This is a genomic window from Hylemonella sp. W303a, assembly GCF_046452315.1.
Lineage (GTDB): Bacteria > Pseudomonadota > Gammaproteobacteria > Burkholderiales > Burkholderiaceae_C > Hylemonella.
This window is the reverse complement of the sequence record NZ_JBKFDG010000005.1, coordinates 1-56,480: the sequence shown is the minus strand read 5'-3', so window position 1 is coordinate 56,480 and position 56,480 is coordinate 1. Positions and strand designations below refer to the sequence as shown.

Genomic DNA, 56,480 nt, shown 5'->3' with positions numbered 1-56,480 from the left:
ACCTGGCCGATGCCAGCGGTTCATTGCCTTATGCCAACGCCGCGGGCCAAGCCACGGCGGAAGAAATCCACCGGGTGTTCAGCGTCGTGTTCCACAGCAATTTCGCGGCCGTCGTCTCCACCCGCGATTGGGTCCAGGCCGTGCAAGCAGGCTTGGGGCTGGAGAAGGACAACGTGCTGATGTCCAACCGTCGTGCCCGTGCCGACACGAGGGCCTCCATGGCTTGAGCTCGGCAACCGCAGGAGGCCCGTCCCGCGCGGCCTGCGCTTCACCGAAGCGAGCCGAGATCTGCACAATCCGTTGACACAGCAGGCGCATCATCCCGCGCCATGACTGACACCCGCCGACGCCAATTCACGCTGGCCTTGATGGCCGCCAGCCTGGCCCCCGCCGCGCGCTCCGCCGAGAGCGCGCCGCAGGGCATGGGCAACACGACGGAATCCAACCTGGATTTCAACCCCAACCGCTACACCCGCCAGGACTTCGTGCTCAAGGGCTTGGCGGTGGACGTCCGCGCCTACGAGGGGTTGCCCACGGTGCGCCGACCGGTGGACCCGAACTACCAGGCGCTCAATCTGTACATCCCCGACGCCTACTTCAAGGGCGGCACCGTGGGTCGCTACAACGCACAGACGGCGCCCATTTTTCTGCCCAATGCCGTGGGGGGGTACATGCCCGCCAGACCCGCAACCCTGGCGATACGGGTGGACGGTCCGCCCGGCGGGATGGGTGGCATGGGCGGCATGCCCGAAGGTGGCCGAGGCGGAGCCCCGCAAGGTGAAGGGGGCATGGGCGGTGGCCCGGGTGGCGCGCGCATGGGGCCGCCCTCCGGCGGCATGTCCGGCAGCGCGGGTGGACGCCCGGGTGGGGGTCCGGGAGGCGCGGGCGGTCCAGGCGGTCCAGGCGGTGCGGGTGGAGCGCGAGGCCCCAGCAGTGGGCCCAGCACCATCATGCAGGCGCTGGCGCGGGGCTACATCGTGGCCGCCCCTGGCGCACGCGGCCGGACGCTGCGCGCGGAAGACGGCCGGTGGATCGGCAAGGCGCCAGCCGCCATCGTGGACCTCAAAGCCGCCGTGCGCTGGCTGCGCCACAACGCGATCGCGAACGGTGGTCGCTTGCCCGGCAACACCGAACGCATCATCTCGAACGGCACCAGCGCCGGGGGCGCGCTCTCGACCCTGCTGGGCGCCAGCGGCAACCACGCGGATTTCGCGCGTGAACTGCAAGCCTTGGGCGCGGCCGACCAGCGTGACGACATCTACGCGGTGTCCGCCTACTGCCCCATCACCAACCTGGAGCACGCCGACAGTGCCTACGAATGGCAGTTCCACGGCCTCAGCGAGTACCGCAACGTCGCCGTGTCCATGCTGGACTTCCGCGCCGAGCGCAAGGAAACCGTGGGTCGGCTCGACGCCGAACAACAGCGCCTCTCCACAGAACTGCGCGCGCAGTTCATCGCTTACGTGAACGGCCTGAACCTGCGGGGCGCGCAGGGCCAGCCCCTGTCCCTGCAAGCCGATGGCACGGGCACGCTGCGCGACGAGATACTAGCCCTGCTGATGGCCTCGGCCCAGCGTGCGCTGGACGCTGGGCAAGACGTGACGCAACGCGATGGGGTGCGCGTGTCGCAAGGCCGAGTCAGCGCCGTGGATTTCGCCGCGCATGTGCGGGGCATGGGCCGCATGAAGGGCCTGCCTGCCTTCGACGGCTTCGCGCTGGAAACGGGTGAAAACCAGCTCTTCGGTGACGCCCAGACCGACCTGCGGCACTTCACCACGTTCTCTGCCCAGCACAGTCGCAGCGAAGGCGGCGCCTTTGTGGCGGACCCTCTGACCGTGCGCCAGATGAACGCGATGGTCTACGCCAGCGACGACGCCGCGCGCCCCGCGCCCCATTGGCGCATCCGCCACGGCACGAAGGACAGCGACACTTCTTTCGCGGTCCCCACCCTGCTCGCCGCCGCACTGCGCCAGCGCCAACTCAACGTGGATTTGGCGCTGCCCTGGGACAGGCCCCACAGCGGGGACTACGACCTGGACGAGCTGTTCGCCTGGATCGAGCAGCGGGTGTGAGGCGCTGCCCTGGCATCAGGCGCGGCGGGCGTCAGTCGTCACATCTTGATGTCGAGTGACACGTAAGCCGCGCGTCCCGGGGCGGGTGAGTACATGGCTTGGTTGGCACCACCCCAGAAGAAGTTGTCGTACCAGACATATTCGTACTCGCGGTCCGTCAGGTTGCGAATCTGAAAATCAATGCTGGTGCTGGCGTTGATCGCGTAGCGCAGGTTGGTGTCGAACAAGACAAAGCCGCCGTGCTTGCCCTGCGCGTTCAGGTTGTCGATGTAGTAGTCGTCCTGAGCGCGCCCTTGCAGGCCGAAACGCCAACTCGCGTTGGGCTGGTACTCCATGCCGAGGTTGGTGATGTAACGCGGAGTCGAGAACACTTCCTTGCCTTTCAAGGACACGCCGTCCACGGTGCCGCTGATCACGCGCGCCTCTTGGATGGCATGGGATGCCCAGGTACGCCAGGCGCGGTTGATCTGCACGCTGCCTTGCAGGTCCACGCCGCGTCGGCGTGTCTCGCCCAGCCCGACGGTGGTGCCGGTGCTGGGCATGTTGGCGACTTCGTCGGTCGCGTCTTGCTGCCAGACCGCCAGCCGCACTTCGGACTTGGGCACGGGGCTGAACTTCACGCCCAGTTCGGTACCGGTGTTGATCGACGGGTCGTAAGTCTTGCTTTGAGCATTCGTCATGTAGGCGGGCTCGCGCGAACCCGTCAGCACCTGGAAGGTCCGCCCCCAGTTGGCGTACACGTGCGCGTCGGTGGCCAGGCTGTAGACCAGGCTGAGCTTGGGCTGCGGTATCCAGCCGTAGTCCTGCAAATCTGCCGTCTCGCCGGTGGTGTTCAGGCGTGTGCTGCCGGAGAAGCGGTCGGCGCGCAGCGCGGGAATCACCTTCAAATCCGGCGTGGCCTGAACGATGGCCTGCAGGTAGGCGCCGAGGTTGTCCAGCGTGTACTCGTCGTCGTTCTGGATGCGAGCGGGCGTCGCCGAGAAATCGGTGGGCACGCTGTAGCTGTAGCGGTAGCGCCGGTATTCGTTGTCCTGGTGCTCGACATTCACACCGCCGTCCAAGGTCAGCGTGGGGTTGACGCGCCAGGTCAAGGTGCTCAATACGCCGGTCTGCACTTCGTCCCACATGCGGCGCTGGCGCGGCGCGTTGCCGGTGGCGTAGCTGGTGAACGTGACCTTGCGGTCGTCCTCGTAACTGTTGCGGTAGAGCTTGCTGGACAGGCTCAGGTCGTCGCGCAGTTGCCAGTCCAGATGCAGGCTGAGTTGGTTCATGTCGCGGTCATCGCCGTCATTGGCGTTCTTGGCGGGGGATTGGGTGCGACTGTCGGCCAGCTGCGACGCGGTCAAGAAACCTGGTTCCTCCGCTTCGTGGTGGTACGTGCGCGCGATCAAGCCGGTCTTCACCCGGCCGTCCTCGGAGGTGTAGAACCACTTGCCGCCCAGCACGTATTTTTCAGATTCGGAGTGGTCACGGTGGCCATCGGAATCCTGCTTGGCGATGAAGTAGTTCTGGGCGAAACCGTCCGACTCGCGTCCCAGCGCCACCTGGGCTTCGCGCGTGTTGAAGCTGCCGTAGGTCAAGCGGGCGTCCGAGTAGTTGCCACCTTGGCGGGTGACCATGTTGAAATTGCCGCCGATGTTGTGCAGGCCGTAACGCGGGTCGTTGGTGCCGCGCACCACCTCGATGTAGTCGATGTCCAGCGGGAACACCATGTCGATGAAACGCTGGTTGCCGCTGTTGACGTTGCTCGGCACGCCGTCGATCAACACCTTGATGCCGTTGATGTACCCCTCGCCGTTGAAGGCGCGGAACGTGGCCTTGCCGGATTCAGCGCCCATGCGGGTTTCGGTCAGCTGGATGCCGGGCATCTGGCCCATCAGCTCCCAGCTGTTCATCACGTTCTTGTCCTCCACCTGATCGCCGCCCATGATGTCCACGGAGGTGAGGATGGTGTTGGTGGACAGAGGGCCTCCGGAGGATTCACGCACGGTGATTTCGCCCAGGGTGAAGGTTGCTTCGCCCGAGGTTTGGGCTTGCGAGGAAAGTTGGAACGCCGCCGCGATGGCGAGCGTGAGCGCTTTCTTTTTCATGGAATTGCCAGTTTTTTGCAGAGTCGAGAACATTGAAGGATCAGAGGTAGCGAAAAACAGCCACCGTGGTGGTGCGCTTGAAGCGCGCGTACCAGCGACACGGCCCATAGACCAGCGCCAGCACGAGCGCGGAAATGACCCAGAGTTGCCAGACTGCGTCCACCCCCCAGCGTTGCGCGCTTGGGAGTTGCTGCGCAGGCGCCAGCAGCAGGTAGAACACGTGCAGCACATAGAGGTGCAGCAGGTAGAAGAACATCGGCGCGCTGCCCAGCACCACCAGCGCTGGCCAGGGCCGCACGCGCTCCAGCCAGGCCAGGGCGATGAAGCCAGCTCCCAGCGTGAGCAAGAGGAACTGCAAGGAGGGTGGGTACTTCGTGACGTTCAGAAACGCCATGACGGTTTGGAGCGCGCTCGCGGCGGGCGTCCAGTCATGGTCGCCGTAGCCATGGGTGCATCGCAAGACCAGGAACAAGCCCAGGCACGCGAGACCGAGGCCCAGCAACAGGCCACGACGCCGCGCTGGCTGCTCGGGTTGGTACAACCGCCCCAGTTGGTAGCCAAGCAGGATCACACCGATCCAGGGCAGGACCGGGTAAGAGGTGCGGGCGCGCAGGCCCTCGCTCAACTCGATCCAGCCCCGGTCGTGCAGCACAGCCCAAGCCAAGTAGGCTGGCTCTCCGGGCTGGAAGTGCACGCCGTCCAACAGGTTGTGCCCGAACACGATCAACAAGCCCAGCCCCAACTGCACTGAAAGCGGCAGGTGCAGCAACACCGCGAGCGCGAGCATGGACAGGCCGATGGCCCAGATCACTTGCAGGTAGACCACGCGGGGCGGGAACTCAAAGCTCCAGGCGAAGCCGACCAGCGTCAACTCCAGCACGATGAGCAGCAAGCCGCGCTTGAAGAGGTAAGCGGAGGTCTGCGCGGGCCCCACGCCAGGGCGGTGCGCATGGAGCCAAGCGCCCAGCCCCGTGAGCAGCACGAAGATCGGCGCGCAGAAATGACTGAGCAACCGGGTGAAAAACAAGTCCGGCGATGTCGCTTCGACCAGCATCGGGTCGGCCACCTGCCGGTGCAGGAAGAAGAACTCGCGCGCATGGTCCACGAGCATCAGGACCATGACCGCGCCTCGCAGCGCGTCGATGCTCGCCAAACGGGAAGGGAAAGACATGAAAACGGCGGGAACACGGCGCCAAGCCGTGCTCGGTCAATGACGAAAGCCCGGCATCTTAATGCAAATGGCTTGTCATTAACAAAAAAGGTTCACGCCATCCAGACGCCGCGCCCCGGGGCGCCCAGCCATCGCGTCGCGGTCCGAGCCCGCAGGATCAGCGCGCTTGCGCGCGCAGCATCGCCTCGAACTCGCTCTGCGGCAGGGGGCGGGAATGCAAGTAGCCTTGCTGCAACACGCAGCCCCGGCCGCGCAGGAACTCCGACTGCTCCTCGGTCTCCACGCCCTCGGCCACGACCTGCAAGCCCAGCTCCTTGCCCAAGGTGATGACTGCGGCGGCCAGTGCGCCATCGCGGCCGCCGCGCGCCACGTCGATAACGAAAGCGCGGTCGATCTTCAATTCGCTCACTGGCAGGCGCTTGAGGTAATTGAGCGAGGAATAGCCGGTGCCAAAGTCGTCCAGCGCCAAGCCATAGCCCTGGTCGCGCAGGCGTTCGAGCACGCCGATGGCCGCGCCAATGTCGCGCATCAGCATGGTCTCGGTCAACTCCAGGATGAGGCTGGAGGGACGTAACCCGTGGCGCTGCATGAGCGCCGCCAGTTGGTCCAGCAAGCGCGAGTCGGCCAGGCTGGACGCAGGCAGATTGACCGACAGCGGCAGCTCGGGCAGCCCCGCGTCGGACCAGCGGCGCAAGCTGCCACAGGCGGCGTGCAGCACCCAATCGGTCAAGGGGCCGATGAGGCCACTCTCCTCGGCCAGGGGAATGAACTGCCCGGGTGGAATCAAGCCTCGCTGCGGGTGTGCCCAGCGCACCAGGGCCTCGGCGCCCGCCATGCGGCCGCTGCGCACGTCCACCTTGGGCTGGTAGTGCAGGCAAAGCTGCCCGGTTTGGATGGCTTGTCGCAGTTCGTTTTCGAGCAGCACACGCTCACGCGCCTGGGCGTTGTGCGCGGCGTCGAAGAACATGTGTTGGCCGCCGCCCGCCTCGGCAGCGGCGCGCGCCGCCTGCGCGGCGCATTGCATCAGGCCCGTCAGGTCCGGGGCATCGCCTGGAAACAACGCGATGCCGATGCTCGCCGACAGCACCAAGGGTTGCCCGTCCACGACCACGGGCTGGGCCACGGCGGCCATCAGGCGCTGGGCGACCACGGAGGCACGCTCCTGGTGGCTGAGTTCGTTCAGCAGGATGGAGAAAGCACTGTCGCCCAGACGCGCCACCACGCCCGCGCCCTCGCTCGATGAACTGACGACGGCCAGGTCGCCGCTGCGGATGCACAAGCGTATGCGCTGAGTGATGTCGGCCAGGGCCGCGTCGCCCGCGGCGCGGCCATACACATGGTGGATGCCGCTGAGGCGGTCGATCTCGACGTGCAGCATCGTGCAGCCAGCCCCACCGCGCCGCGCACGCTCGATCACCGGCACCGCCAGCTCGGCGAACAAACGGCGATTGGGCAGGCCGGTCACTTCGTCGTAATGCGCGAGCCGCAGGGCACGTTGTTCAGCCGCCGCGCGGGAATCGTCCAGACTGGCACGTGCCACGAACTCCTTGCGCAGCAGGTACTCGCGCCACCAGCCGATGCCCGCCGCGAGGATGAAGAGCGTGAGCACGTGGTACGACCAGTAAGCCGCCCAAGCCGGTGTCAGGTCGGCGTGCCACCAGAGCGCGTACTCGAACGCCGCCAGGATGACCAGCCCCGAGGCCAAGGCGTAGCGGAACTGCACCCCCAGGATCACGAAGCAATAGAACTGCAAGAAAGTGAAATTGAGCACGCCAACCCAGCTGCGCAGGCCAGCGCCGCCCTCGGCGTCGATGCGCGTCAGGGTGAAGAAGAGGCAGAAAGCGACGGTGACGATGAAGCAGCTCATCACCGGCTGCCAATGCCGGCGCGCGTCCGGCAGGAGCGAATACCCCAGGCCCGCCAGCAACACCGGCAGGGCCAGCGTCAAGCGCAGCAGATTGGCGCCCACGCCCCCGTAAGCAATGTGGTCCACCAGGTAGTCACCGACGATGAGCACCGCGCCCAGCACCAGGCTGGCCTGGGCATAACGGAAATAGAAGGCAACGTAATGCCTCACGAAGCGCTGCTCATAAGCGGCGTCGGCGAAGCGCAGCAACAGCCGCAACGGCATGGCAGCGACGCCCGCGGTGCTGGCAGGCGGGCCCTGGGCATCGGAATCGTGCATCAAGAAGCCCCTGGTTCAAGACGACCGGCGACGGCGAGAGGCCGCGCCCCAAAAACTCCGGCTTGTCCCCATCATATCGTCCGGCCTGGCGTCGCCTTGAGTGGCTCCTGTCGCGCGCGCAGCGCAGGTTGTCAGGCGAGACCCCGCACGCGCCAGGAGCATCCACCAGCCCCCAACAAAGCGCCGGGGCGAATGGCAAGTGGCTAGGACAGTCTCAGCGCAACGAGGCCGCGTGGTGCGCCAAGTGGTCGCCGATGAAGCTGGCGATGAAGTAGTAACTGTGGTCGTAGCCGGGGTGGCGACGCAGCGTCAGCGAATGCCCTGCTGCGTCGCAGGCTTGCTGCAGCAACTCCGGCCGCAGCTGTTTGCTCAGGAATTCATCGCTGTCGCCCTGGTCCACCAGCAGCGGCAAGCGCTCGGTGGCGCTGGCAATCAGCTCCACCGCGTCCCAGTCCTTCCACGCCGCGCGGTCCTCCCCCAGATACGCTGCGAAGGCCTTGCTGCCCCAGGGCACCTGGCTGGGCGCGACCACGGGTGCGAAGGCCGAGACGCTGCGGTAACGGCCCGGGTTGCGCAGCGCGGTGACGAGCGCGCCATGGCCGCCCATGCTGTGGCCGAAGATGCCGCGCGCTTCGGTGGTCGGGAATTGTTGTTCCACCAGCGCTGGCAGTTCCTGCGCCACATAGTCTTGCATGCGGTAGTGCTGGGACCAAGGGGCTTGCGTGGCATTGATGTAGAAGCCCGCGCCCTCGCCCAGGTCGTAGCTGTCCACGTTGGGCACGCCCGGTCCACGTGGGCTGGTGTCGGGCGCGACGAGGATGAGACCATGGCGTGCCGCATGCTCTTGCGCACCCGCCTTGGTGATGAAGGTCTGCTCATTGCAGGTGAGGCCGGCCAGCCAGTACAGCACGGGGCAGCGCTCGCCAGCGACGGCAGCGGGCGGCAGGTACACGCCGAATCTCATCTCGCAGCCCAGCGTGGCGGACGGGTGCTTCCAAACTTCTTGACGGCCACCAAAGCAGGCGTGGCGCTCAACGCGGTTCATCTTCTGTGTCTCCTTGTGGGTGGGAATGAGGGCGCGCGAAAGCACATTCTCGTCCAGAAGCCAAGGCGGCCCGCGTGGGCACCCAGGCCGACCGCGCGGCGTGCATCGACAGGGCTCGGGCCCGCGACTACGGGGTGGCCGATGCGGGCGCGGCCGAGGGCCCCGGCGGCGCGATGGGCAGCATCAGTTCGACGCGGGTGCCCTGATCGGAGCTGACGATCGCCAATCGGGCCGAGAGCGCGGCGGCGCGCTCGTGCATGGCTTGCAGGCCCTTGCCCGGCGTGAGGGCGGGCTCGAAGCCCAGCCCATCGTCCTCGATCACGATGTGCAGGGCCTCGCCCTCGGGGCCGTGGTCACGCTGGGCGGACACGCTGAGTTGGCTGGCCTGCGCATGCTGCAGCACGTTGGAAATGGCACCGAAGAGCAGGAACTGCAGGTTGCGCGCGTCGCCCACATCCAATCGCGCCAGCGGCGGCAACTCGTCCACCGTCCAGTGCAGCGTGATGCCGCCCGCGCGCAGGCGCGGCTCCAGCCGGTAACGCAAGGCCGCCAGCATCGCACCCACGTCACCGGGCTCGACCTGCATGGCGTCGATGGAAAGTTTGAGCTGGTCCAAGGAGTCGGTGAGCGTGCGCAACAGCTCCTCGCTGTTGGTGGCACCCGAACGCAGCTGGCGGATGGCGGTGCTCAGGTGCACGCCCACGCCGTCGTGCATGTCCTTGAGGATGCGGCCGCGCTCCTGCTGGCGCGCCTGGTCGCGCGCCAAGTTTTCGAGGCGCGCGTAACTCTGGGCCAGCTCTTGCTCGCGCGCGGCCACGCGCGCGCTCAACTGCTGGGTCAGTTCACGCGCGTACTGGCTGGCCGCGCGAAAGCGCTGGATCATGATCACGATCAGGGCCAGCCCAAACAGCACCGAGGAATAGCGTATCCAGGTGTTGACCTCCAGGCTCCCTGCCGCGAGGCGGATGGCCAACCAATCGCGCACGCCCATGGCGACGTTGATCGTGCCGATCAAGCCCACGACCAGGCGCGTGCGATCCCCCAGATGCAGCAAGGCGCGCCAGAGGTACAGCAGCGCATAGGCCACGAAGATCAGATTGGCCATGCCCAGCCACATCGTCAGCCACACGGGGTTGTCGAGCCACTGGGTCAGCGACGACGCCAGCATGGCCGTGACCACCAACGCGCCCAGCCCCCATTTGACCCAGCGCGCCGAGGGCCGCTGATGCCAGCCCGCCACGCAGTGGCAGAACCACCCCACCCCCGCGATCCAACCAGCGAAGGCCACGGTCACCACCACGTTCCAAACCGGCCAGGGCAGCGGCGGCCTGTGAAACACCACGTCGCCCACGCGCAAGGCCCAGCAGTACTCGGCCAAGAAGGCGGCAAGGTACAGCGCATTGGATTGCGGCCCGACCTGTCCCTGAACCGGCTCGCTCTCGGGCTGCGTGAACCACAAGGCCAAGGCCAGGCTGCCCACCAGCAGGCTGAACGCGGCGATGATGACGGACATCTCGACCCGCATGCGGTAGCTGGCGTCGTACAGCGGACGCACCTCGGCCTGCGGCCCCAGCAGAGGACGCGCCAGGCCGCCGCGACGTCCTTCATCGGCGTTCAAGCGGATGAACAGGCGGTTGTCGGTGTCCGTGATCAACTGCGGCGGCACCGTGACGTACTGCGGCGCGCGGGAGTAATCCGCCGTGTTCGGCTGGTTCAGATCGCCCAGGCGTTCGAGCAGGGTGCCGTTGAGCCAGATCTCGGCGGTGTTGCCGATGCGCGGAAAGTAAATGCCATAAGGCTCACCTTCGCCCTGGCCCACCTTCGGGACGTCGAAGCGCAGTTCGAATTCAGCCTGACCGGCACGGCCCGGGTGCACGCGGTCCCAGTGGTACGGCAAGGTGACCGCGCCCAGCGCCACCGGCGCTTGTCCCACGACGTGCACCACCGCGCGGGCCTGCGCCAGCTCTTGCAAGGCCGGGGCCATCGGGGCAACAGGCACTGCGCCGGGAGTGCTGCTTCCCGCGTAGGGTGCGCCGGTGGCCGCCGCGCTCACGAGGCCACAAACGATCAGACCGGCGGTGAGACCCAGTCGGCGCCAACCACGCACGCCCTGCGCAAGCGCGGATTTCGCGGGAATGGGCAGCGCCATGGCCATGCTCAAAACGATTTCAGCAGGCCCATGCGGGTGGCCTCGAACACCGCCTCGCCCCGCGAATGCACGGCCAGCTTCTGGTAGAGGTTTTTGATGTGGGTTTGCACCGTGTGCACGCTGATTTCCTGCAGGCGTGCGATCTCGGCGTAGGAAAAGCCGCGCGCGATCAACTCCAGCACCGCTTGTTCTCGCGTCGACAGCGCAGGTGCTTGCGCCTCGGGCAAGACCGGGGGCGCGGCAGGCGCGGCTTCGGCCAGTGCCCGGTAGCGCCGCAGCACGCGCCGCGCGACCATGGGCGAGATGGGCGAGGCGCCCGCGCGGATTTGCAGAATGGTCTGCGCGATGTTCTCGGGACGCTCGTCCTTGTGGATGTAGCCCACGGCACCGGCTTCGATGCTGTCGAGCACGCTGTCCTCGTCGCCAAACATGGAGATGACCAGCATGTCCACCGCCGGAAAGCGGGCGAAGGCATGGCGCATCACATCGAGACCGGAACCATCGGGCAGGCCCAGATCCACGAGCAGCACGTCCAGCACCAACTCGGCACTGTCCAGCCAGGCCTTGGCGGCGGCCACCGTGGCCGCGGCGCCGACCAGCGACAACCCGGGCGTGTCCTGGATGCAGCGGGCAAAGAAATCGCGGGTCTGCGGGTCGTCCTCGACCACCAACACGGACAACATGGAAGAAAGGGAGTTTGGGTCTGCGGGGCTGTTCAAGTCGTCTTTATACCCAGCGTCGGCCACGGTGGGACATCACATGAATTCGGGATGTTGCTTTCCAGGTCGCGCTTCCAGAATGCGCGCCAAGCCCGGTGCCACACCGGTACCCCGCTTCCACTCACCCTGTCACACATCCTTCAAGGAGTACTCACCATGCGTTCCCCCTCCCCCCTGCGCCGACTTCTGGCCTCACTCACTCTGGCGGCGGTCGCTGTGCTGGGTCTGGCCAGCGAGGCCCAGGCGCAAGACAAGCGCAGTGAAATCAGCTTGTCCGGCGACATCAGCAGCACCGACAACTACGACCGCACCGTCATCTGGGCGAGCTACGGTTTTTACCTGACGCCCCAGATGGTGCTCAAGCTGGGCTACACGCGCTTCTACACGTGGCAGCACGCACCGTACTCGGAACAGGTCACCAACGGGTTCGACGTGGGTGCGCGGTATTACTTCCAGGTGGGGAGAACTGGGGAATTCGTACCCTTCGTGGAAGCGGGCGTGGGCACCTCGGAAACCACGGTCTGGAGCGTGGGCAGCACCACCACCGACAGCAGTTCCACCTTCACGCTCAAGGGCGGCTTCTCGTACTTCATCAACGAATCGGCCAGCTTTGACATCAGCGTGTACCAACGCTCCGAGGACCCCTCCGACACCACCGGCATCCTCTTCGGCACCACCGTGCGCTTCTGATGCCACGCTGATCGCCGTCCATGTCGAGCGCGCGCTTTTCCAGGGGCCGTCCCATGCTGGCACGGTTGACGGTGACGGCCCTGTTTTTCTTTACTGCGGCCCCGCTCGCAGGGGCCGCTACCTGTCCGGGCAACGGGGCGCAGCCCCCTTGGGTGGCCAGCCCCGACGCGATTTCCGGTGCCTTTTTCTTCGCGGCCGGCGTGTCCAGCCTGAGCAGCGGCCCCTTGGCCGAGCGCTTGGACTCCGCGCGGCAGAACGCCTTGCGCAGCCTGGCCAGCCTGATCCAGGTCGAAGTGCGCAACTCGCTGACGATGGAGCAATCTCAACGCCAAAGCGGCGGCGCGGTGCTGACAGAGTCCACCCTGCGCACGCTGACGGAAACCTCCACCCAGGCCACGCTGGAAAACGTCGAGACCGTGGCCACGTGGGAGGATGCCGCGAATTGCCAGGTCTGGGTGCGCGTGCGCATCGCCCAGCAGATCGTGGAAGAGAAGAAGCGCGCCGCCCTCGCACGCCAATGGTTCACGCAATTCAACGAGCAACTGGCGACCGCGCAAGACGAGACGCAACCCCTGGGCGCGCGCCAGACCGCGCTGGAGGCGGCGCAGGACGGGCTACCGCGCATCACGCTGGCGCTGATTCCCGAAGCCAGTTCACCCGCGTACTACACGCAGCTGCTGCGGCGGCTGGACACGAGCTTGGGCACCGCCGCGCGCGAGCTGGAGGGCGTGCGCCAACGTCTCGCCCAGGCCGATGCTCAGTTGCTCAAGGCCGAGGATGCGCCCGATGAGGCGGCCAAGGCGCGCCTGCGCCTGAGTGCCATCGGCACCTATCGGGACCTGCTGCGCCAGCATGCCAACGGCCTGCCGCCGCTGTTCGCGCCGGGAGATCTCTACCTCAAGCTGGCCGAGGCGGAGGAGTTGCGCGCCAACCGCTGCGGCGCCAAGACGTATTACCAACTCGCGCTCACGGCGCGGCAACTGGTGGACCGCAGTGCCGTGGCCCGCCAGCGCGCCAGCAGCCTGAACTGCTCGGCAGCCGACCTGGAAACGGCGCGCTGGCGGCAGTACTTTGAGGGGCGGCCGCTGGAGCTGCTGTGCCTGCAGAGGGTACAGACCGCGCTGACCGCACAAACCACACATGCGGTGCAGTCGGCGCAGACCGCGTCAACCACACCCTGGCACAAGGCCTGCGACGAGGTGGGCAATGGCTTCCGCGCCCTGGGCGCCGATATCCAAACCCGCAACGCGACCCTGCCGCCCGCGCAAACTCAGGCTCTGCTGCAAGGCAATCTGCCGGAAAAGCTGGGCGCCCCAGGCCAAACGGACCGCCCCATGCTCGTGGTCTTGGCGTCGGGCAAACTGAACAGCCGCCAAGACACCAGCCCCAACGGCTCACCGTCGCGCGCCTACCAATTCGAAGGTCTGCTCTGGACCCTGCTCTGGGACGGCGGCAAGCCGGTCTACACCGACCGCTTCCAAGGTTTGACGGGCTGGAACCCGGTGTCGGCCGAGATGACGATGGACGTGCTGGCGCTCAACGTGGTGCGGCGCTGGCAAGAGCGCTTTGGCAAGTTCCTGAACCCGGAGATCAGCCCATGAGGCGCGCCAGCGTCATCCTGCTGTGGGCCTGGGCCGTGGCATTCGGCGCGGGGCTGATGGCGCAAGCACAGGGGCAGGTTCGCGCCGCCACGCCAGCGCGCAAGGTGGCCGTGCTGGTCTATGCGTCACCTGCCCTGCCCGCGGCGCACGCCCGCATCGCGCAGACCCGGCTGGAGCAAATCCTGGCCGACAACGGCGTGACCGTGCTGGACCGCGAACAAGCCGACAAGCTCAAGCAAGGCTGGGGCCGGTTGCAAGACCCCGGCGCGCTGATCACGGCCGAGGAGTTCGTCGCCAACGCCGCGAAGTACGCGCTCGATGGGGTCTACCGCGTCTACCTCGACACGGGCGTGGTGCGCGGCGTGGCGGGCCTGTACAGCGCCACGGCGCTGTCCGACATCCGCTACGTGGGCGAGGACGCGCAGGTGCGCGCCGCCGCTTCGCCGCCCATGGGCGTCAAGGGCTTGCCGCCCTCGGACGGCCTGACCGAGAGCGCGGCCGTGAGCAACGCCGTGCAGCGCGCGGTGGACGCGACCGCCCAGGCCCTGGGCCTGCAAGTGCTGGACTACACCAACCCCCGGCTGTTCAGCGTGCGGCTGCAGGCCGTGCCCACGGTCGGCGCCGATTACCGGGCCGAAGCCCGCCCCGCGCCGCTGGCGGCGGCCGATCCCGCGCTCAAGCGCGTCAAGCTGGCCGAGGGCGATTGGCTCAGCGAGGAGATCACCTGCGCGCAGCCGTCACCGGACGGCAAGATGGTGGCGGTGGGCGGCTACATCCGCAAGACGCAGTTGCTGGGCGGACGGCCGCAGCGCAGCTATGGCTCCACCGTGCATGTGCTGGACCTGGGGGCCGACAAGGAAGTCGCCACGTTCGTTTCCGCCCCGGTGGCGGACCGCACGCGCGACGAGCAGGGCGGCAGCAAGGTGCTGGACTGCCTCTTTCTCTCTGGCTGGCGCTACGTCGCGGCCGTGACCAACAGCAAGCTGTTCCTGTGGGACACCGAACGCGGCGCGGTGATGAGCGAAATCACCTTCGACCGCGCCTACGAGCTGGCCCGGCTCGAGCATGGCCGCTCGGGCGATCAGGACTTTTTGTCTTTCTCCTTCCAGGGTCTCACCACTGGAAGCGGCCGGGTGAGCTACCGCATCACCCGGGAATGAATGCGCTGTCACCTTTGGGCAAGCTGCATGGGAGCCGTCGTTTTCTTCAACAAGGAGCTTTGTATGTCACACCGTTTACAACATGTCGCCGCCCTGGCTGCGGTTCTGCTCGTCAGCGCGTGCTCCGCGCCGACCCAGGTGGCGGAATGCGTTTTTCCCAACTCCAAGCAGCCCGCGCCCGGCTGGATTTGTGACCAGCCGGTCGAGGGCATGGCCGTCACGGCGATGGGCTCGGCCACGCCATCCCAAGCGGGCCTGGACTTCATGAAGCAGATGGCGGCCACGGCCGCGCGCGTGCAGTTGGCGCAGCAGATGCGCATCGAAGTCGAGAACATGATCAAGCAGTACGCCGAAACCACCGGCGCGGGCGGCAGCGAGACCGTGGACCGCGTGAACACCGCCGTCACCAAGCAGATCACCAGCCAGAGCCTGCAAGGCACCCGCATCGTGCGCAGCCTGCAAGGCCCCGACGGCACGCTGTACGTGCTGGTCGGCCTGGACCCCAGCGCCGCGGAGCAGGTGGCCAAGAACGCCATCAAGACCAGCATGAACAACGAACAGGCCGCCTGGCAGCAGTTCAAGTCCCAAAAGGGCCAGGAAGAGCTGGCGGCTGACATCGCGCGCCTGTCGAAGAAATAAGGGGCGCACGCTGGGCGGGGTCGGGTGCGCCGCCAGCGGCCCGCTTGGCCGCGGTGTACACGCACGCCCTCGCCCCCTTACCATGCCCTCCGATAGCACGCTCACCCCAGCCCCAAAACGGGCAGTTGAGGGGAAAAACGGCCTCAACACCTGGCTTAGCGCCCTGTCCAGGCCCGCAAAAATCCTGTTCCAGATTGATTCTGTTTCAGGGGTATTTGCCATGATTTCCACCGTCAACAACACGCTGCTGGGCTATCTGGCGTCTCAGGGCCTGCTGTCACCCGTCACGGCGGGCAACATCGCCAGTGCCACCTCCAAGACCGAATCGACCAGCAGCAGCACGACGACCAACTCCAGCTCCAGCAGCGACGAGACGATTTCGCAGTCCTCGCTGGACCGCGCCGCGGGCATGTTCAAGACGGCGACCATTGCCCGCAATCTGGAGACCGCCCAAGTGGCGCTGGCCGCCGATCTGCGCGCGGCCCTCGAGAAGGCGCTGGCCAAGCTGGAGGGCAACGTCCAGTTCTCGGTGAATACCAAGGGCGAAGTGACGGTGGAAGGTTCCGACAAAGACAAGGCAGCCGTGCAGGCCGTGCTCAAGGCCGACACCAGCGACCCCAGCCTCGCCAGCCGCATCGCCACCCAGGCCAGCGACGCCATGGCGCTGTCGACGCAAATTCAGCAAAGCGCGGCCATTTCGCAGGCTGCGAAATCCTCCGCGACGCCCGACGGCGTGATCTCCCTCTACCAGTCCTTGATGCAGCAGACGGCATCGACCAGCGTGGTGTTTTCGGTGTCCGCCACATCGAGCACGCTGACTTACCCCGGTTCGCTCAAGGCCAAGGCCTGACCCCTCCTCTCGCGGGTCGCGTCCCGCGCGCCGGCCTCTCTTGAGGACCCAGCGCCCGGCGTCCGGCAAAAACCCGCGCCCGCGGTCCGCCACGCCGCTTCGGGGACAATCGCGGGCATGCCCCACCTCTGTTCCCGGGCCCCTGCCCGCCTCGGCCTGCTGGCCGCCTTGCTCGTCATGTCCGCTTTCGCGTCGGCGCACGCGCAGTCGCTGATGGAGCGGCGCAACGCCATGCACAAAGGCACCTCCCCCGGTGTCGTCATCATCGACGCCAAGCCGGACGACAGCTCGGCCACCCCGAGCACCGACGGCGCGCCCCAGGGCGAGAAGCCCACCGGCCTGAGCGCCATCTTCGACAAGCTGGGACCGCCCAGCGGCTGCCCGCTCGGCGCCGCCCGCAAGGCGGAATGCCCGGACCAGGGCATCGAAGTGCCCACGGGCGCGCCCTCCGCCTCGAACACGCCCAACTTCAGCCGCTGACCTCTCGGCGCCCGCTGACTGCTTCCACCATCCCATGCTCCGCTTTGAACTGCTGCGCACCGAGGGCCAAGCCCGCCGGGGCCGTCTCACCCTCAACCACGGCGTCGTCGAAACGCCCATCTTCATGCCCGTGGGCACCTACGGCACGGTCAAGGGCGTGCTGCCGCGCAGCCTGCACGACATGGGCGCCCAGATCATCCTGGGCAACACCTTCCACCTTTGGATGCGCCCGGGCCTGGACGTGATGCAGAGCTTTGGCGGCCTGCACGGCTTCGAACAGTGGAACAAGCCCATCCTGACCGACAGCGGCGGCTTTCAGGTCTGGTCGCTGGGCGCGATGCGCAAGATCACCGAGCAAGGCGTGCACTTCGCCTCGCCCGTCAACGGCGACAAGCTCTTCATGTCGCCCGAGGTCTCGATGCAGATCCAGACCACGCTGAACTCCGACATCGTGATGCAGCTCGACGAGTGCACGCCGTACTGGCAAGGTGGCAAGGGCAGCGGCCACATCACCACCGAGGCCGAGGCCCGCGTGTCGATGGAACTCTCGCAGCGCTGGGCCAAACGCTCACAGGCTGAGTTCGCGCGGCTGGAAAACCCCAACGCCCTCTTCGGCATCGTGCAAGGCGGCATGTTCGAGCACCTGCGGCAGGAGTCTCTGGAGGCCCTCGTTGAGATGGACTTCCCCGGCTATGCCGTCGGCGGCGTGAGCGTGGGCGAGCCCAAGGACGAGATGAACCGCATCATGGCGCACACGCCGCACCGTCTGCCCGCCCACAAGCCGCGCTACCTGATGGGCGTGGGCACGCCGGAGGACCTGGTCAACGGCGTGGCCTGTGGCGTGGACATGTTCGACTGCGTGATGCCCACGCGCAACGCGCGTAACGGCACGATATTCACGCGCTACGGCGACCTCAAGCTGCGCAACGCGCGCCACAAGGCCGACCACCAGCCGCTGGACCCGAGCTGCACCTGCTACGCCTGCGCGGGCAGCGCCGGCATCAGCTGGGAGCAAGGCGGCCCGGACCACGGGTGGCAAGGCTTCTCACGCGCCTACCTGCACCACCTGGACCGCTGCGGCGAAATGCTGGGCCCCATGCTGGCGACCATCCACAACCTGCACTACTACCTGAACCTCATGCGCGAAGTGCGGGAGGCGCTGGACGCGGGCGCCTTCGCCGCGTTCACCGCGCGCTTTCACGCGGAGCGGGCGCGGGGGGTCTGAGACCGCCGCCGCGACGGCGCGGGTGCGGCGGCCCAGGTGCGGCGGCTCAGGTGGCCTCTGCTGGCTCGTTAGGCACGTCAATGCCCGCGCGCGTGGCCAGGCAGCAGTTGCTTGAGCACGTGGTCCGTCATGCCCCGCGCGAGTTCGTGCTCGCCCAGGAACACCGTGCCCTGAGTGTCCTTTTGCAGCAGCTCGGCTTCTTCGTCGTTGTGGGTGCGCAGCACGACCTGGATGTCGGGGTTGAGCTGGCGGGCGATCTCGACCATCTGCCGCACATTCACGGCGTCGGGGATGGCGATGACCAGCATGGCCGCGCGCGTCACATGGGCCTGGATCAGCACCTCCGGCGTCTGGGCGTCGCCGCTGACGGCGGGCACGCCCTTCTTGCGCAAGGCGTCCACCAGCTCGCGGTTCTCCTCGGCGACCACGTAGGGGATGTGGTGGTCACTCAGGCTGCGCGCGATGCGGCGCCCCACGCGTCCATAACCCACCAGCACCACTTGCTTGCTGAGCAAGCGCGGGTCGGTGCTCATCGGCAATTCGGACAGCGGGTCATCACGCAACTCCAGGCGGCGCGCGAACTCGGAACGCGCCAGCAACCAGCGCCGGACCGGATCAATGGCCGCGAACAGGGACACATTGAGCGCGATGGAGATCAGCGCGCCCGCCAGCACCAGGCTCTGACCCTCTTTCGGCATCAAGTGCAGGGCCACGCCCATGCCCGCCAGGATGAAGGAGAACTCGCCGATCTGCGCCAGGCTCGCGCCCACGGTCAGCGCCGTGTTGAAGGGATAGCGGAACAGCAGCACGATGGCGATGGCCACCAGCGGCGTTCCCACCAGGATGACCAGCACCACGGCCAGGAGCTTGAAGGGTTGCTGCCAGATCACCGAGGGGTCGAACAACATGCCCACGGAGACGAAGAACAGCACGGCGAAGGCGTCGCGCAGCGGCAGGGACTCGTCGGCGGCGCGGTGGCTGAACTCCGACTCACGCATCATCATTCCTGCGAAGAAGGCTCCGAGCGCGAAGGACACGTCAAACAGCTTCGAGGACCCATAGGCCACGCCCACCGCGACGGCCACGACGCTGAGCGTGAACAATTCGCGTGAGCCGGTGTGGGCCACCCACCACAGCAAGCGGGGCAGCACGCGCCGACCCACCACCAGCATCAGCGCGACAAACGCCGCCACCTTGAGCAAGGTCAGGCCCACCGAGGCCCAGAGGTCGCGGGTCGGCATCAGCAAGTCCGCCCCAGTCTCCGGCGTGGCGTTCAGCACCCCGGCCAAGGGTGGCAACAACACCAGCACCAACACCATGACCAAATCCTGGACGATCAGCCAGCCCACGGCGATTTGGCCGTTGACGGACTTCAGCAGATTCTTGGCTTCCAGCGCGCGCAGCAGCACCACCGTGCTGGCCACCGACAGGCACAGGCCGAACACCAGCGAGCCCCCCAGCCCCCAACCCCAAAACCAGGACACGCCCATGCCCAGCAACATGGCCGCGACGATTTGCACCAGCGCCCCTGGCACCGCGATGCGCCGCACCGCCATCAGGTCCTCCAGGGAAAAGTGCAGCCCCACGCCGAACATCAGCAGCATCACGCCGATCTCGGCCAGCTGGCTGGCCAAGCCCACATCGGCCACGAAGCCCGGCGAATTGGGTCCGACCACGATGCCCGCGACCAAGTAGCCCACCAGCGGCGGCATGTGGAGCTTGGTGGCCAGCAGGCCCAGCACCATGGCAATGCCAAAACCGAAGGCGAGGGTGGCGATCAGACTGAGGTCGTGGGGCATGCTTGCGCTCTCAAAAAAGGAGCAGATTCGGTGAGTCGGAATGTAAACCGACGATAACCGACTTTCGCGGCGCGCCCGGGGATTCGACGGGCACCCACCGTGCCTCGCCCCTCGGGTTCATCGACCCGTCTGACCGCCCTCGGAGCGACCCAGGGGGGGTGGCAAGGCATCCCCCGCGCGACGGCGCCGGAACAAGGCCGCGCGCGCCAGCACGAGGGTGGTCACGGGCGCGGTGATCGACAGAACGATGATGATCAACCACACGTGCAAGGCGAGAGAGCCCGCGCGCGCCGAGAAATGGACAATCGAGGCCAAGGCCACGATCCAGGCCGCCAGCGTGGACGCCAACGCGGGCGCGTGCATGCGCGTGAAGAAATCGGGCAAGCGCCACAGGCCCAGGCCAGCGGCCAGCACCACCACGCCGCTGAGCAGCAGCAGGGCTGCCACCACATAGTCGCTCCAGGGCGTCATTCGATCACCTCGCCGCGCAACAGGAACTTGGCCAAGGCGAGCGACCCGACGAAGCCGAACAGCACCATCAGGAAGGCGCCCTCGAAGTACATGCTGCTGTCGTAGCGGATGGCCAGCACAAGCATCACCAGCATGCCGACCACGTAGATGAAGTCCAGCGCCAACACGCGGTCCTGGGCGCTGGGCCCGCGCAGCATGCGCAGCAAGCCCAGGCCCATGGCCACCACGTAAAGAACCAGTGTGGCGGCGATGGCGTAAGTGAGCAAGGGGCTCATGGTGCTGATGTTGCTCATGACAGGATCTCCCTCAGGGGCCGCTCGTAGCGGTTCTTGTAGTGGTCGATGAAAGCCGCATCGTCCCCGCTCACGTCGAACACGTGCAGCAACAGGCGGCTGCGGTCCGGGGCCAGTTCACACCACACCGTGCCGGGAATCACGGCGGTGATCATGGCGAGGGCGGCCAAGGCATGGTCATTGCGCAGATCCAGTGGCACCACGACAAAACGGCTGACCGGGCGCGCGTGACCCGGGCGCAGCACCCCGCGCACGACCTCGACCCCGGACAGCACCACGTCGCCACCGACGCGCAAGACCAGGCGCGCCAGCACCAAGGGCCTGCGCACCGCGGGCCCGGCCGGGCGCAGCGGCGCGGCCAGCACGGGCAGCACGAGGGCCAGCAACAGCCCCAGCAGCAAGTTGCCCGGGCTCAGGCTGCGGGTCAGCATCAGCCACAAGGCCAGCAGGCCCGCCGACAGCCAGGGCGAGGGCAAGCAGCGCTTCATCGCCCTGCCTCCTCGCGCGCTGACCGGGCGGCAGCGGGCACGGGCTGCGCCGAGAGCACCGCCGCGATGTACTGGCTGGGCGCATGCAGGCTGGCCGCCGTCTTGCGCATGTAGTCCAGAGCCTGCCCGGCCTGCAACACCAGGGCCAGGCCCACGGCCAGCAGCAGGCCGATGGGCAAGGTTTCCGCCACGCGCAGACGCGGGGCGGGCCGCGCCTGCGCGGTCCAGAAGTGGCGCATGCCAATACGCAGCAAGGCGGTGGCCGCCATCAGGCCGGACAGCAGCAGCAGCGCGAACAGCAGCCAGGCCGCTGGGCGCTGCAATTCCAACAAGGCCGTGAGCATGGCCAACTTGGCCACGAAACCCGACAACGGGGGCAGCCCGCTGACCACGAGGGTGCAAACTGCGAAGGTCAGGCCCAGGAAGGCCAGGGCCGCGGGAATCGCGCGACCGATCAGCACTTCCTCGTCGTCGTCGAGGTTGACGCCAGGCAAGGGCTCGGCCTCGATGAAGGCGGGCAAGGTGTCCTGACCATCGTCGATTGCATCCGGACCGAGTTCGACCTGGCGAGCGCGTTCCAGCAGCTCCACCAGCAGGAACAGCGCGGCGGCGGCGAGCGTCGAACTGGCAAGGTAGAACAAAGCGCCCGCGGCCAACGCCGGCGCGCCAAATCCGATAGCCGCCACCAGCGTGCCCGACGAAGTGATCACGCTGTAGGCCGCGAAGCGCCCCAGTTGCTGCGAGGCGAACATCCCCGCCGCACCAAAAGCCAGCGTGGCGACACCGCCCCAGACCAAGGCCCAGCTGCCAAACGGTTCGGCCCCGGACGCCCCACCGCCCGCGGCGGCGGGAAAGCACAGCGTCCACAGGCGCAGCACCGCGTACACCCCCACCTTGGTCAAGATGGCGAACAGCGCGGCCACCGGCGCGCTGGCCGCGCCATAGGCCCCGGGCAGCCAGAAATTCAAGGGCCAGAGCGCGGCCTTGGCCAGGAAGGCCACGGCCAGGATGGCCGCGCCCGCGTGCAACAGCCCCCGGTCGACGTCGGGCACCAAGGGCAACTTGGCCGCGATGTCGGCCATGTTGAGCGTGCCCGTCACCCCGTAAAGCACGGCCACGCCGATGAGGAACAGCAAGGACGCCACCAGGTTGACCGCGATGTAGTGCAGGCCCACGCGCACGCGTTGCGGCCCGCCACCGTGCAGCAGCAGGCCATAGCTGGCCGCGAGCAACACCTCGAAGAACACAAAGAGGTTGAACAGGTCAGCCGTCAGGAACGCACCGTACAGCCCCATGAGCTGGAGCTGGAACAGCACATGGAAATACACGCCCGCTTGGTGCCAACGCGCCAGAGCGTACAGCAACGACGCCAGGCCGACACAGCCCGTGAGCACCATCAGCAGCGCCGAGAGTCGGTCCAGCACGAGCACGATGCCGAAGGGCACTGGCCAGTTGCCGGGCAGGTAGACGCCGAAAGCCAGGGTCAGGTCCTGTGCGTGCACCGCCTGCATCAGGTACACCGCCAGCAGCAAGCCCGCCAGGGTCGAGGCCAGATTGACCACCGCCTTGACCTGGCGGCGGCCCTCGCCCAGCAAGAGCATGAGCGCGGCCGTGGCCAGCGGCAGCAGCACGGGCGCGACGATGAGGTGCGAGCCGCCCAGAGACGAGAGCGCGACGGTCATGGCCGTTCCTCCCGGCCGTCCACATGGTCGCCGCCAGAAAGCCCCCGCAGCGCGAGCAGCACCACGAGGAAGAGCGCCGTGGTCGCGAAGCCGATCACGATGGCGGTCAGCACCAGGGACTGCGGCAAGGGGTCGGTGTAGCTGTCCAGCGTGGGGGGCAGGCCTGGCAGCACGATGGGTTCCTTGTCGATGGACAGACTGCCCACGCTGAAGATGAACAAGTTGATGGCATACGACAGCAGGGACAAACCGATCAGCACCTGGAAAGTCCGCGGGCGCAGCAGCAGCCACACACCCGAACCCGCCAGCACGCCAATGGCGATGGAGATCACGACTTCCATGTCAGTGCCCCTCCCCTTCCACCTGCCGGTGCGCGCGCAGCGACTGGTGTGCGATGGCGATCAGCAACAACAAGGTGGCACCGACCACCACGGCGAACACCCCCAGGTCAAACAAGGCCGCCGACGGCAGGTGGATGTCGCCCAGCCAGGGCAGCGTGACGTGGGCGGTGTGCGTGGTCAGGAAGGGGTGGCCGAACCACAACGAGCCGAGTCCGGTGCACAAGGCGATCAGCAGGCCGAAGGCAATCCAGCGCGGCGGCTGCAAACGCATCTGCCCCTCCACCCAGCGCGTGCCCGCCACCATGTACTGGGCAAGGAAGGCAATCGCGACCACCAAACCCGCCACGAAGCCGCCCCCGGGCTCGTTGTGCCCGCGCATGAAAAGGTAGGCGGCAAACAACCAGGCGACCGGCAGCAGCAAGCGCACCAGCACGGCGGGCACGCCCATGTAATCCGGCACGCCATCACCCCGCGCGGACTCCCGCAAGTCGGCGCCAATGTCCCCCACGCGCTGCTGCGCGGGCACGTCGATGGCCTCCACAGGCGGACGGAAACGCCGCAACAAGGCATAGACCGTGAGCCCCACGATGCCCAGCACCGTGATCTCGCCCAGGGTGTCGAAGGCGCGGAAGTCCACCAACATCACGTTGACGACGTTGGTCCCCCCTCCGCCAGGCAAGGCTTGCTCGATGAAGAAAGGCGAAATCGAGAGCGCCGTGTGGCGCGTGAGCAAGGCGTAGGAGAAAGCTGCCAGCCCCAGGCCGACCAGCAGCGCGATCACCAGGTCGCGGCGGCGGCGCCAGAACACGCGCCGCTCGATGCGTGGGTCGTCTTGCTCCACGCGCTTGGGCATCCAGCGCAAGCCCAACAGGAACAGCACCACGGTCACCACCTCCACGGCGAGCTGGGTGAGCGCGAGGTCCGGCGCGGAGAACCAGGCGAAGGTGATGCACAAGGCCAGACCCACGACACCTAGCATGATGAGCGCGGCCAGCCGGTGGAACTTGGCCTGCCAAGCTGCGCCCAAGGCGCAAGCGCCCCCCACGATCCAGAGCAGCACGAAGGCGGGCGATGCGGGCACACGGGCGCGGTCACCCCAGGTCAGCGGCACGATCAAGGCGGAGGCCGAGGCCACCACCAGGGTCAAGACCAGGATGGCGGACAGCTGCGGCTGCAAGCGAGACGAACCGGTCCAGCGGCGCAGCGCGGCCGCGGCCGCGCTCACGGCGGCGAGCAGGCCCTCAAACAGACGCTGACCGTCCAAGCGCAACAGCGCCGCGGTGCGCGCGACGCGGCGCTTGAACACCCCCCTGAAGAGCAGGTAAGCCAACAAGCCCCCGGCGCTGGCCACCAGGCTCATGACCAGCGGCGTGTTGAAGCCATGCCAGACCGCCAGGCTGTAGTCGGGCAGCACGCCGCCCACGACCGGCCGGGCAGCGGTCTCCAGCAGGCGGCCGATGGACCAATCCGGCAGCGTGCCCACGATCACGCAGGCCAGGACCAGCAATTCCACGGGCACGCGCATCCAGTGCACGGGTTCGTGGGGCTGACGCGGGCATTCACCCGTGGCGGGGCCGAAAAACACATCGTGCGCGAAGCGCAGTGAATACACCACGGCGAAGACTCCCGCCAAGGTGGCGGCGAGCGGCAAGCCGTGTTGAAGCCAGGGCTGACCGCTCACGAAGACCGTTTCCGAGAAGAACATTTCCTTGGACAGGAAGCCGTTGAGCAAAGGCACGCCCGCCATGGCCGCGCACGCCACGATGGCCAAGGTGCCGGTGATGGGCATGGCGCGGTAGATCCCGCCCAGTCGGCGCATGTCGCGCGTTCCGGTTTCGTGGTCAATGATGCCCACCGACATGAACAGCGACGCCTTGAAGGTGGCGTGGTTCATCATGTGGAAGACCGCCGCCACCGCCGCCATCTCGCTGTTGAGGCCCAGCAGCAGGGTGATCAGCCCGAGGTGGCTGATGGTGGAGTAAGCCAGCAAACCCTTGAGGTCGTTCTGGAACATGGCCACGTAAGCGCCCAGCAGCAGCGTGACCAATCCCGCGCCACCGACGATCCAGAACCAGGCGTCCGTGCCCGCGAGCACGGGCCAGAGGCGAGCCATCAGGAAGACACCCGCCTTCACCATCGTGGCCGAATGCAGGTAGGCCGACACCGGCGTGGGCGCGGCCATGGCGCGCGGCAGCCAGAAATGGAAAGGAAACTGCGCGCTCTTGCTCAGCGCGCCCAGCAGGATCAGCACCAGGGCCAACAGGTACAGCGGGTGCGCGCGCACTTGAGCGCCCGCGGCCAGCACGGCATCGAGCTCGTAGCTGCCCACGATGTGGCCCAGCACCAACGCGCCTCCCAACAAGGCCAAGCCCCCGGTGGCCGTGACGGTGAAGGCCATGCGCGCGCCGCGCCGCGCGTCCTTGCGGTGGTACCAGTAGCCGATCAACAAGAAGGAGAAAACGCTCGTCAGCTCCCAGAACACCACGAGCTGGATCAGATTGCCCGAGACCACCACGCCCAGCATGGCGCCCATGAACCCCAGCAGCAGCGAATAGAAACGCGCCGCCGGGTCTTCCGGCGCAAGGTAGTAACGCGCGTAGACGATGACCAGCAAACCCATGCCCGCGACCAGCATGGCGAACATCCAGGCAAAGCCGTCGAGCCGCACCACCAGGTCCACGCCCAGCGCGGGGAGCCATTCCAAGCGCTCGGCCAGCACGACACCGGCGCTGATCTGGGGGTACATCCAAGCCAGGGGCACAGCCACCGCCATGGCCACCGCCGCGGCCCACAGCGATTCGAGGTTGCGCGCGCTGGTCGGCAGCAGCGCGGCGACGACGCTGCCAACAAACGGCAAGAGGAGGATCAGCAGCAGGGACATGCCCCGAGTCTATGGCCTGAGCGCCCGAATTTTTCAAGCGCGGGAACATCCGAGCATCTTCGATGCGGATGCCTGGGGTAAGCTCCGTTTTACCTCCATGTTATGGGGCCTTTGCGGGCCAACGTTCATGCCGATACTGCGCACCTTGAGGGCCCTCGCGGCCCTGCTGTCCGTGAGTCTGACGACGCTCCCTGCGGCGCTCGCACAGACGCGAGAAGCGGGCTACCGCTTCTCGCCCGTCAACCAGTACGACATCCCGCTGATGGCCGCTTACTGGAACCCCATCATCCAGTACGTCTCGGACAAGAGCGGCGTCAAGCTCTCGCTCAAGATCGCGCGCACCTCCGCCGACACCACAGCCTATGTGCTGACCCAGGAGGTTGAATTCGTCTTCACCAATCACTTGTTCAGCCCCGAGCGCGAGCAACTGGGGTGGAAGGTGTTCGGTCGGCGCCAGGTTCCTCCCATCACGGGCCAGATCGTCGTGCCCGAAGGTTCACCGATCACCCGGCTTGAACAGCTCAAGGGACAGGAAGTGGCCTTCGCTGGCCCCGAGGCCTTCGTGATCTACAAGGTGCCTTACGCCCATCTGCTCAACAGCGGCATCGACATCAAGGTGGTGTTCGGAGGCAACCAGAACGGGGCTCTGGCCCAGCTCTTCGCGGGCAAGGTTCAGGCCGCCGGTGGTAATTCCCAGCTCATCGAGGGCTACGCCAAGCGCGAGGGCAAAAAGTTCCGCGTGCTCTGGAGCTCGGAGCCCTTCAATGACCTCGCGCTGATGGTGTCGGGCAAGGTCCCGGCCAAGGACGCGCAGGCCGTGGCCGACGCCTTCCTGGGCATGCACCAGGACCCGGTGGGGCGTGAAGTCCTGCGGCAGACGGCGCAGACGGTCGGCTTGCCGGTGGAGGCCTATTTCATCCCCGCGACCTCCGCCGACTACGCCGCCTACCGCCGCTTCTACCAGAGCGCGCCGCCTCAATTGCGCTGACCCCGCGCCATGGTCGCCCCGCTGATGCGCCTGCTGCCGAACTCGCTGGTCAAGCGGGTGTTCGCTCTCTACATCGGCACGCTGCTGCTGTTTTTTGGCAGCGGGCTCTGGCTGTTCTACAACTACGAGTTCCGGGAAGAGGTGGAGCAGGTGCGGGAAACCGCCGCCATCCTCGTGGAGTCCACGGCCCAGACCATCACCGAAAGCGCCGTGATTGGTGACTACGACACCATCCAACGCACCTTGGCGAGCAGCGTGTTTGGCTCGCCCTTCGCCTCCGCGGAGTTCATCGACCTGCGCGGTGGGGCGGTGCGCAGCTTCAACCCCGCGATCAGCAGCGAGGCCTACGCACCCGCCTGGATACGCAGCCGCGTGGGGGCATTGCTCGATGACCTGAACCGCCCCATCACGGCGGGCGGCAGTGACTACGGCGTGCTGCGCCTGCAGTTCGCCGTCGGCGCCGTCGCGCACAAGCTGTGGGAGCTGCTGCTCACCGTGCTGCTGCTGATCGCCGCCAGTCTGCTGGGCGGCTTGCTGGTGATCGGGTACTCGCTGCGGCGCTGGCTCAAGTCATTCCAGCAGTTCGACGGCAATCTGCAAGCGGGCAACCCGCGGTTCGAACAGATCACAACCCAGATGGTGCAGGCCGTGCCCGAGGAGTTTCGCCCCACGTTCGAGGCCATGCAGCGTATTTCGGGTGACTTGCGCCGCGAACTGGGACAGCGCGAACTCGCCCTGACCTCGCTGCGACAGGCCTTGGCCCGATTGCTGCCCGACGCACCCCACGACAAGGCCACCCAGGGCATGGACCTGGGCGCCCTGGCGGATCTCGTGCTGCAGGTGGTGCGTGAGCGCGAGGCCGACCGGGTGATGCTGCAAGAAGCCAAGCAGGCGGCCGAGGCGGCGAACCGTGCCAAGAGCGAGTTCCTCGCGGTCATGAGCCACGAGATCCGCACCCCCATGAACGGCATCGTCGGGATGACGGGCCTGGCGCTGGGCACGACCCTGACGCCGCAGCAGCGCGGTTACCTGACCATGGTGCGCCGCTCGGCCGACGCCTTGCTGGGTGTGATCAACGACGTGCTGGACTTCTCCAAGATCGAAGCCGGACGGTTGACACTGGACCCACGTCCCTTTCGCTTGCATGCCCTGGTGCGCAACACACTGGCCAGCCTGGAAAACCAGGCACGCGAGAGAGGACTGAAGCTGGCCTATGAGCCTGCCGAAGACTTCAGCCACCGGCTGATTGGCGACCCGGGGCGCCTGCGTCAAATCTTGGTCAACCTCGTGGGCAACGCCATCAAGTTCAGCGAAAAGGGCACGGTCACAGTGCGGGTGCAATCGCAAGGCATGCGCTGGCAGCAGATGTTGCTGCGTTTCGAAGTGGAAGACCAAGGCATCGGCATCACGCCGAGCCAGCAGCAGGCCATCTTTCAACCCTTCACCCAGGCTGACGCCTCCATCACCCGCCACTACGGTGGCACGGGCTTGGGCCTGGCGATCTGCAGCAAGCTGGTGCATGCCATGGAGGGCGAGATCGGCGTGCGCAGCGAGCCTGGGCTCGGCAGCACCTTCCACTTCACCGCTCAGTTCGGGCTGGGCGCGCCGGACACCGAGGACGCGGACGACAGCGAGAGCGAAGGCGATGTCACTGCGCCGCTGCCACGGACGGCGGGACATCCGCAGTCGGCGCTCAAGGTCTTGCTCGCCGAGGACAACGAGATCAACCAGGCGATCATGGTGCAGCTGCTGCAGCAAACGGGGCATGACGTCACGGTGGCGCACAACGGCGAGCAGGCCGTGCAGCTGGTCACCCAGGCCGAAACGCCTTACGACCTGATCTTCATGGACATGCAGATGCCGGTGCTCGACGGACTGCAGGCAACGCGTCGCATCCGGGAGCACGAGCAAGCCAGCGGACAACGCACGCGCATCGTCGCGCTCACGGCGAATGTGCTGCCGGAAGACCGCGCGCGCTGCCTGGCGGCTGGCATGGACGGCCATCTGGGCAAACCGATTGACCAAGGCGAGCTGCAGACGGTGCTCGGAGGAGGCACGCCGCCACCCGCCACGCGCGCCATGCCGCCGGCTCCCGTCACGGCGTCGCCAGCGGTGAACGCGTCGGCCTTTGACTACCAGCGCGCCCTGGATGGCGCGGACGCCCTGGTGGTGCGCATCATCGCGGAGTCCTTCCGCGGCAACTGGCCTGGACAATTGCGTGCCCTGCGGGCCTGCGCGCAAGGGGACGACGTGGGGGGCTTGCAGCGCGGCGCGCACGCCCTGCGGGGCGTGATCGGCAACTTCGGCGCCACGCCCGCCGCCTCCTTGATACGACGCATGGAGTCGCTCGGCGCCCAGGGCGATCTCGAACAGGCCCGCTTGCTGCTGCCCGAGCTGGATGCCGCGCTGCACGCCCTGGACCAGGCGCTGCTGGACTGGCTGGCCCGCACCCCCGCGTGAGCCAGGACCCAGGCTACGATGCCATCCTGCACACCCTCCAGGCCGAAGGATCGCTGCCCATGAGTTCGCCACATCGTTCCGGTGCCGCCCACGTCCTCGTCATCGACGACACGCCCGAAATCCGCCTGCTCGCCACCGTGCTGCTGGAGCGCGAGGGCTACAAGGTCACGAGCGCGGACAGTGGTGAGGAAGGCCTGCGACGCGCGATCGAAACCGCGCCCGACATGATCCTGCTGGACGTGATGCTGCCGGGCATGGACGGCTACGAGGTGTGCCGCCTGATCAAGCAGGACGAAGCGCTGCGCGACATCCCGGTCATCTTCATGAGCGCCCAGGACGACGTGCCTGCCCAGACCCAGGGGTTCACGGCGGGCGGCGCGGACTACGTCACCAAGCCGCTGTCCGTGCCCGTGCTGCTGGCGCGCGTGCGCACGCACGTCGCCTTGCACGCGCAGCGCCGAAGTCTGGAAGGCATGTTTCGCGATGCCCTGGAGTACGCACCCGACGGGATCGTGCTGACGGACCCGCAATGGCGCATCGTGCAGGCCAACGCGCGCACCCTGGAGTTGTTCGGCTATGCGCGCGAACAGCTGATTGGGCAACCCGTGGACATGCTCGTCCCCGCGCGACTGCGCGAACACCACCACCAGCGCCGTTTGGCGTACGCCGATCTGCACCCGGGTGATTTGAAGCTGGGTGTGAACACCGACTGCCTGCGCAGCGACGGCACCGAGTTCGCGGGCGAACTCAGTGTCGGGCTGCTGCGCACCAACCGCGGTCCTTTGTTGATGACGGTGGTGCGGGATGTCACGGAAAGTCGCCGCATCCAGCAAGAGATGGCCGACTCTCGCCAGCGCCTGCGCGACCTGGCCGCCCAAGGCGACGCCATGCGCGAGTACGAACGCAAGAACATCGCGCGCGAGGTGCACGACGAACTGGGCCAGGTGCTGACGGCGCTGCGCATGGACATCACTTACGCGAGCATGAAGTTCGGCGCGGCCGACGCCGATTTGCTGGATCGCTTGCAGGGCATGCGTGTCCTGGTGGACCGCGCCATCCAAGGCGTGCGCAACGTGGCGTCCAACCTGCGCCCCTCGGCGCTCGACATGGGACTGGTGCCCGCGCTGGAATGGCTCAGCGGCGAGTTCCATCGCCATGCGGGCATCCCCTGCCACGTCGACGTGGACACGCCGTCGATCGACATGCCCGAGCACCGCGCCATTGGCGTGTTTCGCATCGTGCAGGAATCCCTGACCAATGTCAGCCGCTACGCCCAGGCCAAGTCGGTGTGCATCAGCCTGCGACAAGACGAGGGGCAACTCGTGCTTCAGATCCGCGACGATGGGCGAGGCTTTGACACGGCGGCGAGCGCACGTGGCGGCTCCTTCGGCTTGCTGGGCATGCAGGAACGCGCGCTGGCGCTGGGTGGCGAATTGACCGTGAACAGCGTGATCGGCGGTGGAACCACCATCACCGCACGCCTGCCCTTGCAGCCAGAACCCCAGGGAGAGGACACCCCATGATCCGAGTGATGATCGCCGACGACCATGCCATCGTGCGCGGAGGCCTGCGGCAGCTGCTGTCGCTGGCGCCGGACATCAAAGTCCTGGCGGAAGCGGTGGATGGCGCGCAGGTGCTGGAAGGCCTGCGCCGCGAACTGCCCGACCTGCTGCTGCTGGACGTGAACATGCCCGGCCTCAGCGGGCCGGACCTGATCACCCGCGTCAAGTCCCACTGGCCTGAACTGCCTATCCTGGTACTGAGCATGCACAACGAAGGGCAAGTGGCCGCGCGCGTGCTCAAGGCCGGCGCCAGCGGCTACGTGACCAAGGACAGTGAGATGGAGGTGCTGCTGGGCGCGATCCGCAAGGTGGCTGCAGGCGGCAAATTCATCGTGCCCGAGATCGCGGAGAAACTGGTCTTCGACGTGTCCCTGGGCAGCGGCGACCGCCTGCCGCACCAGACCCTCTCGGACCGCGAGATGGAAGTCTTCCGTCTGCTGCTGGCTGGCCAAGGCGTCAACGAAATCGCCGAGCAGCTGTGCATCAGCAACAAGACCGTCAGCACGCACAAGACGCGCCTGATGGAAAAGCTCAACCTCGGCAGCACCGCCGAACTGGTGCGCTATGCCATGCAGCATGGCTTGCTGAACTGAGCCCCACTGACTCACACTGGGCCTGACTGAGCCGGACTGAGCCCCATCGACGGGCCAGCACCTCCTCCGCGGGGTAGGAATCGTCCTACCCCCGCCATCCCATTCCGACACAAGAACCATCCCTGTCCGATGGTGTGTCAGGGTACGTCTGGGCACCATGACGGTCATGAAAATCCTGGTCGTCGATCATTCCGAATCAGTCCGCTTGCACCTGAGTTGGCAGGTCGGAGCCATTCCGGGTCTTGAGCAAGTGTGGGTGGCCTTGACAGGCCACCAAGCGCAAAAGCTGCTGACCCGCATGAAGCCCTCGCTGCTGGTGCTGGAACTCCAACTGTCCGATGGAGACCCCGTGCACCTGATTCCGCTCTTCAAGAACAAGCACAACGACCTCAAGGTCGCCGTTCTGACCAGCGATGCAACAGCCGACAACCGCCAGCGCTGCTTGCAAGCGGGCGCCGACTGGTTCTTCGACAAATCCACCGAGTTCGAGCAGTTCTTGAATCAAGTGCATCAACTGTCGTGCCGCTGAAATAACCCGCAACTTGCGGCCTCAAACAGTCACAGCGTTCCCTGGCTCGGCGGGTACGCATTCCACGCTTCGCTGAAGAAATCCCCCCGACCGCCCCGAGCGGACCGGGGATTCGGTCATTTCTGCTTTCGCGCCTCAGGCTCTGGACCAGGGCCTAAGTCATGTATGCAGCCCTGGTGAGCGCAGTCGCTGTCGACTGTTCATCCTTGGCAGCTCCATCAACACGATTGGGTGAACTACGCACCCCAACAGCGTGAAAGGGGTAGGAATCTTCCTACCCGCGCCATCCGATTCCGACACGCAAACCAGCCGCGTCCGATGGTGCGCAAGGGCCCGCCTCGGCACCATGAGGGTCATGAAGATTCTCGTTGTCGATGATTCCGAACTGATCCGATTCCGCCTGGTCCGCCAGATGGAAGCGATTCCTGGCGTCGAGCGGGTGCTGACCGCCTCCGGCTGCATGGTGGCCAAGCACTTGGTCGCAAGCATGCAGGCCGCGCTGACGGTGTTGGTGCTGGACTTGCACCTGCCCGACGGCGACCCCGTGCGCCTGATCCCGCTGTTCAAGGGCGAGCACCAAGACCTCAAGGTCGCGGTGCTGACCAACGACGCAACGGACTACAACCGTCAGCGCTGCTTGCATGCGGGCGCCGACTGGTTCTTCGACAAATCCACCGAGTTCGAGCAGTTGCTGACGCTGCTGCGCCAATTGTCTGACCCCTCTGTCTGAGCCCATTTTTCCCCGGAGTAGCCCATGAGTACCGTTCTGAACCACGCCCCCCACGACAACCGCACCGACGCACCCACGTCCATCCGCGAGTTCCTGGCTTTCAAGCTGGGCAACGAGGAGTACGGCGTGGACATCCTTCGGGTGCAGGAGATCCGCTCCTTCGAGCAGCCCACCCGCATGGTCAATGCACCCGAGCACATCCTGGGCGTGGTGAACCTGCGCGGCGTGATCGTGCCCATCGTCGACATGCGCATTCAATTTGGCTTGCACAACGTCAAGTACGACGGCTTCACCGTGGTCATCGTGCTCAACATCGGCAGCAAGGTGGTCGGCATGGTGGTGGACGCCGTCTCCGACGTCATCACCCTGGAGCCCAATCAGCTGCGCCCGGCACCGGAGATCTCCGGAACCATCGATTCGAGCGCGGTGCTCGCCTTGGGCACGGTCAACGACCGCATGCTGATCCTTCTGGACATTGAACAAGTCCTCAACGCTTCTTCGGTGCAGTGAACCGAAGCACTCTGAACATTGAACTGGAGAAACGTCATGAAATTCCTGAACAACTATTCCATCAGTACCCGCTTGGGTTCCTCGTTTGGCCTGATTCTGATCCTGCTTGCAGTCTGTGCATCCATTGGCGTGTGGCGTCTGCAAGATCTGGCACACACGGCCCATGTCATGGGCACGACAGACAACGAACGCTTGCGCCAAGTCAGCACCTGGCGCAGCGCGATCGAACTGAACTGGGTCCGCACCCGTGCCGCACTGCACGAAACTGACACAACGCGTATCAAAGACTGGCAAGCGGAAATGGACAAAACGTCCGCGCTGGTGACGGAAGTCAGCCAAAAGGCAGTGGCAGTGCTCACATCCCCAGCAGACAAGGCCCTGGTGGATGAGGTCTTCAAGGCCCGTGAAAACTACCGCGGCCCACGTGCCGATGCCCTGAAGCGTCGTTTGGCTGGCGAGGATGTCTCTGCCATCGTCACTCAGCAACTCAAGCCGCTTTCAGAAACCTACATCGCAGCTCTGCAACGACTCGAGGACCGTCAAGTGGACCTGTTTGAGGAGGAGTTGAAAACTGCGGAGAAAGACGCAGCGCTGGGCCGTTGGATCATCATCGGGTCGGCGGTGGCTGCCATCGTTCTTGGCTTCGCCGCCATGGTGTTGTTGTCTCGCTCCATCGTGCCCCCGCTGCGCCGCGCCGTTGAAAGCACCAAGGCCATCGCGCAAGGCGACTTGAACCGCCCCATCGACATTGAGGGCCGCGACGAACTGGCACAGATGCTGGAGGCGCTGTCCACGATGCAGTCCAGCCTGTCGCAAATCGTGCGGCGTGTGCGCGAAGGCAGCGAATCGGTCTCGACGGCCAGCGCCGAGATCGCCGAAGGCAATCAAGACCTGTCGGCACGCACCGAAAGCCAGGCCAGCGCCTTGCAAGAAACCGCCGCCAGCATGGAAGAGCTGTCGTCCACCGTCAAGCAGAACGCCGACAACGCCCGCCAGGCCAACCAACTCGCCCAGAGCGCCAGCACCGTCGCCGTGCAAGGTGGGGAAGTGGTCTCTCAAGTGGTCGACACCATGAAGGGCATCAGCAACAGCAGCAAGAAGATCGCCGACATCATCAACGTCATCGACGGCATCGCCTTCCAAACCAACATCCTGGCCCTGAACGCCGCTGTGGAAGCCGCGCGCGCTGGCGAGCAAGGCCGCGGCTTCGCGGTCGTGGCCAGCGAAGTGCGCAACCTGGCGGGTCGCAGCGCCGACGCGGCCAAGGAAATCAAGAACCTGATCACCGAGAGCGTGGGCCGCGTGGATCAAGGCACCACCCTCGTTGACAAGGCTGGCCAAACCATGACCGAAATCGTCGCCAGCATCCGGCGCGTCACCGACATCATGGGCGAGATCAGCGCGGCCAGTTCCGAGCAGAGCGCCGGCGTGTCCCAGGTGGGCGAGGCCGTGACGCAAATGGACCAAGCCACGCAGCAGAACGCCGCGCTGGTGGAAGAAATGGCGGCCGCCGCCAGCAGCCTCAAGAGCCAGGCACGCGAACTGGTGCAGACCGTGGCCGTCTTCAAACTCGACGACCATGGTCAAAGCATCGGGATCACTCCGGCTGCCCCGCGTTCCAACGCCGTGACGCTGCCCGTGCGCAACGTGATCCACGGCGCCACGGCGAGTACCAACAAGGTGACGCGTCTGCAGCCCCTGCCCGCCCATGCCTCCGTCGAATCGACTCCCTCGGCCAAGACCGGCACGGACGATTGGGCGAGCTTCTGATCTGAAAGAGCCCCTCGCCAGAGGAACCGCAAGGAACCGATCATGAAAGCACCCTCTAAAGCCTTCAAGGGCCTGGGCATCACCCACCGCCTGTACGCCCTGAGTCTCGTCGTGTCGATCGCGCTGGCGGCGCTGGCGGGCTACACCTACCTGCGCCTGCACGAGGTTGGGGCGCTGGCGGCTAAAACCGAACAGGTGCGCGTACCCCAGTTGTCCGCGATGGCGAATCTGGAGCTGGCCATCACCCGGGCCTCCTTGCAATTGCGGCACGCCATGCTGGCCCGCAATCCGCAGGAACGGGACGCGGCGCTCGCGGACATCGCCGCCAAGCGTCAGTTCATCGCCCAAACGATGGAGAGCTACGCCAAGGCGCTTTACACCCCCAAGGGCAAGGCACAGTTCGCGCGGATACCACCGCGGATGAAAAATTTTTGGGAGATCGCCGAAAAAAACGTGGCCTTGATTCAGGCAGGTCAAAAGGAACAAGCCTTCGCGTATTTGGTGGACGTGACCATTCCCGCGCGCAATCAGCTGCTTGAGTCCTTGGACGAAGGCGTTCTCTACCAGGAAGATGCGCTGAAGCATGACATCCATGTCATCGTGAACGGTGTCGACACCATCTCGCTGGCATTGGCGGTGACCACGGGAGCGATCATCGTGGCCCTGCTGGTCTTCGCCCTCTGGTTGACGGCGCAACTGCGCCGCCGCCTGAGTCTGTCGCAGAGCGTCGCCGAACGTGTCCGGGACGGAGATCTGACACGCCCAGTTCTCGACGACCACAAAGATGAGTTTTCTCCGCTGCTGTCGGCGCTGGGCGAGATGCAAGGCGCACTGTTAGGCATCGTGTCGGGGGTGCGCCAGGGCTCGGACGTGGTCTCCGGGGCCTGCGCCGAGATCGCGCGCGGCAACCACGACTTGAGCACACGCACCGAGCGTCAAGCCAGCGCATTGCAACAAACGGCGGCCAGCATGGAAGAGCTGTCCTCCACCGTCAAGCAAAACGCCGACAACGCCCGTCAGGCCAACCAACTGGCCCAGAGCGCCAGCACCGTGGCTGTTCAAGGCGGTGCCGTGGTCTCGCAGGTGGTCGACACCATGAAGGGCATCAGTGACAGTAGCAAGAAGATCGCCGACATCATCAACGTCATCGACGGCATCGCCTTCCAAACCAACATCCTGGCCTTGAACGCGGCAGTGGAAGCCGCGCGCGCTGGGGAACAGGGCCGTGGCTTCGCGGTGGTCGCCGGTGAAGTGCGCAACCTTGCCAGCCGCAGCGCCGACGCGGCCAAGGAAATCAAGACCCTGATCACCGACAGCGTGACCCGCGTGGAAGAAGGCAACGCGCTGGCAGACCAGGCGGGTAGCACCATGCACGAGGTGGTGAGCAGCATCCGCCGGGTGACCGACATCATGGGCGAGATCAGTGCCGCCAGCCTCGAACAGAGCTCAGGCGTCTCGCAGGTGGGTGAGGCCGTGACCCAAATGGACCAGACCACCCAGCAGAACGCGGCGCTGGTGGAGGAAATGGCCGCGGCCGCTGGCAGCCTGGAGACTCAGGCCCGTGAATTGGTGGCGTCGGTCGCAGTCTTCAAACTCGATGAACGCGAAGCGGTTTCAAAACCCAAAACGGTCGGTGCACGGACCGCCGCACCTCGCACGCCGCAGCCCTCTCAGAATCGAACCAGCAACGTCGCGCGCCTGCTGCCCCGGATCAACGCGGCTCGCGCGGAGTCGGCCCCCCTGGCGAAAACAGGGACCGACGACAGCTGGGGGTTGTTCTGAAATCAATCGGATGCAAGGCTCAGGTCATGCACCTTGCCCACAGCTTCGCTCAGGCCTCGCGCCGCTCGCGCCAATAGTCCGGCACGAACACAAACACGGACAGCGTGACCGCCGCATTGGCCAACCCGATGCACAGAAAGACCTCGGGGATGGTGGCACCCGCGCCAAGCAAGGCCCCGGCCAGCAAGGCACTGACCACCATGTAGAGGGCGTTCAGGATGTTGTTGGCCGCGATCACCCTGGCACGGTGCGTGGGCGGGCTGCGTCGTTGGATCAAGACATACATGGGCACGCTGTAGAGACCGACGAAGAGGCTGAGCAGCAACAGGTCGGCCATCACGCGCCAATGCGCCGGCTGGGCCGCGAAGGCCGCCAGGTTCATGAGGTCCACCGCAGGCAGTGCGCGCGAGGCGAAGTACAAATCGATCGCGAACACGCTCATGCCGATGGCGCCCAGCGGGGCCAGGAAACGGCGCACCGGGCCCGCACGCTGCTCCAACACCTCGCACAACAAGGCACCGACACCCACGCCGATCGAAAACAGGACCAGCAGCAAGGACGCCACCTGTTCGTTGCCGCGCAGCACGTCCTTGGCAAAGGCCGGAAAGAGCGACAGGAAGACCGCCCCGAAGAACCACATCCAACTGATGCCCAGCAGGGAGTGAAAGACCACGGGATCGCGCCGCGCCAGTTGCAGGTTGCGCCAGGTTTCGCTGAAAGGGTTCCAGTTGATGCGCAGATCCGGGTCGGTGGCAGGCAGTTGGGGCACGCGGGCCGCGGCCAGACGCCCCAGCACCGCGACCACCAGGCACGCCAGCGCGGCAGCCTGCGCACCCGACACCGGGCTGGACGCGGGCAGCGTCATCAGCAGGCCGCCGGCCACGTTGCCGAGCAAGATGGCCACAAAGGTGCCCATGTGCACCATGCCGTTGCCGCCCGTGAGTTCACGCGGATGCAGCGCAGCTGGCAGGTAGGCGTGCTTGACCGGGCCAAACAGCGTGGAATGCAAGCCCATCAGGAAGATGCACAGCAGCAGCACGGGCACATTGGGCGCGAGAAAGCCCCAGGCGGCCGCCAGCATGATCAGCACTTCCAGGTTCTTGACGAAGCGAATCATGGCGCTCTTCTCATGCTTGTCGCAGAGCTGCCCACTGGTCGCCGAAAACAGCAGGAACGGCAGGATGAAGAGCGCGCCGATCACCAGCCCCGCCTGCACCGGTGGCAGCCAACTCACTTGAAGCTGGTAGGTCACCAGCACCGTGAAGGCGAACTTGTACAGGTTGTCGTTGGCCGCGCCCGCGAACTGGGTCCAGAAAAATGGCGCGTAGCGGCGCTGGCTCAGCAGGGCGAACTGGCCGCTCACCGAGGCATCGTCGGGCGGGGATTCACGCTGCGGATCGGGATGCGTCGGTGCGCTCATGCCTGGCCTCCTTCGGGCGCAAGGAAAACGGTCAGCACCCCGGTATAGCCATGCAATTGCCGGTGCGCGATCTCGCCGCCGGCAAAAAAGCCGATCAAGGGGACGTCGCCCAGGGCATGGCGCACCAGCTGCAGTTCGGCGCTGGGGCCGCCAAAATGCGGACCGCCGCGGCCTGAACAACTCACGTAGATCGCGCCCGCGATCTCACGGGCGGGAACGGCGGGGCGCGCAGCCAAGGTGGGCGCGGTCGGTTCGGAGGTGGTGTTCGATCCCGCGCTGGGCGTCGACAGCAGCGCGCTGTCGAACAACAGATCGTCCGGTTCCAGCTCGGCGCGGATTTCGGTGCAGATGCGGATCAGGTCCGTGCGCGCGGCTTGCACATTGCGCTGGCAGAAAGCGAGTCGCATGCCCTCGGTCACGCGCTCGGCCAAGGCCACGCCCCCGCGCTGTGGATCGAGCCCCACGATGTGACGCACGCGCACATCCGGGCCGAACAAGCCGCCGCGCCCGATCACGCGGCTGTCTGGAGTGACGCGTGCATTCGCATGGTCGTCTGCCGCGTGGCGCTTGCGCAGCGCATCGCGCGCCTGGGGCTCGACCAGCCCCGCCAGCGTGGCCCGCACGGCCTCCAGGGCCTGCTGCGGCTGGTCCAGCGACACGCCCAGCTCTTGGAGCAGCACCTCCAACGCCGGCCGCCCGTCGAGTTGGTAGACCACATGGCGCTCGGCCTCGGTGATCACGTGTTCGCCCCCGGCGGGGCTGACGGGGGCGCAGCCCTGGGTGACCCGCGACAGCAAGGCGACCCCGGGTCCGAACGCCACCCCAGACAAACCGCCGTGGAACACGCCGCTGCTGCGGCCCTGCCCACGCAGGTAACCGTCACCGCTCTGCGCGAACTGCACGCTCTGCTGGCGACTGGCGGTCAAGCCGCCGAAGAGGTAGGCCGAACTGGTGCGCGCAGCCATTTCCTCGATCAGCTCGCCCAACTCGGGCGCGTGACCATCGGCGTGGACCAAGGCCGTCTGCGCGGCAAAGCCTGGCGCGAGCGGCGTCACACCCGAGAAGACACGGTACTGATCGGCCGGGATGTCGCACAGCATCACGGCCATGGCGGGCTCGTCGAAGTACTCCACCCCCGTGACCGCGACCCCCACGCCCACCGTGCCAGACCAGTCCGTCACCTCGGGCAATTCGGCGCCCAGGTGGGCGAGGATGGCTTCGGCCTCGTTCGCGTAATGGTCGGTGATGTAGAGCAAGGCCAAGGTGGGCGCTGAGCCCGTGCCCTCGGCCGCGCGGCTTGCGAGCTGGGCGCGCAGTTGCGCCAGCACCAACGTGGCGGCCATGCGCCACTGCGGATGGGTGGCGTGGGCGATGAGATAACGGTTCATGGAAGGGTCAGAAAAAATCTCGTCTGGCGTGAGGCCTCGGGCTCACGCGTCCGCCTCTGGCAAATCCGGCTTGGGTTTCACGCCACGGCGTGGCTGTGCAGCGGGGGGCGCCGCGCGCGTGGCCGGACCGGCAGCCGGGGAGGCCGACGCTGCCGCGCCCTTGGCGGCTGGTGCGGGCGGGGCCGACGGCTGAGGCGCTGCACCCGCACCCACACCAGCGCTCGCCCCCGAACTCGCTGCAGCAGAGGCAGCGCTGCGCGTAGCGACCTCTTGCATGGCCTGGGTGGCGATGGTCTGAAATTGCTGGGTCAGGGCGCCCCAATACTGCATGGCGTCGGCCATGAAGGGCGGTGCTGCCACGGGCTGCGCCGGATCTCCGCTTGGCCCCGGCGTCGAGGAGGCCCCAGGCGTGGAGGCGCCCGATGCCGCCGAGCGCTCCTCAGCGGCTGGCGGCGCGCCAGGGATCGGACTGCCCATGCTGCGCAGGGCGGCCAAGGTCATCTTCTGCAACTCCAGGGCCTGCAAGGTGGCCTTGAGGGCGGCGGTGTTTTGTTCCAACCAGAACAGCACGGCCTTGAGTTCAGCGATGCGCTGGTCCAACACCTTCGGGTCCAGCGTGGGAGCGATCCAACTGGCGTAGAGGGCCTGCGGGTCCCCGTGGGCCAGTTTCTGGAGAAAGTCAAAGCCGGGCACGTAGGCGCCGAAATCGGCGCCCAGGCCTTGGGGGTTGGACTTCGGGTTCATGGTGGCGCTGCGACGTTTTTGTGCACGCAGCTTACCGCGAACCGCTGGCCCCGGGCCGAGGCCGTGGCAAAGAAACCCCAAACCCGCCCCGCTTGTCGCGGGCCGGTCACAGGACTCAGTGCTTGCCGCCGTGCCCTTGGTGTCCGCCCTGCATGGCGCCACCCGGGGTCATGGCGCGCACCGGCACCTGCAGCTCCTGGCGGCTTTCCTTGCCTTGCGCGTTCTTGAACAGCAAGGTCACGGGGATGGTCTGGTCCGCGCGCAAAGCGGACTTCAAGTCCATGAGCATCACGTGGTAGCCGCCCGGCTTGAGTTCCACGGTCTGACCTGCGGGCAGGTCCAGGCCAGCGATGGCGCGCATCTTCATGACGTCACCTTCCATCTTCATTTCATGCACTTCGACCACGCCCGCGACCGGCGACACGGCGCCGACCAGGCGCGTGCCTTCCTTGGCGGTGAGCTTCATGAAGGCGCCGCTGGCCTTCTGGCCCTGCACGGTGGCGCGCGCCCACGCGTCCTTGACGTCAACGGTCTGGGCGTGCAGCACGCCCGAGGCAGCGATGGCGACCAGCGCAATCAGTTGTTTGATGTTCATGGTGAAACTCCTCTAGAGGTGAATGCCGGTGGCCCGGCGGACAAGTGATATTAGGACGCGGTGCGCAGCCGGTGCGAGGTCGCAATGCCCAGCCCCACGGCAGCGCGGCCGCCCGGTTTAAAAATCGACGGTCACGCCGACGTTGACCGACCGCCCCATGCCGCGCACGGCCACGGGTGCGACGCCGGCCATCATGTCGGCGCTGGCATATTCCAGACCGCCCAGGGGCTGGTCGTACTGCTTGTTCAGCAGATTGTCGACGCCCGCGTCCACACGCACGGTTTTCGATACTTTGTAGCGGGCGCGGTAGTTGAGCAGGCCGTAGCCATCCGTCTCCTGCTCGGCGCGGACCTCGCTGACGCGGTCCTTGGCGTCCACCAGCACGGCTTCCAACGTCTGGGTCCAGGCGCCCAGGGCGTGGTCCAGGGCGAGGCGGCCGTTGAGCGGCATGATGTTGTAGAGGTTATCGCCGTCCGTGGTCTTGCCGCGCACGTAGCTGAGCGTGGCGCGCGTGGTCCAGTCGCCGCCCGCACGGCCCACGTACTTCGAGGCCGAGAGGTCCAGGCCGTAGAGCACGGCATCCTCGTTGATGAAGCGCAATGATTGCCGCCCCGTCAGCATGCTCATGTTGTAGGGGTTGGCGTCGGTGTTGGCCTCGACGTTGATGTAGTCCTTCACGTAGGTGTAGAAGGGCGCCAGCGTCAACTGCCAGTCACGGCGACCGGCGTCGTGCCAATCGGCACCGGCTTTGACGCTGTAGGCCACCTCGGGCTTGAGGTCCAGGTCGCCGACATAGGAATTCAAGTCGCCGAACCAGTTGTTCATCAGGCCCGCCATCATGGCCTCGTTCGACCAGGTGTAGCGCTCGTGCAGGTTGGGCGACCGGGTCTTGCGGGACACACCGACGTCGTAGGTGGCGGCCTCGCTCTGCACGTAACGCGCCGCCGCCGTCAGGTCCCAGTTCAGGTCCTTGCGCTTGTGGTTCTTGGCGTTGAAGGCGTCGGCGTCCGTCTTGTAAGTGGAGTCCGCATAGTTCTCGGTTCCGCCGTTGTAGCTGCCGTCAGCCGCGGTGTGGTAACCCTGCACATCGCCCGTGTCCATGCGCACCTGTTCCAGACGCAGGCCCACCAGGGTGGAGAGCTTCTCGCTGAGCTTGCTGTCCAGTTCGGCGAAGACGGCCAGGCGGTCGCGCTGGCCGTCGCGGATGTTCCAGAAATCATGCGGGCCCATGAAACTGTCGTTCAGGGGCGGCCACCAGTCGTCCAGCGTGTAGCGATGGAACTCGTGGCCAAGCCGGACCGTGTTGCCCTCGCTCCAGGGCAGGGTGGCCACGATCGAGTAGCCGAGATCCACCGCGTCCGTGTCCATGGGCATCTCACCGCCCTTCTCGCGCAGGATGTCCATTTTGTGTTCCACGTGCTGGCGGTAAGCGCGGGTCTCCAGCGCGCCCCAGTCGAACTGGCCTTTGTAGGCCGCGTTGATCGACAGGCTCTGGTTGCCGGTCATGTCCATGGCTTGGTTCGGAAAGCCTTGGACCGGAATGTCCTGCCAACCCACGCTCAGGGTGTAGAGGTCCGTGCCCGAACGCGCGGCCAGGTCCACCGCGTTGTTGCGCACCTTGTAGCGGCTGGCGCCGACTTCCTTGCCCTTGCCATCCTCGTAGTTGTCAGACTCGGCCGTGTTGCCCGTGTAGCCCAGGCTGAAGTTCTCGGTGGCCACGGCGGTCCGCAGGCTCGCGCCCTGGGCATCGCCGTTGCTGCGCGCGAAGGCGGAGAAACTGCCTGTGGTCAACAGACCCTGCCCTGGCTCGGCAAACACCGGGGGCCGAGACGTGACGGCGATGGCGCCACCGATGCTGTCGCCGCCCTGGCTGACCGGAACGATGCCCGCGTAGACGTTGATCGACCCCAGCGCCGCCGGGTCCAGGTAAGACAGGGCCGGGTTCATGTGGTTGGGGCAAGCGGAGGTGATGCTCATGCCGTCCACCGTGATCTTGAGCCGGTCGTCCCCCAGGCCGTTGATGACGGGCAGGCTGGAGACTCCACCCCCGAAATAAAAACTCAAGCCTGGCGTGCCTTCCAGCACCGAGGCCGTGTCATTGCGCCCAAAACGCCGCGCGTCCAAGGCCTCGCCCGTCAGCGAGGACTCAAAGGGAGGTTTGATTTCTTGCGCGACCACGCGCACGGGCGGCAAATCGCGGGCCGCCTCGCCTTGCGCGGCGGACTGGGCGTGCACGGCGCCCCCCGAAACGAGCAGAACAGCGGACAGCACGGGCGTCAGCTGGCGCTTCTTGAACGACGAAAGATGCTTGGACTTGAAGGACTTCATGGGCTTTTCCTGGATCGAGCACCTGCGCTGAGACCCAGCACAGGAGATGAGAGAAGTGACTGCCAGCGCGAGCGCGCGCCGCAGTCAACGCAGGGGCATGCACCGGCGCATCAGCGCCGACCGCGCACTGCGGGAGCAGGATCAGGAAAAGGAAGGTGGGCCGCGCGGCGGCAGGGGCGCGGCCGTGCGGCCCGCGATGTGCGCGGCGACCAAGGGGTGCAGCGCCAGGGCCAGAGGCGAATCGTGCGGCAGGACACTCACCGGCACGGAGGGCGGCGTGAGCACCTGCACGCACAAGGGGCAGTCCAGCGCGTGGGCATGGCGGGTGGCCGCGCCCTCGTCATCGCCCTGCGCGACCAGCTTCATCACGCCATCGGCAGCGCACACCAACTCCATCGTCTTGGGCTGCACGATGGGCGATGCAATCGCCACGCCGAGCGCGAGCGCGAACCCCGCCAGCACGAGGCGGGCGAGGAAGCGGGCGCGGCGCAGGGCTTGCATGGGGCGCGATGATACCGGGCGGGTCAGGCGGCTCTGGGCGCGACCTGCTGCTCAATGGCACCGAAGACCGACAGCCCGTCCCGGCCCTTCATCTCGATGCGCAGCGTGTCGCCGAACTTCATGTAGGCGGTGGCCGGTTGGCCGTCCAGACGCGCTTCCATGGCGCGCTTCTCAGCGATGCTGGCATAGCCCTTGGGCCAATCCTGGCGCCCTTCGGTCTCCAGCGCGCGGTTGCTGAGCGCGCCGCTGGCGACGATGCTGCCGACACGCACGCGTCGGGTCGCGCCCAGGCCCGCGATGAGTTGGCCAAACGGCACCTCCATGGCGTCACCCGCGTCGCACAAGCCCACGGTGCGGCCGTTCAAGCTGGTCTGCAAGGTCAGGTGCACACGCCCACCAACCCAGGCCTCGCCCAGTTCATCGGGCGTGACGGCCACAGGGCTGAACGCCACGGCCGGCTTGCTTTGCACAAAGCCCAAGCCGCGCTTGAGTTCCTCGGCCATGCGCTGACGCAGCGTCCAACCGTTCGACAGCATGAGGAGCCGGACGCCGTCCAAGGCCTGCTCGGGCGGAGCCCCGGCAGGCACGTCGCCGGTGATGACGGCCAGCCCCGCCTCGAAATCGATGCCCGGGTCCTGGCCGGACAGCTGCGCGGCTCCGTCGTCTGCGAACAGCGCTTTGTCACAAGCACCTTGCAAATGCCCGTAGCCCTGATGCAGCAGCGGGGCGTCCAAAGCGGTCAGCTCCGGGTACACCAAGTCCAAGTGGTTGGCGCCACCGAGGCCACTTGCAAACTGGAAGGCACGTGGCAAGGGGGCCATGCATTGCGCTGCGTCAAAAGGAAAGGCATGCCGCGCCTTGCCCTGATTGAGGGTGGCGTAGAGGTCTTCCAACTGGGGGGCGAGAAAGTTCCAGTCATCCAGTACCTGCTGCATGCGTTGCGCGATGCCGGTCGCATAATGGGCCTGACCGAGGTCACGCGAGACGACCAGCAACTGACCATCGCGTGAACCGTCTTTGTAGGTGGCAAGTTTCATCGGGATGCAATCGTTTTCATCGGCGCCTGTGCCGCAGTCCAAGTGGCCCAGCCGCAAGCTGTGATTACACCATGAGCGATTTCGAGCTTTTGCACCGCCGTGCATGGCTGATGCGTGCTGGCCTGGTCCTGCTGCCCGGCCTCGCTTCGGGGCCCTTGGCGAGGGCCGCGAACTCTCCGCCACGCATCGCGCCGAATGCGGTTCCCGCCTCGCGGCAATTGCGGTACGAGGTTCGCGGCACGTTCGCCTTCATACCGCTGTTCGCCGATGGCGATCTGTCATGGCGACATGGGCCCAGCGGCTACGAGGCGAGACTTCGACTTGACGCGGGCTTCCTGGGCACGCGCGAGCGCGTCAGCACGGGAACGATCACGCCCATGGGCTTGCAACCCTTACGCTACACCGATCGTTCACAGCACCAACGCGACACGGAATTCGATTGGCCGCATGCCGAGGCACGCCTGGCACGCGGTGGCACGGCGCTGCTGGACCCGGGCACCCAAGACTTGGTGAGTCTTTACATCCAGCTCGCTTGCCTGTTTGCGATGGACGCCGCCGCCCCCTTCCTGCCACCCAATGGCACACAAATGCCCCTGCCCGTGTTGGGCAATGGCAAGAGCGTGGAACGCTGGCGTTTGGTGATCCAAGGCGAGGAGACCTTGGAGTTGCCGGGTGGACGCCTGCGCACGCGCAAGCTGCTGCGCCTGCCGGAAGACTCGGACAACCTGGGCGCGGAGCTTTGGCTGGCGCCCGCCTTGAACTGGATGCCAGCGCGCATTCGCCTGCGCGAAGGCCGCAGCAGCGATGTGGATTTGCGCTGGAGCCAATCCGTCACGGATTTGACTAGCCTTTGATGCATCTTGAAACCTTCCAGGAGACCCCCAACTGCCTAATCCAGCATGAAACTTGCGGCTGTCACCGTGCCATTACCCAGCTTTCGCCAACTGCCTATAGACTGACACCATGCATACCTTGTACGACTCGGAGTCTTTCATCGTCACTCACCTGCTGGCCAGCCCCATTCACCAGGATGACAAGGGGCACGTCACGGTCAGCGACCCCGACGACGAATACATGGCGGACCGCCCCACGCTGATGCGCCATGGGTTTGAAATCGTGGACAAACGTTCGGGCAAGGAACTGTTCCTTGACGGCGCCTGGGCTGAACTCTTCCAACAGCGCTTGAGCGAATGGCAGCGCAACCGCCCCACGCAGGACGAGGTGGAGAACACCCTGGCGCAGTACGCCGAATTGGCCACCCTGCCCCTGCACGTGCACTGAATCCACGCGCCGACGCGGGCCCGGGCCGCGCAAGCGCTCCAACCAACACCGCCGCCCGCCTGCCCTGGTGGGGCGGCGGTGTTGCTTGGGGAAGGACATGCTAGCCAGGCTAGACGGTGAGTTTTGCGACAATTCACACCTCGCCCATTCCGACCCAGAGCCGACCCAGAGACCCGAGACACCATGAGCGCCGCCTATATCCTCACCTTTTCGTGCCCGGACCGTCTGGGCCTGGTCCACGCCGTGTCCGGTTTCCTGCTGGAGCGTGGCGGCAACATCGAAGAAGCCGCCCAGTACAACGACCCGGTCACGGGCTTGTTCTTCATGCGGGTGCGCTTCTCCTGCGGCCAGGTCAGCCACGCCGACCTGCAAGCACAGTTGAAGACGTTCGCCGAGCCCTTCCAGATGCAATGGCAGCTGAACCCAGCCGAGACCAAGGTGCGCACCATCATCTTCGTCAGCAAGGAAGGCCACTGCCTCAACGACCTGCTGTTTCGCTGGAAGATCGGCCTGTTGCCCATCGACATCCGCGCCATCGTCTCCAACCACCGCGACTTCTACCAACTCGCGGCCAGCTACAACATCCCCTTCCACCACATTCCCGTCACGGCGGCGACCAAGCCCGAAGCCGAAGCCAAGCAGTACGAAATCGTGCAGGCCGAGAACGCCGACCTCGTGGTGCTCGCGCGCTACATGCAGGTGCTGAGCGATGACCTGTGCCGCAAGCTCTCGGGCAAGGCCATCAACATCCACCACAGCTTCCTGCCCAGCTTCAAGGGTGCGAAGCCCTACTACCAGGCCCATGACCGCGGTGTGAAGCTGATCGGCGCCACCGCCCACTACGTCACGGCCGACCTGGACGAAGGCCCCATCATCGAGCAGGACGTGGCCCGCGTGGACCACAGCAAGACCGTGGAAGACTTCACGGCCATCGGCCGCGACACCGAGAGCCAGGTGCTGGCGCGCGCGGTGAAGTGGCATAGCGAGCATCGCGTGATCTTGAATGGGCACAAGACGGTGATCTTCAAGTAAGCCCGCGCCATCCCAAAAAGCAAAGCCCCGATGTCTTGCGACTCGGGGCTTTTCTGTTCGATGGGAGGAGCGCGTTATTGCCCAGGACGGCGAGCGTCCCAGACGCCTTCGCTCGGTCAGGGCGTGGCGCAAAAACACGGTGCGGGGCCCCAAAAGTACCCCCAACAGATATTCAACCATATGGTTGACAATCGACGAGATCACCCCTATATTCAACAACATGGTTGAACTTCAGGAAACCCAACTCAGCGCCGTGTTCCATGCACTGGGCGATCTCACGCGTCGCCGCATGTTGCGACTCCTGGCCGAGGGCGAACGCACGGTCGGCCAACTGGCCGAGCCATTTCACATGTCGCTGGCAGCAGCCTCCAAGCACATCAAGGCGCTCGAGAGCGCGGGTTTGATCAGGCGTGAAGTTGAAGGCCGCACGCACCTTTGTCACCTGAATGCCGGCCCCCTGGCCTCCGCCGAGGAGTGGATTTCCTACTACGAACGGTTCTGGCACACGCGCTTGGACCGACTCGAAGCCTTGCTGCAACGCGACCGCGCGGCCGATGCCCCGACGAAGAGCGTCGAGGCATCTCAGGTCGAAGCGGGTTCCCCGCCCTCAAAGTCACCCTCAACAAAGAAACGGAGCAAGCGATGACCGACACACAGTTCAACAACAGACTCGGAACCTTGACACCGGACAAGTCTTTGCACATCCAACGCCGGCTGCCAGGCCCGATCGAACGCGTTTGGGCTTACCTGACTGATAGCGACCTGCGCCGTCAATGGCTGGCGAGCGGCACGATGCCGCTTCAGGCGGGCGCGTCCTTCGAACTGGTATGGCGCAACGACGAATTGTCGATGTCGGCCGACGAACGCCCAGAAGGCTTCTCCGCCGAATCTCGCGCGACCTGCCAGTTCATCGAGGTAGAACCACCCCGACGCATGCGCTATATCTGGCCTGGCGTGGGCGATGTCAGCATGGAGCTCGAAGCCCTTGGCAACGACGTACTACTGACACTGACCCACCGGCAACTGATCGGCGAAAGGCTGATCCTCAATGTCTGCGCTGGCTGGCATGCGCATCTTGCATTGCTGGTTGCACGCCTGGAAGACGACAGCGTGCCTTCGCTTTGGAGCACGTGGAAAAAACTGCGCGCCGAGTACGAGGAGCAGTTATGCGCAAGCTGATCGCCGCCATGCGACTGTCGCTGGACGGCCGCAGCCAAGGCCCGGATGGCTATGCTGACTGGGTGGATGCATGGTCCGAAGACTACGGACTCATGGAACGCATTGACGCCTGCCTGCTAGGTGGACACATGTACCCAGGATACGAACAATACTGGACGGCTATCCGGCAGGAGCCCGCACAGCCCCTACCGATGACCGGTCGGCTCCCACACCCTGACGAGCTGCGCTGGAGTGAGTTCACGCAACGGACACCGCATTACGTGCTGTCCACCACCCTGCAGACGGTCAGTTGGCCACAGACACGCCTGTTGCGACACGCGGATGCTGTTCGAGAGCTGAAAACGCAGCCTGGTAAATCGATTTACCTCATGGGCGGCGCGAGTCTGATCGGCAGCATGCTCGACATCGGCTTGGTGGACGAGTTGCACTGCATCGTTTACCCCTTGCTGCTCGGTCCAGCCCAAGGTCCATTTGAGAAGCTGGCACATCGCCAAGCGCTGAAACTGCTGGATCAGCGTTTGATGGATGAAGGACTGATGCACCTGACCTATCGGGTCGGCTGAGGTCTGTCGGAGGGCGTCTCAAGACCCTATTGGCGAACATCCTTGGACCAACACTTCACTGTCCGATACCGAGGGGCTTACCCTCAACCCGCCAAGGTCCAGCCGCAGACCTGGATTGGCATCAAGCCATGGGTCACACCCAAATCAAAGCCCCAGCTCGTGAGAGCAGAGTCTTGGGTGTTTGAAGAGGGAAGGTGTTTATGCCGCTTTCGCCACCCTCTCGGTGTACCCCAGCTTGTCCAGGCCGAAGTGGCCGACGCGGAAGGTGCTGAAGTCCTTGGGCACGTCACCCTGCAAGGGCACGCCCGCAGCGGTCTGCAGGCCCAGGACCTTCTTGCTGTTCTGGATGTCGGTGTCGGCGGTGGCGCTCACTGCCACGCTGACGAAGCTGCAAGCCTGTACTGGCTCAGGGGAGTCCAGGCATCACTCGACGCATGTACGCGTCGAACAGTGGCACGGTGAACCCAGTATCCCCATGCGCTGGGCTGTAAATCATGCCTTTGTCGATCAGCTTGGCTCGCGTGGGCGCTACCGTGCGCACTTCACGCCCAAGAATGTGCGCAATGTCACCCGAACGATGAGGGCCAGGCCCGAGTTCCGCCATGGCGCGCAGGTACCGCTTTTCCGAAGGCGTAAGGCGATCCAGGCGGACGCGAAAAAAACTGGTATCCAGTTCCGCGAGCGCCTGTTGCGTGGCGGCGTGCACGTCGTGCTCGCTGATGGGTGAGCGCTCGGCGCAGGTCCAGCTGTGTTTGCCCCACTCCTGCAGGAAATAGGGATAGCCTTGGGTCTGGAGAACGATCTCCCGCAGCGCCGCCTCTTCATAGCGCACGCCGAAACGCAGGGCAGGTGCCGTGATGGCTTGCCGGGCATCGGCCTCCATCAAAGGACCGACCTGCACAAACTCGAACAGACGCTCGGCATAGGACTTGGCACGCCCCATCTGCCCCACCAGCTGCGGCAAACCCGCACCCACCATGGTGACGGGCAGTTGCATCTGCGCGCAGCGGTGCAAGGCGGTGATCAAGGCTGCCAGTTGTTCTTCCGGCACATACTGCAGCTCGTCAATGAACAGCACTGTGACGGTCTTGCGTTCCTGGGCCGCCTCGCCCACGGCCTGAAAGAGAGAGATCAAGTCGGCATCCAGATCACCCGTGTCCGCCACGCCCGGCTCCAGCCCCAGATCGACGCCGAACTCGATGTCGTCGTACTTCAGCTTCATGGCCTGCACAAAGCCGCCGAGCGCACGCAGGGCACGCTTGGCGAGATCGCCGCTGGCGGCCAGACGGTCCAACTTGAGCAAGGCCGCCCGCATGGCCGGCACCAGCAAGGCCGGCAAGGACCGTTTTTCCGGCGCCTCCAGCAGCACGGTGGCAAACCCTTTTTGTTCGGCCTCTCGGTACAGACGATTCAGCAGCACCGTCTTGCCCACCCCCCGCAAGCCAACCAGCATCACACTGCGCGCCACCAGTCCAAGGCGCATCCGATCCAGGGCAATGGACGCGGTTTCGATCACCCGGTCGCGCCCGGCCAATTCAGGCGGAGGTGAGCCCGCGCCAGGCGCATAGGGATTGGTCCGAGGGTCCATGCAAGGCAGTTTATCCGAAGTTACCTAAATTCAGTAACTTCAGATAAATTGCATAAACCCTCCATTCCGAACTCAAAACAGAAACGCCCTGCGACCTTCCGGTCACAGGGCGCGAGGAGCATGAACAGGCTGCTGGTCAGGCCGCCTTCGCCACCTTCTCGGTATACCCCAGCTTGTCCAGCGCCGCCGCCAATTGCGCCACGCTGCGGTCCGGGTTGTGGAGCTTGTCCAGACCGAAGAGGCCGATGCGGAAGGTGCTGAAATCCTTGGGCTCGTCGCACTGCAGGGGCACGCCCGCGGCGGTCTGCAGGCCCAGGGCCAGGAACTTTTTGCTGTTCTGGATTTCGGTGTCGGTGGTGTAGCTGACCACCACGCCCGCCGCCTTGAAGCCGTCGGCGGCGACACTGACAAAACCGCGGCGCTCCAGCAGGGCGCGCACCTTGGCGCCCAGGGCCAGCTGTTCCTGCCGCACCTTCTCGAACCCGTAGTCGCGCGTCTCGCGCATCACCTGGTCCAGCCGCGCGAGCGCGTCGGTGGGCATGGTGGTGTGGTACATGTGGCCGCCGTTTTCGTAGGCCTCCATGATTTGCAGCCACTTCTTGAGGTCGGCCGCGAAACTGGTGCTGGTGGTGCCATCGATGGCCTGGCGGGCGCGCTCGCTCAGCATCACCATGGCGCAAGCGGGCGAGCCGCTCCAGCCCTTCTGCGGCGCGCTGACCAGCACGTCCACGCCCGTGGCCTGCATGTCCACCCAGAGGCAGCCGGAAGCAATGCAATCGAGCACGAAGAGACCGCCCACTTCGTGCACGGCGTCCGTCACCTTCTTCAGATAGTCGTCGGGCAGGATCATGCCGGCCGCAGTTTCGACGTGGGGCGCGAACACCACGGCGGGCTTTTCCGCCTTGATCGTCGCCACCACTTCGTCCACCGGACAGGGTATCCAGGGCGCTTGCGGGCCCGTGCCGATGCGACGGGCCTTGAGCACGGTGGAGCTGGCAGGAATGTTGCCCATCTCGAAGATCTGGGTCCAGCGGTAGCTGAACCAACCATTGCGGATCACCAGGGTCTTCTTGCCCGTGGCGAACTGGCGCGCCACAGCCTCCATGCCGAACGTGCCGCTGCCGGGCACGAGCGCGGCGGACTTGGCCTTGTACACGTCCTTGAGGATGGTGGAAATGTCCTTCATTACGCCCTGGAAGCGCTGGGACATGTGGTTCAGGGCGCGGTCGGTGTAAACCACCGAGAATTCGAGCAAGCCGTCGGGATCGACGTTGGGCAACAGTGCGGGCATGGAGGTCTCCTGTGGATGCCTGACTTCCCAGAAACCGGTGTCAGGCTTTCGAGTCGGCCATTCTCTCACCAAGCCGGATGGCGCGCCCGGGCGCCCAATCCGGGTTGAATTGCAGGCCAGACGCCCCCGGTTTGCCGGGCCAGAGCAGCACCACGGTGCTGCCCAGCAGGAAGCGTCCCATCTCCGCGCCCTGGGCCAGAGTGACCGTGCGGCTCCCACCAGCGCCTTCGCCCGCCCCCTCGTACAGCCACTCCATCACCGTGGGTCGGCGCGGCGGGTTGACCTGGCCGTGCCAGACGGTGACCATGCTGCCCACGATGGTCGCTCCCACCAGCACCAGGGCCAGGGGCCCCGAAGCGGTGTCGAAGATGCAGACCACACGCTCATTGCGCGCGAACAAGCCCGGCACGCCGCGCGCGGTGGTCGGGTTCACGGAGAACAACTCCCCAGGCACGTAAACCATGCGCCGCAGCGTGCCCGCGCAAGGCATGTGGATGCGGTGGTAGTCGCGCGGGCTCAGGTAGAGGGTGGCGAAGTTGCCGTTCTCAAACTGGGCGGCCAGCGCGGCGTCACCGCCCAGCAAAGCGGTGGTGCTGTACTGGTGGCCTTTGGCCTGGAAGATCTGGTCGCGTTCGATGGCGCCGAATTGGCTGATGGCGCCGTCCACCGGGCAAATCCAGTCGGCATCAGCCAGCGGGCGAGCACCGTCCTTCAGCGCGCGCGTGAAGAAGTCGTTGAAGGTGGCATAGGCCGCCGGGTTGGGCTCGGCCGCCTCGCTCATGTTCACGTTGTAGCGGCGGATGAAGCGACGGATGATGGCCGTCGTCACCGCCCCCATGGCCGAACCGGCCACCCAGCCGGAAAACACATTGATGGCTTTTTTCGGATAAAGGTACTGCGGCAACACCGCAAGACGATCGGACATGGACGAGGCTTTCTTCGGATGACAGGCGAGGATAAGAGGGTGATTATCCCGCCACGGCGCGGCGGCCTGACCCCGCCTGTACGTCGGGCCACGAGACAATGCGAACCATGAGTTCCCCTGATTCCCGTGATTCCGACGTCGCCATCATCGGCGGTGGCCCTGCCGGGCTGATGGCCGCCGAGGTGCTTTGCGCCGCGGGCCACAGCGTCACCGTGTTCGACGCCAAGCCCAGCGTGGGTCGCAAGTTCTTGCTGGCGGGCAAGGGCGGGCTGAACCTGACGCATTCCGAGCCGTTCGCGCCCTTCGTCAGTCGCTATGGCGCACGCGCCGCGCAAATTGAGCCGCTGCTGCGAGACTTCGACGCTGGTGCGCTGCGCGCTTGGGCCGCCGGTCTGGGTGTGGAGACTTTCGTCGGCACCTCGGGCCGCGTCTTTCCCAGCGACCTGAAAGCCGCGCCGCTGCTGCGCGCTTGGCTACACCGACTGCGCACGTCGGGCGTCACGTTCGCGATGCGGCACCGCTGGATGGGCTGGGCCCATGGAGAGGGTGATCAAGACGTCGGCGCGCTGCGCTTCGCCACGCCCGACGGCGAACGCTTGGTTCGCCCGCGCGCCACGCTGCTGGCGCTGGGGGGCGCGTCTTGGCCCCAGCTTGGGTCGGATGGCGCATGGACGGCGTTGCTGCAAGCGCGCGGCGTGGACATCGCGCCGCTGCGCCCCGCCAACTGCGGCTTCAACGTGGCGGCGACCGCCGCGCACCCGCAATCGGCGGGCTGGAGCGAGCGCTTCGCATCCGAGTTCGCGGGCCAGCCCGTCAAACCCGTCGCGCTGACGACCGAGGGCTTTGCGGCACGCAGCGGCGAGTTCGTGATCACCGCCCACGGCATCGAAGGCTCGCTGGTCTATGCCGCCAGTGCCCTGCTGCGCGATCAGATCGAGCACGACGGCGCGGCCACGCTGCACCTCGACCTGCTGCCCCAGCTGACGCCCGAGCGCGTGCTCGCCGAGGTGCGACACCCGCGCGGTAGCCGCTCGCTGTCCTCGCACCTGAAAAGCCGCCTGCACCTCAGCCCGCTCAAGCTGGGCCTGCTGCATGAGCTGCTGACGCGCGAGCAGATGCAACACCCGCCCACGCTGGCCGCCGCGCTGAAGCGCCTGCCACTGACACTCGCGTCGCCGCGCCCGGTCGCCGAGGCCATCTCCACGGCGGGCGGCGTGCGCTTCGAGACGCTGACCGACACGCTGATGCTGAACACCCTGCCTGGCGTGTTCTGCGCGGGCGAGATGCTGGACTGGGAGGCGCCGACGGGCGGCTACCTGCTGACGGCCAGCATCGCCAGCGGACGCGCGGCGGCTCGCGGCGTGACGGACTGGCTGGCGACGCCGAGACCGTGATGGTGAACGTGATCGGGGTCTAGCTTCAATCGTCATGTCGACGCCCAGGGCCCGTTCACACTCATTTCTCAGGTGTGAACAGGTCCTGGCTCGACCACGCCATGGCGATTATTTATGATGCCTGCGCCATGAATGCCCCCGCAGAGCCCCCCTTCAGCACCGCCGAGCGTCACACACGTCAAGCGCAAGTCGTGCAGGCACTCCAAGCCGTGCTGCCCGCCCATGCCCTCCTCTGGCAGGAAGAGGACACCACGCCCTACGAATGCGACGGCCTCACGGCCTACCGTCAACGGCCCCTCGCCGTGGCTCTTCCTGAAACCGAAGAGCAAGTCGCGGCAGTGCTACGCACCTGCCATGCGTTGAATGTGCCCGTGGTGGCGCGCGGTGCAGGCACAGGTCTGTCGGGCGGGTCCATGCCGCACGCCATGGGGGTGACACTGTCCTTGGCCAAGTTCAACCGCATCCTGAGAGTTGACCCGGCCAGCCGCACCGCCGTCGTGCAGGCCGGCGTGCGCAACCTCGCCATCAGCGAAGCCGCCGCGCCCCATGGCCTGTACTACGCCCCCGACCCGAGCAGCCAAATCGCCTGCACCATCGGCGGCAACGTGGCCGAAAACTCGGGCGGCGTGCACTGCCTGAAGTACGGTTTGACGGTGCACAACGTGCTCAAGGTCCGGGGTTACACGGTCGAGGGCGAGGCAGTGGAGTTTGGCGGGGAGGCCCTGGACGCCCCCGGTTACGACCTGCTGGCCGTGCTGGTCGGCAGCGAAGGCATGCTGGCCGTGGTCGTGGAGGCCACGGTGCGCCTGACGCCCAAGCCCCAACTGGCGCGCTGCATCATGGCCAGCTTCGACGACGTGAAGCGTGCGGGTGACGCCGTGGCTGCGGTGATCGCGGCGGGCATCATCCCGGCCGGCCTGGAGATGATGGACCAGCCCATGACGGCCGCGGTCGAGGACTTCGTTCACGCCGGTTATGACCTTTCCGCCGCCGCCATCCTGCTCTGCGAAAGCGACGGCACACCGGAGGAAGTGGAAGAAGAAATCGGCCGCATGAGCGAGGTGCTGCGCAACGCTGGTGCCACGGCCATCGCGGTCAGCCGCGACGAGGCCGAGCGCCTGCGCTACTGGAGCGGGCGCAAGAACGCCTTTCCCGCCAGCGGCCGGTTGGCCCCGGACTACATGTGCATGGACTCGACCATCCCTAGAGCGCGACTGGCCGACATCCTGCAAGCCATCCAGGAAATGGAAGGCAAATACGGGCTGCGCTGCCTCAACGTCTTCCACGCGGGCGACGGCAACCTGCACCCGCTCATCCTCTTCGATGCCAACGACCCGGACCAACTGCACCGCTGCGAACAATTCGGCGCGGACATTCTGGAAACCAGCGTGGCCATGGGCGGCACCGTGACCGGTGAACACGGCGTCGGGGTGGAAAAGCTCAACAGCATGTGCGTGCAATTCACCGCCGAGGAGCACGCGCAAATGCTGGGCGTCAAGCAAGCCTTCGACCCGGCGGGCTTGCTCAACCCTGGCAAGGTGATTCCGACGCTGAACCGCTGCGCCGAGTACGGCAAGATGCTGGTGCGCGGCGGCCAGCTCAAGCACCCCGATCTGCCGCGCTTCTGAGGTCGAACGCAAGGCAAGCTCCTGGGAACCCGGCACCCTGGTGGGCCCGGCTTCTATTTGCGGGTTCTCGAGCCCTGCGGGCGGCGCGGCAGAGGCCGCTGGCGCCCCCTCTGTTCTGAGCGTATCGACAGGCTCACAGATTCAACGTTCGGTCAGCAGGGGCCGCTGCTGATCAGGCACGCCCGGCGAGGTGGCGCCGCCCAGGGCAGGGGCGGTTTCCTTGCCGCCCGGCGGGTCCATCAGTTTGAACACGCTGACCGCCCGCACCAGTTCCTGCGCCTGCATGCGCAGATTGGTGGCAGCGGCCGCCATTTCCTCCACCAAGGCAGCGTTTTGCTGGGTGGTCTGGTCCATGTTCGTCACGGCATCGCCCACCTGGGTCACGCCCGCCGTCTGTTCACTGCTGGCCGCGCTGATCTCCGCCATGATGCTGCTGACCCGCTGGATGCTGGACACGACTTCGTTCATGGTGCCGCCGGCCTTGTCGGCCAGGGCCGTGCCTTGTTCCACGCGGTGCACGCTGTCGGTGATCAGGCCCTTGATCTCCTTGGCGGCTTCGGCGCTGCGCTGCGCCAACGCGCGCACCTCACCGGCCACCACCGCGAACCCTCGACCTTGCTCGCCCGCGCGT

At 66.0% G+C, this 56,480-nt stretch carries 49 protein-coding genes and 2 pseudogenes (1 of these 51 running past the window's edge); 26 read left to right on the top strand and 25 right to left on the bottom strand.

Going from position 1 to position 56,480, the window contains the following annotated elements; all coding sequences use genetic code 11:
- Together ACLBKS_RS10710 and ACLBKS_RS10705 are read left to right on the top strand one after the other, a co-directional pair.
- Positions 1-227 carry the final stretch of a cysteine hydrolase family protein gene (locus ACLBKS_RS10710; protein ID WP_410192803.1) on the top strand. The gene continues 421 nt to the left of window position 1, outside the view, so only the last 227 of its 648 coding nucleotides appear in the window; its start codon lies off the left edge, out of view; the stop codon is at positions 225-227.
- A gap of 102 nt (positions 228-329) precedes the next feature.
- The gene (locus ACLBKS_RS10705; protein ID WP_410192802.1) at positions 330-2,072 is read left to right on the top strand and encodes a subtype B tannase; all 1,743 of its coding nucleotides are present in this window, start codon (positions 330-332) and stop codon (positions 2,070-2,072) included.
- 38 nt (positions 2,073-2,110) lie between these two features.
- Here the strand turns inward: ACLBKS_RS10705 and ACLBKS_RS10700 are convergent, their stop codons facing one another.
- The 6 genes from ACLBKS_RS10700 to ACLBKS_RS10675 all read right to left on the bottom strand — a co-directional run bounded on the left by ACLBKS_RS10700 (position 2,111) and on the right by ACLBKS_RS10675 (position 11,395).
- Positions 2,111-4,162, bottom strand: coding sequence for a TonB-dependent receptor (locus tag ACLBKS_RS10700; protein WP_410192801.1), 2,052 nt, complete (start codon positions 4,160-4,162; stop codon positions 2,111-2,113).
- A gap of 40 nt (positions 4,163-4,202) precedes the next feature.
- Positions 4,203-5,333, bottom strand: coding sequence for a DUF1624 domain-containing protein (locus tag ACLBKS_RS10695; RefSeq protein WP_410192800.1), 1,131 nt, complete (start codon positions 5,331-5,333; stop codon positions 4,203-4,205).
- Between the two features lie 157 nt (positions 5,334-5,490).
- A complete protein-coding gene (locus ACLBKS_RS10690) occupies positions 5,491-7,518 on the bottom strand; it encodes a putative bifunctional diguanylate cyclase/phosphodiesterase (RefSeq protein WP_410192799.1) in 2,028 nt (675 codons plus the stop codon).
- Between the two features lie 214 nt (positions 7,519-7,732).
- Positions 7,733-8,563 (bottom strand): S-formylglutathione hydrolase, encoded by an 831-nt coding sequence (gene fghA / locus ACLBKS_RS10685; RefSeq protein ID WP_410192798.1) that lies wholly within the window; start codon positions 8,561-8,563, stop codon positions 7,733-7,735.
- Positions 8,564-8,690: 127 nt separating this feature from the next.
- Positions 8,691-10,712, bottom strand: coding sequence for a sensor histidine kinase (locus tag ACLBKS_RS10680; RefSeq protein WP_410192797.1), 2,022 nt, complete (start codon positions 10,710-10,712; stop codon positions 8,691-8,693).
- 8 nt (positions 10,713-10,720) lie between these two features.
- Positions 10,721-11,395 carry a DNA-binding response regulator gene (locus ACLBKS_RS10675; RefSeq protein ID WP_410192796.1) on the bottom strand — a complete coding sequence of 225 codons (675 nt, stop codon included), beginning with the start codon at positions 11,393-11,395 and terminating at the stop codon, positions 10,721-10,723.
- A 192-nt stretch (positions 11,396-11,587) separates the two neighbouring features.
- Here ACLBKS_RS10675 and ACLBKS_RS10670 point away from each other — a divergent pair, with 192 nt between their 5' ends.
- The 7 genes from ACLBKS_RS10670 (at position 11,588) to tgt (ending at position 18,076) form a co-directional block, all read left to right on the top strand.
- Positions 11,588-12,121, top strand: coding sequence for an outer membrane beta-barrel protein (locus tag ACLBKS_RS10670; protein WP_410192795.1), 534 nt, complete (start codon positions 11,588-11,590; stop codon positions 12,119-12,121).
- 53 nt (positions 12,122-12,174) lie between these two features.
- On the top strand, positions 12,175-13,722 hold the full coding sequence (locus ACLBKS_RS10665) for an LPP20 family lipoprotein (protein WP_410192794.1): 1,548 nt from the start codon (positions 12,175-12,177) through the stop codon (positions 13,720-13,722).
- Positions 13,719-14,882: a hypothetical protein gene (locus tag ACLBKS_RS10660; RefSeq protein WP_410192793.1), complete on the top strand. Its 1,164-nt coding sequence runs from the start codon at positions 13,719-13,721 to the stop codon at positions 14,880-14,882. The genes ACLBKS_RS10665 and ACLBKS_RS10660 overlap by 4 nt, the downstream gene beginning before the upstream one ends.
- 63 nt (positions 14,883-14,945) lie before the next feature.
- Complete coding sequence (locus ACLBKS_RS10655; protein WP_410192792.1) at positions 14,946-15,521, top strand: LPP20 family lipoprotein; 576 nt, start codon at positions 14,946-14,948, stop codon at positions 15,519-15,521.
- 220 nt (positions 15,522-15,741) lie between these two features.
- Positions 15,742-16,371 carry a hypothetical protein gene (locus ACLBKS_RS10650; RefSeq protein ID WP_410192791.1) on the top strand — a complete coding sequence of 210 codons (630 nt, stop codon included), beginning with the start codon at positions 15,742-15,744 and terminating at the stop codon, positions 16,369-16,371.
- Between the two features lie 117 nt (positions 16,372-16,488).
- Complete coding sequence (locus tag ACLBKS_RS10645) at positions 16,489-16,851, top strand: hypothetical protein (RefSeq protein WP_410192790.1); 363 nt, start codon at positions 16,489-16,491, stop codon at positions 16,849-16,851.
- A gap of 34 nt (positions 16,852-16,885) precedes the next feature.
- Entirely contained in the window at positions 16,886-18,076 is a 1,191-nt protein-coding gene (tgt, locus tag ACLBKS_RS10640) for a tRNA guanosine(34) transglycosylase Tgt (RefSeq protein WP_410192789.1), read from the top strand.
- A 77-nt stretch (positions 18,077-18,153) separates the two neighbouring features.
- Here the strand turns inward: tgt and ybaL are convergent, their stop codons facing one another.
- The 7 genes from ybaL to ACLBKS_RS10605 form a co-directional block, all read right to left on the bottom strand.
- Positions 18,154-19,875, bottom strand: coding sequence for a YbaL family putative K(+) efflux transporter (gene ybaL / locus ACLBKS_RS10635; protein ID WP_410192788.1), 1,722 nt, complete (start codon positions 19,873-19,875; stop codon positions 18,154-18,156).
- A gap of 117 nt (positions 19,876-19,992) precedes the next feature.
- Positions 19,993-20,346, bottom strand: a complete 354-nt coding sequence (mnhG, locus tag ACLBKS_RS10630) for a monovalent cation/H(+) antiporter subunit G (protein ID WP_410192787.1) — start codon at positions 20,344-20,346, stop codon at positions 19,993-19,995.
- A complete protein-coding gene (locus ACLBKS_RS10625) occupies positions 20,343-20,621 on the bottom strand; it encodes a K+/H+ antiporter subunit F (protein WP_410193039.1) in 279 nt (92 codons plus the stop codon). The genes mnhG and ACLBKS_RS10625 overlap by 4 nt, the downstream gene beginning before the upstream one ends.
- A 14-nt stretch (positions 20,622-20,635) precedes the next feature.
- Positions 20,636-21,127 (bottom strand): Na+/H+ antiporter subunit E, encoded by a 492-nt coding sequence (locus tag ACLBKS_RS10620; protein WP_410192786.1) that lies wholly within the window; start codon positions 21,125-21,127, stop codon positions 20,636-20,638.
- Positions 21,124-22,809, bottom strand: a complete 1,686-nt coding sequence (locus ACLBKS_RS10615; protein ID WP_410192785.1) for a monovalent cation/H+ antiporter subunit D — start codon at positions 22,807-22,809, stop codon at positions 21,124-21,126. The genes ACLBKS_RS10620 and ACLBKS_RS10615 overlap by 4 nt, the downstream gene beginning before the upstream one ends.
- Positions 22,806-23,150 carry a Na+/H+ antiporter subunit C gene (locus tag ACLBKS_RS10610; RefSeq protein WP_410192784.1) on the bottom strand — a complete coding sequence of 115 codons (345 nt, stop codon included), beginning with the start codon at positions 23,148-23,150 and terminating at the stop codon, positions 22,806-22,808. The genes ACLBKS_RS10615 and ACLBKS_RS10610 overlap by 4 nt, the downstream gene beginning before the upstream one ends.
- A gap of 1 nt (position 23,151) precedes the next feature.
- Positions 23,152-26,031, bottom strand: coding sequence for a monovalent cation/H+ antiporter subunit A (locus ACLBKS_RS10605; RefSeq protein WP_410192783.1), 2,880 nt, complete (start codon positions 26,029-26,031; stop codon positions 23,152-23,154).
- 127 nt (positions 26,032-26,158) lie between these two features.
- Here ACLBKS_RS10605 and ACLBKS_RS10600 point away from each other — a divergent pair, with 127 nt between their 5' ends.
- From ACLBKS_RS10600 to ACLBKS_RS10560, 9 genes are all read left to right on the top strand, one after another.
- Positions 26,159-27,019, top strand: coding sequence for a phosphate/phosphite/phosphonate ABC transporter substrate-binding protein (locus tag ACLBKS_RS10600; RefSeq protein ID WP_410192782.1), 861 nt, complete (start codon positions 26,159-26,161; stop codon positions 27,017-27,019).
- Between the two features lie 9 nt (positions 27,020-27,028).
- The gene (locus ACLBKS_RS10595; RefSeq protein WP_410192781.1) at positions 27,029-29,479 is read left to right on the top strand and encodes an ATP-binding protein; all 2,451 of its coding nucleotides are present in this window, start codon (positions 27,029-27,031) and stop codon (positions 29,477-29,479) included.
- A 59-nt stretch (positions 29,480-29,538) separates the two neighbouring features.
- The gene (locus ACLBKS_RS10590; protein WP_410192780.1) at positions 29,539-31,002 is read left to right on the top strand and encodes a response regulator; all 1,464 of its coding nucleotides are present in this window, start codon (positions 29,539-29,541) and stop codon (positions 31,000-31,002) included.
- Positions 30,999-31,634, top strand: coding sequence for a response regulator (locus ACLBKS_RS10585; protein WP_410192779.1), 636 nt, complete (start codon positions 30,999-31,001; stop codon positions 31,632-31,634). Before ACLBKS_RS10590 ends, ACLBKS_RS10585 begins: the two co-directional genes overlap by 4 nt.
- 166 nt (positions 31,635-31,800) lie before the next feature.
- A complete protein-coding gene (locus tag ACLBKS_RS10580) occupies positions 31,801-32,163 on the top strand; it encodes a response regulator (RefSeq protein WP_410192778.1) in 363 nt (120 codons plus the stop codon).
- 355 nt (positions 32,164-32,518) lie between these two features.
- Positions 32,519-32,893, top strand: a complete 375-nt coding sequence (locus tag ACLBKS_RS10575; RefSeq protein WP_410192777.1) for a response regulator — start codon at positions 32,519-32,521, stop codon at positions 32,891-32,893.
- 24 nt (positions 32,894-32,917) lie between these two features.
- Positions 32,918-33,403, top strand: coding sequence for a chemotaxis protein CheW (locus ACLBKS_RS10570; RefSeq protein ID WP_410192776.1), 486 nt, complete (start codon positions 32,918-32,920; stop codon positions 33,401-33,403).
- 36 nt (positions 33,404-33,439) lie between these two features.
- Positions 33,440-35,173 carry a methyl-accepting chemotaxis protein gene (locus ACLBKS_RS10565; RefSeq protein ID WP_410192775.1) on the top strand — a complete coding sequence of 578 codons (1,734 nt, stop codon included), beginning with the start codon at positions 33,440-33,442 and terminating at the stop codon, positions 35,171-35,173.
- A 42-nt stretch (positions 35,174-35,215) separates the two neighbouring features.
- Positions 35,216-36,955, top strand: a complete 1,740-nt coding sequence (locus tag ACLBKS_RS10560) for a methyl-accepting chemotaxis protein (RefSeq protein WP_410192774.1) — start codon at positions 35,216-35,218, stop codon at positions 36,953-36,955.
- A gap of 73 nt (positions 36,956-37,028) precedes the next feature.
- Here the strand turns inward: ACLBKS_RS10560 and ACLBKS_RS10555 are convergent.
- From ACLBKS_RS10555 to ACLBKS_RS10525, 7 genes and pseudogenes are all read right to left on the bottom strand, one after another.
- Positions 37,029-38,375: pseudogene (locus tag ACLBKS_RS10555) on the bottom strand (MFS transporter); the annotation flags it as partial.
- Entirely contained in the window at positions 38,372-39,763 is a 1,392-nt protein-coding gene (locus ACLBKS_RS10550; RefSeq protein WP_410192773.1) for an FIST N-terminal domain-containing protein, read from the bottom strand. The pseudogene ACLBKS_RS10555 and the gene ACLBKS_RS10550, both read right to left, overlap by 4 nt.
- Before the next feature lie 42 nt (positions 39,764-39,805).
- Positions 39,806-40,507 carry a PhaM family polyhydroxyalkanoate granule multifunctional regulatory protein gene (locus tag ACLBKS_RS10545; RefSeq protein WP_410192772.1) on the bottom strand — a complete coding sequence of 234 codons (702 nt, stop codon included), beginning with the start codon at positions 40,505-40,507 and terminating at the stop codon, positions 39,806-39,808.
- A 115-nt stretch (positions 40,508-40,622) separates the two neighbouring features.
- Entirely contained in the window at positions 40,623-41,102 is a 480-nt protein-coding gene (locus ACLBKS_RS10540; RefSeq protein ID WP_410192771.1) for a copper chaperone PCu(A)C, read from the bottom strand.
- A gap of 117 nt (positions 41,103-41,219) precedes the next feature.
- On the bottom strand, positions 41,220-43,430 hold the full coding sequence (locus tag ACLBKS_RS10535) for a TonB-dependent receptor domain-containing protein (protein WP_410192770.1): 2,211 nt from the start codon (positions 43,428-43,430) through the stop codon (positions 41,220-41,222).
- 141 nt (positions 43,431-43,571) lie between these two features.
- Positions 43,572-43,931, bottom strand: a complete 360-nt coding sequence (locus ACLBKS_RS10530; RefSeq protein ID WP_410192769.1) for a DUF2946 family protein — start codon at positions 43,929-43,931, stop codon at positions 43,572-43,574.
- Between the two features lie 23 nt (positions 43,932-43,954).
- Positions 43,955-44,968 (bottom strand): fumarylacetoacetate hydrolase family protein, encoded by a 1,014-nt coding sequence (locus tag ACLBKS_RS10525; protein ID WP_410192768.1) that lies wholly within the window; start codon positions 44,966-44,968, stop codon positions 43,955-43,957.
- 71 nt (positions 44,969-45,039) lie between these two features.
- Between ACLBKS_RS10525 and ACLBKS_RS10520 the strand changes: the two genes are divergently transcribed.
- The 6 genes from ACLBKS_RS10520 to ACLBKS_RS10495 all read left to right on the top strand — a co-directional run bounded on the left by ACLBKS_RS10520 (position 45,040) and on the right by ACLBKS_RS10495 (position 49,023).
- Entirely contained in the window at positions 45,040-45,822 is a 783-nt protein-coding gene (locus ACLBKS_RS10520; protein ID WP_410192767.1) for a DUF3108 domain-containing protein, read from the top strand.
- A 109-nt stretch (positions 45,823-45,931) separates the two neighbouring features.
- The gene (locus tag ACLBKS_RS10515) at positions 45,932-46,249 is read left to right on the top strand and encodes a DUF3567 domain-containing protein (RefSeq protein ID WP_410192766.1); all 318 of its coding nucleotides are present in this window, start codon (positions 45,932-45,934) and stop codon (positions 46,247-46,249) included.
- A gap of 183 nt (positions 46,250-46,432) precedes the next feature.
- Positions 46,433-47,281, top strand: coding sequence for a formyltetrahydrofolate deformylase (gene purU, locus ACLBKS_RS10510; RefSeq protein ID WP_410192765.1), 849 nt, complete (start codon positions 46,433-46,435; stop codon positions 47,279-47,281).
- Positions 47,282-47,501: 220 nt separating this feature from the next.
- Positions 47,502-47,927, top strand: coding sequence for an ArsR/SmtB family transcription factor (locus ACLBKS_RS10505; RefSeq protein ID WP_410192764.1), 426 nt, complete (start codon positions 47,502-47,504; stop codon positions 47,925-47,927).
- Positions 47,924-48,460 (top strand): SRPBCC family protein, encoded by a 537-nt coding sequence (locus tag ACLBKS_RS10500; RefSeq protein WP_410192763.1) that lies wholly within the window; start codon positions 47,924-47,926, stop codon positions 48,458-48,460. The genes ACLBKS_RS10505 and ACLBKS_RS10500 overlap by 4 nt, the downstream gene beginning before the upstream one ends.
- Complete coding sequence (locus tag ACLBKS_RS10495; RefSeq protein ID WP_410192762.1) at positions 48,448-49,023, top strand: dihydrofolate reductase family protein; 576 nt, start codon at positions 48,448-48,450, stop codon at positions 49,021-49,023. The genes ACLBKS_RS10500 and ACLBKS_RS10495 overlap by 13 nt, the downstream gene beginning before the upstream one ends.
- 198 nt (positions 49,024-49,221) lie before the next feature.
- On the opposite strand, the pseudogene ACLBKS_RS10490 reads toward ACLBKS_RS10495, so the two are convergent.
- From ACLBKS_RS10490 to asd, 4 genes and pseudogenes are all read right to left on the bottom strand, one after another.
- Positions 49,222-49,401, bottom strand: a pseudogene (locus ACLBKS_RS10490) (alanine--glyoxylate aminotransferase family protein); the annotation flags it as partial.
- Positions 49,402-49,429: 28 nt separating this feature from the next.
- Positions 49,430-50,611, bottom strand: coding sequence for an AAA family ATPase (locus tag ACLBKS_RS10485; protein WP_410192761.1), 1,182 nt, complete (start codon positions 50,609-50,611; stop codon positions 49,430-49,432).
- A gap of 136 nt (positions 50,612-50,747) precedes the next feature.
- A complete protein-coding gene (locus ACLBKS_RS10480) occupies positions 50,748-51,902 on the bottom strand; it encodes an aminotransferase class V-fold PLP-dependent enzyme (protein WP_410192760.1) in 1,155 nt (384 codons plus the stop codon).
- Between the two features lie 40 nt (positions 51,903-51,942).
- Positions 51,943-52,827, bottom strand: coding sequence for an archaetidylserine decarboxylase (gene asd, locus ACLBKS_RS10475; protein ID WP_410192759.1), 885 nt, complete (start codon positions 52,825-52,827; stop codon positions 51,943-51,945).
- Between the two features lie 107 nt (positions 52,828-52,934).
- Between asd and ACLBKS_RS10470 the strand changes: the two genes are divergently transcribed.
- Both ACLBKS_RS10470 and ACLBKS_RS10465 read left to right on the top strand, forming a co-directional pair.
- Positions 52,935-54,221 (top strand): TIGR03862 family flavoprotein, encoded by a 1,287-nt coding sequence (locus ACLBKS_RS10470; protein WP_410192758.1) that lies wholly within the window; start codon positions 52,935-52,937, stop codon positions 54,219-54,221.
- Positions 54,222-54,349: 128 nt separating this feature from the next.
- Entirely contained in the window at positions 54,350-55,849 is a 1,500-nt protein-coding gene (locus ACLBKS_RS10465) for an FAD-linked oxidase C-terminal domain-containing protein (RefSeq protein WP_410192757.1), read from the top strand.
- Between the two features lie 141 nt (positions 55,850-55,990).
- On the opposite strand, the gene ACLBKS_RS10460 is transcribed toward ACLBKS_RS10465, so the two are convergent.
- On the bottom strand, positions 55,991-56,480 hold a 490-nt coding region (locus tag ACLBKS_RS10460; RefSeq protein WP_410192756.1), incomplete at its 5' end, for a methyl-accepting chemotaxis protein.

Excerpts from the sequence above, each read along its gene's own strand:
- ACLBKS_RS10705 (WP_410192802.1), top strand. The coding sequence starts at position 330 with ATGACTGACACCCGCCGACGCCAATTCACGCTGGCCTTGATGGCCGCC.
- ACLBKS_RS10700 (WP_410192801.1), bottom strand. The coding sequence starts at position 4,162 with ATGAAAAAGAAAGCGCTCACGCTCGCCATCGCGGCGGCGTTCCAACTT.
- ACLBKS_RS10695 (WP_410192800.1), bottom strand. The coding sequence starts at position 5,333 with ATGTCTTTCCCTTCCCGTTTGGCGAGCATCGACGCGCTGCGAGGCGCG.
- ACLBKS_RS10690 (WP_410192799.1), bottom strand. The coding sequence starts at position 7,518 with ATGCACGATTCCGATGCCCAGGGCCCGCCTGCCAGCACCGCGGGCGTC.
- fghA (WP_410192798.1), bottom strand. The coding sequence starts at position 8,563 with ATGAACCGCGTTGAGCGCCACGCCTGCTTTGGTGGCCGTCAAGAAGTT.
- ACLBKS_RS10680 (WP_410192797.1), bottom strand. The coding sequence starts at position 10,712 with ATGGCGCTGCCCATTCCCGCGAAATCCGCGCTTGCGCAGGGCGTGCGT.
- ACLBKS_RS10675 (WP_410192796.1), bottom strand. The coding sequence starts at position 11,395 with ATGTTGTCCGTGTTGGTGGTCGAGGACGACCCGCAGACCCGCGATTTC.
- ACLBKS_RS10670 (WP_410192795.1), top strand. The coding sequence starts at position 11,588 with ATGCGTTCCCCCTCCCCCCTGCGCCGACTTCTGGCCTCACTCACTCTG.
- ACLBKS_RS10665 (WP_410192794.1), top strand. The coding sequence starts at position 12,175 with ATGCTGGCACGGTTGACGGTGACGGCCCTGTTTTTCTTTACTGCGGCC.
- ACLBKS_RS10660 (WP_410192793.1), top strand. The coding sequence starts at position 13,719 with ATGAGGCGCGCCAGCGTCATCCTGCTGTGGGCCTGGGCCGTGGCATTC.
- ACLBKS_RS10655 (WP_410192792.1), top strand. The coding sequence starts at position 14,946 with ATGTCACACCGTTTACAACATGTCGCCGCCCTGGCTGCGGTTCTGCTC.
- ACLBKS_RS10650 (WP_410192791.1), top strand. The coding sequence starts at position 15,742 with ATGATTTCCACCGTCAACAACACGCTGCTGGGCTATCTGGCGTCTCAG.
- ACLBKS_RS10645 (WP_410192790.1), top strand. The coding sequence starts at position 16,489 with ATGCCCCACCTCTGTTCCCGGGCCCCTGCCCGCCTCGGCCTGCTGGCC.
- tgt (WP_410192789.1), top strand. The coding sequence starts at position 16,886 with ATGCTCCGCTTTGAACTGCTGCGCACCGAGGGCCAAGCCCGCCGGGGC.
- ybaL (WP_410192788.1), bottom strand. The coding sequence starts at position 19,875 with ATGCCCCACGACCTCAGTCTGATCGCCACCCTCGCCTTCGGTTTTGGC.
- mnhG (WP_410192787.1), bottom strand. The coding sequence starts at position 20,346 with ATGACGCCCTGGAGCGACTATGTGGTGGCAGCCCTGCTGCTGCTCAGC.
- ACLBKS_RS10625 (WP_410193039.1), bottom strand. The coding sequence starts at position 20,621 with ATGAGCCCCTTGCTCACTTACGCCATCGCCGCCACACTGGTTCTTTAC.
- ACLBKS_RS10620 (WP_410192786.1), bottom strand. The coding sequence starts at position 21,127 with ATGAAGCGCTGCTTGCCCTCGCCCTGGCTGTCGGCGGGCCTGCTGGCC.
- ACLBKS_RS10615 (WP_410192785.1), bottom strand. The coding sequence starts at position 22,809 with ATGACCGTCGCGCTCTCGTCTCTGGGCGGCTCGCACCTCATCGTCGCG.
- ACLBKS_RS10610 (WP_410192784.1), bottom strand. The coding sequence starts at position 23,150 with ATGGAAGTCGTGATCTCCATCGCCATTGGCGTGCTGGCGGGTTCGGGT.
- ACLBKS_RS10605 (WP_410192783.1), bottom strand. The coding sequence starts at position 26,031 with ATGTCCCTGCTGCTGATCCTCCTCTTGCCGTTTGTTGGCAGCGTCGTC.
- ACLBKS_RS10600 (WP_410192782.1), top strand. The coding sequence starts at position 26,159 with ATGCCGATACTGCGCACCTTGAGGGCCCTCGCGGCCCTGCTGTCCGTG.
- ACLBKS_RS10595 (WP_410192781.1), top strand. The coding sequence starts at position 27,029 with ATGGTCGCCCCGCTGATGCGCCTGCTGCCGAACTCGCTGGTCAAGCGG.
- ACLBKS_RS10590 (WP_410192780.1), top strand. The coding sequence starts at position 29,539 with ATGAGTTCGCCACATCGTTCCGGTGCCGCCCACGTCCTCGTCATCGAC.
- ACLBKS_RS10585 (WP_410192779.1), top strand. The coding sequence starts at position 30,999 with ATGATCCGAGTGATGATCGCCGACGACCATGCCATCGTGCGCGGAGGC.
- ACLBKS_RS10580 (WP_410192778.1), top strand. The coding sequence starts at position 31,801 with ATGAAAATCCTGGTCGTCGATCATTCCGAATCAGTCCGCTTGCACCTG.
- ACLBKS_RS10575 (WP_410192777.1), top strand. The coding sequence starts at position 32,519 with ATGAAGATTCTCGTTGTCGATGATTCCGAACTGATCCGATTCCGCCTG.
- ACLBKS_RS10570 (WP_410192776.1), top strand. The coding sequence starts at position 32,918 with ATGAGTACCGTTCTGAACCACGCCCCCCACGACAACCGCACCGACGCA.
- ACLBKS_RS10565 (WP_410192775.1), top strand. The coding sequence starts at position 33,440 with ATGAAATTCCTGAACAACTATTCCATCAGTACCCGCTTGGGTTCCTCG.
- ACLBKS_RS10560 (WP_410192774.1), top strand. The coding sequence starts at position 35,216 with ATGAAAGCACCCTCTAAAGCCTTCAAGGGCCTGGGCATCACCCACCGC.
- ACLBKS_RS10550 (WP_410192773.1), bottom strand. The coding sequence starts at position 39,763 with ATGAACCGTTATCTCATCGCCCACGCCACCCATCCGCAGTGGCGCATG.
- ACLBKS_RS10545 (WP_410192772.1), bottom strand. The coding sequence starts at position 40,507 with ATGAACCCGAAGTCCAACCCCCAAGGCCTGGGCGCCGATTTCGGCGCC.
- ACLBKS_RS10540 (WP_410192771.1), bottom strand. The coding sequence starts at position 41,102 with ATGAACATCAAACAACTGATTGCGCTGGTCGCCATCGCTGCCTCGGGC.
- ACLBKS_RS10535 (WP_410192770.1), bottom strand. The coding sequence starts at position 43,430 with ATGAAGTCCTTCAAGTCCAAGCATCTTTCGTCGTTCAAGAAGCGCCAG.
- ACLBKS_RS10530 (WP_410192769.1), bottom strand. The coding sequence starts at position 43,931 with ATGCAAGCCCTGCGCCGCGCCCGCTTCCTCGCCCGCCTCGTGCTGGCG.
- ACLBKS_RS10525 (WP_410192768.1), bottom strand. The coding sequence starts at position 44,968 with ATGAAACTTGCCACCTACAAAGACGGTTCACGCGATGGTCAGTTGCTG.
- ACLBKS_RS10520 (WP_410192767.1), top strand. The coding sequence starts at position 45,040 with ATGAGCGATTTCGAGCTTTTGCACCGCCGTGCATGGCTGATGCGTGCT.
- ACLBKS_RS10515 (WP_410192766.1), top strand. The coding sequence starts at position 45,932 with ATGCATACCTTGTACGACTCGGAGTCTTTCATCGTCACTCACCTGCTG.
- purU (WP_410192765.1), top strand. The coding sequence starts at position 46,433 with ATGAGCGCCGCCTATATCCTCACCTTTTCGTGCCCGGACCGTCTGGGC.
- ACLBKS_RS10505 (WP_410192764.1), top strand. The coding sequence starts at position 47,502 with ATGGTTGAACTTCAGGAAACCCAACTCAGCGCCGTGTTCCATGCACTG.
- ACLBKS_RS10500 (WP_410192763.1), top strand. The coding sequence starts at position 47,924 with ATGACCGACACACAGTTCAACAACAGACTCGGAACCTTGACACCGGAC.
- ACLBKS_RS10495 (WP_410192762.1), top strand. The coding sequence starts at position 48,448 with ATGCGCAAGCTGATCGCCGCCATGCGACTGTCGCTGGACGGCCGCAGC.
- ACLBKS_RS10485 (WP_410192761.1), bottom strand. The coding sequence starts at position 50,611 with ATGGACCCTCGGACCAATCCCTATGCGCCTGGCGCGGGCTCACCTCCG.
- ACLBKS_RS10480 (WP_410192760.1), bottom strand. The coding sequence starts at position 51,902 with ATGCCCGCACTGTTGCCCAACGTCGATCCCGACGGCTTGCTCGAATTC.
- asd (WP_410192759.1), bottom strand. The coding sequence starts at position 52,827 with ATGTCCGATCGTCTTGCGGTGTTGCCGCAGTACCTTTATCCGAAAAAA.
- ACLBKS_RS10470 (WP_410192758.1), top strand. The coding sequence starts at position 52,935 with ATGAGTTCCCCTGATTCCCGTGATTCCGACGTCGCCATCATCGGCGGT.
- ACLBKS_RS10465 (WP_410192757.1), top strand. The coding sequence starts at position 54,350 with ATGAATGCCCCCGCAGAGCCCCCCTTCAGCACCGCCGAGCGTCACACA.